Annotated in this window: 53 protein-coding genes and 2 pseudogenes (1 of these 55 running past the window's edge); 35 read left to right on the top strand and 20 right to left on the bottom strand. The window is 51.6% G+C overall.

The features are described 5' to 3' along the window. Window positions 1-538: the 3' portion of an Eco29kI family restriction endonuclease gene (locus tag VB712_RS04430; protein WP_323252533.1), read on the top strand. 110 nt of this gene lie to the left of the window's left edge; 538 of the gene's 648 nt are visible here — the last part of the coding sequence; its start codon lies beyond the left edge, outside the window; it ends in the stop codon at window positions 536-538. Continuing rightward, a complete protein-coding gene (locus VB712_RS04425; protein WP_323252531.1) occupies window positions 531-1688 on the top strand; it encodes a DNA cytosine methyltransferase in 1158 nt (385 codons plus the stop codon). The genes VB712_RS04430 and VB712_RS04425 overlap by 8 nt, the downstream gene beginning before the upstream one ends. A gap of 218 nt (window positions 1689-1906) precedes the next feature. On the opposite strand, the gene obgE is transcribed toward VB712_RS04425, so the two are convergent. Then, window positions 1907-3001, bottom strand: coding sequence for a GTPase ObgE (obgE, locus tag VB712_RS04420; RefSeq protein WP_323252529.1), 1095 nt, complete (start codon window positions 2999-3001; stop codon window positions 1907-1909). A gap of 168 nt (window positions 3002-3169) precedes the next feature. Between obgE and VB712_RS04415 the strand changes: the two genes are divergently transcribed. Both VB712_RS04415 and VB712_RS04410 read left to right on the top strand, forming a co-directional pair. Next, a complete protein-coding gene (locus tag VB712_RS04415) occupies window positions 3170-3853 on the top strand; it encodes a DUF1449 domain-containing protein (RefSeq protein ID WP_323252527.1) in 684 nt (227 codons plus the stop codon). Between the two features lie 5 nt (window positions 3854-3858). After that, window positions 3859-5709 carry a flotillin family protein gene (locus tag VB712_RS04410; RefSeq protein WP_323252525.1) on the top strand — a complete coding sequence of 617 codons (1851 nt, stop codon included), beginning with the start codon at window positions 3859-3861 and terminating at the stop codon, window positions 5707-5709. A gap of 146 nt (window positions 5710-5855) precedes the next feature. Here VB712_RS04410 and VB712_RS04405 read toward each other — a convergent pair whose 3' ends face one another. After that, window positions 5856-6407 carry an Npun_F5560 family protein gene (locus tag VB712_RS04405; protein ID WP_323252523.1) on the bottom strand — a complete coding sequence of 184 codons (552 nt, stop codon included), beginning with the start codon at window positions 6405-6407 and terminating at the stop codon, window positions 5856-5858. A 110-nt stretch (window positions 6408-6517) separates the two neighbouring features. Here VB712_RS04405 and VB712_RS04400 point away from each other — a divergent pair, with 110 nt between their 5' ends. Beyond that, window positions 6518-6724: a DUF1049 domain-containing protein gene (locus tag VB712_RS04400; RefSeq protein ID WP_323252521.1), complete on the top strand. Its 207-nt coding sequence runs from the start codon at window positions 6518-6520 to the stop codon at window positions 6722-6724. Window positions 6725-6783: 59 nt separating this feature from the next. Here VB712_RS04400 and VB712_RS04395 read toward each other — a convergent pair whose 3' ends face one another. The 3 genes from VB712_RS04395 to VB712_RS04385 form a co-directional block, all read right to left on the bottom strand. Then, complete coding sequence (locus VB712_RS04395) at window positions 6784-7557, bottom strand: HAD family hydrolase (RefSeq protein ID WP_323252519.1); 774 nt, start codon at window positions 7555-7557, stop codon at window positions 6784-6786. A gap of 13 nt (window positions 7558-7570) precedes the next feature. Further along, window positions 7571-8449 (bottom strand): metal-dependent phosphohydrolase, encoded by an 879-nt coding sequence (locus VB712_RS04390; protein ID WP_323252517.1) that lies wholly within the window; start codon window positions 8447-8449, stop codon window positions 7571-7573. Window positions 8450-8510: 61 nt separating this feature from the next. Further along, window positions 8511-9605 (bottom strand): HAMP domain-containing sensor histidine kinase, encoded by a 1095-nt coding sequence (locus tag VB712_RS04385; RefSeq protein ID WP_323252516.1) that lies wholly within the window; start codon window positions 9603-9605, stop codon window positions 8511-8513. 63 nt (window positions 9606-9668) lie between these two features. On the opposite strand from VB712_RS04385, the gene VB712_RS04380 reads away from it, so the two are divergent. Further along, window positions 9669-10307 carry a hypothetical protein gene (locus tag VB712_RS04380; RefSeq protein ID WP_323252514.1) on the top strand — a complete coding sequence of 213 codons (639 nt, stop codon included), beginning with the start codon at window positions 9669-9671 and terminating at the stop codon, window positions 10305-10307. 354 nt (window positions 10308-10661) lie between these two features. Here the strand turns inward: VB712_RS04380 and VB712_RS20380 are convergent. Continuing rightward, window positions 10662-10962 (bottom strand): annotated as a pseudogene (locus VB712_RS20380) (RNA-guided endonuclease TnpB family protein); the annotation flags it as partial. A 188-nt stretch (window positions 10963-11150) separates the two neighbouring features. On the opposite strand from VB712_RS20380, the gene VB712_RS04375 reads away from it, so the two are divergent. After that, complete coding sequence (locus VB712_RS04375; protein WP_323252512.1) at window positions 11151-12194, top strand: putative bifunctional diguanylate cyclase/phosphodiesterase; 1044 nt, start codon at window positions 11151-11153, stop codon at window positions 12192-12194. Here VB712_RS04375 and VB712_RS04370 read toward each other — a convergent pair. Next, complete coding sequence (locus tag VB712_RS04370) at window positions 12191-12871, bottom strand: isochorismatase family cysteine hydrolase (protein WP_323252510.1); 681 nt, start codon at window positions 12869-12871, stop codon at window positions 12191-12193. The genes VB712_RS04375 and VB712_RS04370 overlap by 4 nt on opposite strands. A 408-nt stretch (window positions 12872-13279) precedes the next feature. Here VB712_RS04370 and VB712_RS04365 point away from each other — a divergent pair, with 408 nt between their 5' ends. From VB712_RS04365 to VB712_RS04355, 3 genes are all read left to right on the top strand, one after another. Next, window positions 13280-14413, top strand: coding sequence for an AAA family ATPase (locus VB712_RS04365; protein WP_323252509.1), 1134 nt, complete (start codon window positions 13280-13282; stop codon window positions 14411-14413). Next, window positions 14406-15182: a hypothetical protein gene (locus tag VB712_RS04360; protein ID WP_323252507.1), complete on the top strand. Its 777-nt coding sequence runs from the start codon at window positions 14406-14408 to the stop codon at window positions 15180-15182. The genes VB712_RS04365 and VB712_RS04360 overlap by 8 nt, the downstream gene beginning before the upstream one ends. Window positions 15183-15314: 132 nt before the next feature. Then, complete coding sequence (locus tag VB712_RS04355; protein WP_323252505.1) at window positions 15315-16340, top strand: folate-binding protein; 1026 nt, start codon at window positions 15315-15317, stop codon at window positions 16338-16340. On the opposite strand, the gene tilS is transcribed toward VB712_RS04355, so the two are convergent. The 3 genes from tilS to ccsB all read right to left on the bottom strand — a co-directional run bounded on the left by tilS (window position 16291) and on the right by ccsB (window position 19645). Beyond that, window positions 16291-17268, bottom strand: a complete 978-nt coding sequence (gene tilS, locus VB712_RS04350; RefSeq protein WP_323252503.1) for a tRNA lysidine(34) synthetase TilS — start codon at window positions 17266-17268, stop codon at window positions 16291-16293. The genes VB712_RS04355 and tilS overlap by 50 nt on opposite strands. Further along, complete coding sequence (locus VB712_RS04345) at window positions 17268-18509, bottom strand: KGK domain-containing protein (RefSeq protein WP_323252501.1); 1242 nt, start codon at window positions 18507-18509, stop codon at window positions 17268-17270. The genes tilS and VB712_RS04345 overlap by 1 nt, the downstream gene beginning before the upstream one ends. Before the next feature lie 140 nt (window positions 18510-18649). Beyond that, window positions 18650-19645 carry a c-type cytochrome biogenesis protein CcsB gene (gene ccsB, locus VB712_RS04340; protein ID WP_416236247.1) on the bottom strand — a complete coding sequence of 332 codons (996 nt, stop codon included), beginning with the start codon at window positions 19643-19645 and terminating at the stop codon, window positions 18650-18652. Between the two features lie 132 nt (window positions 19646-19777). Between ccsB and VB712_RS04335 the strand changes: the two genes are divergently transcribed. The 4 genes from VB712_RS04335 to VB712_RS04320 all read left to right on the top strand — a co-directional run bounded on the left by VB712_RS04335 (window position 19778) and on the right by VB712_RS04320 (window position 23611). Beyond that, window positions 19778-20260 (top strand): DUF1824 family protein, encoded by a 483-nt coding sequence (locus VB712_RS04335; protein ID WP_323252497.1) that lies wholly within the window; start codon window positions 19778-19780, stop codon window positions 20258-20260. Between the two features lie 39 nt (window positions 20261-20299). After that, on the top strand, window positions 20300-21247 hold the full coding sequence (locus VB712_RS04330; RefSeq protein ID WP_323252495.1) for an aldo/keto reductase: 948 nt from the start codon (window positions 20300-20302) through the stop codon (window positions 21245-21247). 87 nt (window positions 21248-21334) lie between these two features. Then, window positions 21335-21910, top strand: coding sequence for a Uma2 family endonuclease (locus VB712_RS04325; RefSeq protein WP_323252494.1), 576 nt, complete (start codon window positions 21335-21337; stop codon window positions 21908-21910). 66 nt (window positions 21911-21976) lie between these two features. Next, window positions 21977-23611, top strand: a complete 1635-nt coding sequence (locus VB712_RS04320) for an alpha-D-glucose phosphate-specific phosphoglucomutase (protein ID WP_323252492.1) — start codon at window positions 21977-21979, stop codon at window positions 23609-23611. A gap of 272 nt (window positions 23612-23883) precedes the next feature. Here the strand turns inward: VB712_RS04320 and VB712_RS04315 are convergent, their stop codons facing one another. Both VB712_RS04315 and VB712_RS04310 read right to left on the bottom strand, forming a co-directional pair. Further along, window positions 23884-24369 carry a DUF3368 domain-containing protein gene (locus VB712_RS04315; protein WP_323252490.1) on the bottom strand — a complete coding sequence of 162 codons (486 nt, stop codon included), beginning with the start codon at window positions 24367-24369 and terminating at the stop codon, window positions 23884-23886. A gap of 2 nt (window positions 24370-24371) precedes the next feature. Continuing rightward, window positions 24372-24611 (bottom strand): UPF0175 family protein, encoded by a 240-nt coding sequence (locus tag VB712_RS04310; RefSeq protein WP_323252488.1) that lies wholly within the window; start codon window positions 24609-24611, stop codon window positions 24372-24374. A 279-nt stretch (window positions 24612-24890) separates the two neighbouring features. Between VB712_RS04310 and VB712_RS04305 the strand changes: the two genes are divergently transcribed. From VB712_RS04305 to VB712_RS04280, 7 genes and pseudogenes are all read left to right on the top strand, one after another. Continuing rightward, complete coding sequence (locus tag VB712_RS04305) at window positions 24891-25292, top strand: hypothetical protein (protein ID WP_323252486.1); 402 nt, start codon at window positions 24891-24893, stop codon at window positions 25290-25292. A gap of 205 nt (window positions 25293-25497) precedes the next feature. Next, window positions 25498-25740 (top strand): antitoxin family protein, encoded by a 243-nt coding sequence (locus VB712_RS04300; protein WP_323252484.1) that lies wholly within the window; start codon window positions 25498-25500, stop codon window positions 25738-25740. Between the two features lie 144 nt (window positions 25741-25884). Beyond that, on the top strand, window positions 25885-26628 hold the full coding sequence (locus VB712_RS04295; RefSeq protein ID WP_323252482.1) for a DUF3800 domain-containing protein: 744 nt from the start codon (window positions 25885-25887) through the stop codon (window positions 26626-26628). Between the two features lie 56 nt (window positions 26629-26684). Then, a pseudogene (locus VB712_RS20375) lies at window positions 26685-26934 on the top strand (hypothetical protein). Window positions 26935-27074: 140 nt separating this feature from the next. Next, the gene (locus tag VB712_RS04290) at window positions 27075-27317 is read left to right on the top strand and encodes a hypothetical protein (RefSeq protein ID WP_323252481.1); all 243 of its coding nucleotides are present in this window, start codon (window positions 27075-27077) and stop codon (window positions 27315-27317) included. Further along, window positions 27314-27730, top strand: a complete 417-nt coding sequence (locus tag VB712_RS04285) for a PIN domain-containing protein (protein ID WP_323252479.1) — start codon at window positions 27314-27316, stop codon at window positions 27728-27730. The genes VB712_RS04290 and VB712_RS04285 overlap by 4 nt, the downstream gene beginning before the upstream one ends. Window positions 27731-27875: 145 nt before the next feature. After that, window positions 27876-28391, top strand: coding sequence for an N-acetyltransferase (locus VB712_RS04280; protein ID WP_323252477.1), 516 nt, complete (start codon window positions 27876-27878; stop codon window positions 28389-28391). Window positions 28392-28456: 65 nt separating this feature from the next. On the opposite strand, the gene uvrA is transcribed toward VB712_RS04280, so the two are convergent. Continuing rightward, complete coding sequence (gene uvrA, locus VB712_RS04275; RefSeq protein WP_323252475.1) at window positions 28457-31330, bottom strand: excinuclease ABC subunit UvrA; 2874 nt, start codon at window positions 31328-31330, stop codon at window positions 28457-28459. 197 nt (window positions 31331-31527) lie between these two features. Between uvrA and VB712_RS04270 the strand changes: the two genes are divergently transcribed. Beyond that, window positions 31528-33426, top strand: coding sequence for a long-chain fatty acid--CoA ligase (locus VB712_RS04270; protein ID WP_323252472.1), 1899 nt, complete (start codon window positions 31528-31530; stop codon window positions 33424-33426). 37 nt (window positions 33427-33463) lie between these two features. Beyond that, window positions 33464-33904, top strand: coding sequence for a YlqD family protein (locus VB712_RS04265; protein ID WP_323252470.1), 441 nt, complete (start codon window positions 33464-33466; stop codon window positions 33902-33904). 136 nt (window positions 33905-34040) lie between these two features. On the opposite strand, the gene VB712_RS04260 is transcribed toward VB712_RS04265, so the two are convergent. Beyond that, window positions 34041-35444 carry a nucleobase:cation symporter-2 family protein gene (locus VB712_RS04260; RefSeq protein WP_323252468.1) on the bottom strand — a complete coding sequence of 468 codons (1404 nt, stop codon included), beginning with the start codon at window positions 35442-35444 and terminating at the stop codon, window positions 34041-34043. Between the two features lie 205 nt (window positions 35445-35649). Between VB712_RS04260 and VB712_RS04255 the strand changes: the two genes are divergently transcribed. Beyond that, window positions 35650-37254: a cellulase family glycosylhydrolase gene (locus VB712_RS04255; protein ID WP_323252466.1), complete on the top strand. Its 1605-nt coding sequence runs from the start codon at window positions 35650-35652 to the stop codon at window positions 37252-37254. Between the two features lie 44 nt (window positions 37255-37298). Here the strand turns inward: VB712_RS04255 and scpB are convergent, their stop codons facing one another. Both scpB and VB712_RS04245 read right to left on the bottom strand, forming a co-directional pair. Continuing rightward, on the bottom strand, window positions 37299-37820 hold the full coding sequence (gene scpB / locus VB712_RS04250; RefSeq protein ID WP_323252464.1) for an SMC-Scp complex subunit ScpB: 522 nt from the start codon (window positions 37818-37820) through the stop codon (window positions 37299-37301). Window positions 37821-37863: 43 nt separating this feature from the next. Then, window positions 37864-38712: an ABC transporter ATP-binding protein gene (locus VB712_RS04245; protein ID WP_323252462.1), complete on the bottom strand. Its 849-nt coding sequence runs from the start codon at window positions 38710-38712 to the stop codon at window positions 37864-37866. Between the two features lie 102 nt (window positions 38713-38814). Here VB712_RS04245 and VB712_RS04240 point away from each other — a divergent pair, with 102 nt between their 5' ends. Continuing rightward, window positions 38815-39408: a Uma2 family endonuclease gene (locus VB712_RS04240; protein ID WP_323252460.1), complete on the top strand. Its 594-nt coding sequence runs from the start codon at window positions 38815-38817 to the stop codon at window positions 39406-39408. Window positions 39409-39478: 70 nt separating this feature from the next. Here VB712_RS04240 and VB712_RS04235 read toward each other — a convergent pair whose 3' ends face one another. Continuing rightward, window positions 39479-42052, bottom strand: a complete 2574-nt coding sequence (locus VB712_RS04235; RefSeq protein WP_323252458.1) for a GAF domain-containing protein — start codon at window positions 42050-42052, stop codon at window positions 39479-39481. Window positions 42053-42446: 394 nt separating this feature from the next. Between VB712_RS04235 and VB712_RS04230 the strand changes: the two genes are divergently transcribed. After that, the gene (locus VB712_RS04230) at window positions 42447-43232 is read left to right on the top strand and encodes a hypothetical protein (RefSeq protein ID WP_323252456.1); all 786 of its coding nucleotides are present in this window, start codon (window positions 42447-42449) and stop codon (window positions 43230-43232) included. Between the two features lie 13 nt (window positions 43233-43245). On the opposite strand, the gene VB712_RS04225 is transcribed toward VB712_RS04230, so the two are convergent. Beyond that, complete coding sequence (locus VB712_RS04225; protein ID WP_323252454.1) at window positions 43246-44436, bottom strand: GNAT family N-acetyltransferase; 1191 nt, start codon at window positions 44434-44436, stop codon at window positions 43246-43248. A gap of 96 nt (window positions 44437-44532) precedes the next feature. On the opposite strand from VB712_RS04225, the gene VB712_RS04220 reads away from it, so the two are divergent. The 5 genes from VB712_RS04220 to VB712_RS04200 all read left to right on the top strand — a co-directional run bounded on the left by VB712_RS04220 (window position 44533) and on the right by VB712_RS04200 (window position 49919). Further along, window positions 44533-45672 carry a hypothetical protein gene (locus VB712_RS04220; protein WP_323252452.1) on the top strand — a complete coding sequence of 380 codons (1140 nt, stop codon included), beginning with the start codon at window positions 44533-44535 and terminating at the stop codon, window positions 45670-45672. A 103-nt stretch (window positions 45673-45775) separates the two neighbouring features. Then, the gene (locus VB712_RS04215; RefSeq protein ID WP_323252450.1) at window positions 45776-46459 is read left to right on the top strand and encodes a MotA/TolQ/ExbB proton channel family protein; all 684 of its coding nucleotides are present in this window, start codon (window positions 45776-45778) and stop codon (window positions 46457-46459) included. Between the two features lie 9 nt (window positions 46460-46468). Beyond that, window positions 46469-46894, top strand: a complete 426-nt coding sequence (locus VB712_RS04210) for a biopolymer transporter ExbD (RefSeq protein ID WP_323252448.1) — start codon at window positions 46469-46471, stop codon at window positions 46892-46894. 88 nt (window positions 46895-46982) lie between these two features. After that, window positions 46983-47420 carry a biopolymer transporter ExbD gene (locus VB712_RS04205; protein WP_323252446.1) on the top strand — a complete coding sequence of 146 codons (438 nt, stop codon included), beginning with the start codon at window positions 46983-46985 and terminating at the stop codon, window positions 47418-47420. A 99-nt stretch (window positions 47421-47519) separates the two neighbouring features. Further along, a complete protein-coding gene (locus tag VB712_RS04200) occupies window positions 47520-49919 on the top strand; it encodes a glycoside hydrolase family 9 protein (RefSeq protein ID WP_323252444.1) in 2400 nt (799 codons plus the stop codon). Here the strand turns inward: VB712_RS04200 and VB712_RS04195 are convergent. Then, a complete protein-coding gene (locus VB712_RS04195; RefSeq protein ID WP_323252442.1) occupies window positions 49906-51225 on the bottom strand; it encodes an O-antigen ligase family protein in 1320 nt (439 codons plus the stop codon). The two genes, VB712_RS04200 and VB712_RS04195, sit on opposite strands and share 14 nt — an antisense overlap. 121 nt (window positions 51226-51346) lie before the next feature. Between VB712_RS04195 and uvrB the strand changes: the two genes are divergently transcribed. The 3 genes from uvrB to VB712_RS04180 all read left to right on the top strand — a co-directional run bounded on the left by uvrB (window position 51347) and on the right by VB712_RS04180 (window position 55305). Next, on the top strand, window positions 51347-53344 hold the full coding sequence (gene uvrB, locus VB712_RS04190; RefSeq protein ID WP_323252440.1) for an excinuclease ABC subunit UvrB: 1998 nt from the start codon (window positions 51347-51349) through the stop codon (window positions 53342-53344). A 12-nt stretch (window positions 53345-53356) separates the two neighbouring features. Further along, entirely contained in the window at window positions 53357-53890 is a 534-nt protein-coding gene (locus tag VB712_RS04185) for a hypothetical protein (protein ID WP_323252438.1), read from the top strand. A gap of 458 nt (window positions 53891-54348) precedes the next feature. Then, window positions 54349-55305 (top strand): RNA polymerase sigma factor, RpoD/SigA family, encoded by a 957-nt coding sequence (locus VB712_RS04180; RefSeq protein WP_416236246.1) that lies wholly within the window; start codon window positions 54349-54351, stop codon window positions 55303-55305. A 105-nt stretch (window positions 55306-55410) separates the two neighbouring features. Here VB712_RS04180 and egtD read toward each other — a convergent pair whose 3' ends face one another. Then, window positions 55411-56421 carry an L-histidine N(alpha)-methyltransferase gene (egtD, locus tag VB712_RS04175; protein ID WP_323252434.1) on the bottom strand — a complete coding sequence of 337 codons (1011 nt, stop codon included), beginning with the start codon at window positions 56419-56421 and terminating at the stop codon, window positions 55411-55413. A 186-nt stretch (window positions 56422-56607) separates the two neighbouring features. On the opposite strand from egtD, the gene cofG reads away from it, so the two are divergent. Beyond that, on the top strand, window positions 56608-57639 hold the full coding sequence (cofG, locus tag VB712_RS04170) for a 7,8-didemethyl-8-hydroxy-5-deazariboflavin synthase subunit CofG (RefSeq protein WP_323252432.1): 1032 nt from the start codon (window positions 56608-56610) through the stop codon (window positions 57637-57639). The last annotated feature ends 32 nt before the right edge of the window (window positions 57640-57671 follow it).

Genomic DNA, 57671 nt, shown 5'->3' with positions numbered 1-57671 from the left:
TGCAGAGCGTTTCCATGGTACAGGTGTCTATGCAATTTATTCTATTGCTAAAACGGGGATTTATTCAAAATTTCATTTAGTTAATAGAACAGCTTTTCATATACCCATTTATATTGGCAAAGCAGTGCCAAAAGGTTGGCGGCAAGCTAGGCAAGGATTATCCGAAAATACCAGAAGCTATGAACTGAACAATCGAATTCGGGAACATAGCCGCAGCATCAATCTTGGAGAAGGCTTAGATATTGGCGATTTTTTCTGCCGATTCATGATTCTTGAAGGAAAGGAAGGTGATTTGATTGGTACAGTAGAAGCTGCACTAATTAGAAAATATCAACCTATTTGGAATACTTTGATCGATGGATTTGGTAATCACGATCCTGGCAAAGGTAGATATGAGCAAGCTAAATCAGACTGGGATGTTTGCCATCCAGGTCGGTCTTGGGCTGATAAATGTCAAGGCGTACCTGCCAATCAAGAGGTACTGCTTCAAAGTATTGAAAATTTTATGGCTGGGTTGAATAGTGAAGAAGATGCCTAAGTTATCTTGTCTAGAATTGTTTACGGGTGCAGGTGGATTGGCAAAAGGATTAGAGATGGCTGGAATTCAGCACAAAGCTTTTGTTGAAATAAATAGTGATGCTTGTTTAACATTGGCCAACAACTATGACAATCAACTTATTTATAACAGTGATGTTCGTACATTTAAATTTGATCAGTTTGGACATATTGATATCATCTCTGGCGGCCCTCCATGCCAACCTTTTTCATTGGGAGGAAAGCACCAGGGGAATACAGATCAACGGGATATGTTTCCTTATGCTTGTCAAGCAATCAGTATGTGTACACCGAAAGCTTTTATCCTTGAAAATGTTAAAGGTCTGCTGCGGAAGTCATTTAACAGCTATTTTGATTACATCATTTTAAGATTGACATATCCTCAAGTTGAGCTTAAATCATCAGAATGCTGGAAAGATCACCGAGAAAAACTCAAAAAGATCCATGGTTCAGGAAAACATAATGGGGTTAAGTACAATGTTACTTTTCGTTTGTTAGATGCAGCAAATTATGGAATTCCTCAACGTCGTGAGCGAGTTTTTATTGTTGGCATAAGAGAAGATCTAAATCTTGAATGGTCTTTCCCTCAAGAATCTCACTCTTTAGATTCTTTGTTATGGTCACAATTTGTTAGTTTTGATTACTGGAAAAAGCATAATATTAAACCGTCAAAATTTGAATACTTAGATAAAAGGACAAGGCAGCGAATTGATCACTTGCTGGAACAACCTACTTTTTTTCCTCCGCATCTAAAGCCCTGGAAAACAGTTCGTGATCAAATTGGAAAACTACCAAGGCCTGATCATGAAGGGAGTTTTAATATCGAGCATATTTTAAGAGAAGGTGCTCGGTCATATCCTGGTCATACTGGTAGTTATATTGATATGCCATCTAAAACACTCAAGGCAGGTGATCACGGTGTTCCTGGCGGGGAAAATATGATTCGTTATCCAGATGGTCAAATCCGTTATTACACAACATTTGAAGCTAAACGAATTCAAACCTTTCCAGAAAACTATAGAATTTTTGGTTCATGGACAGAATCTATGCGACAAATTGGCAATGCTGTACCGGTAGAACTGGGTTATTGTATAGCAAGATCTCTATCCAAAGTTATCAATTGTGAGTCTTAGCCAACTCATATGGAATCCGCTTAATGAGAGCGTGTAAAGTGGGTGATTTAGGGGCGTTGGTGTAAGCCTGCCGGAGGCACAAAAACTCTTCGCCCCTACGCAGATCAACGCTAGGGCGCATAAAAGGAGTCAGAAGATTAACTCCGGTAACAGGTTTTTGGAGACTGATTGAAGATCGCGTTCCTTGAAAGCCAGAAGAGTCAAATCAACAGAGGATGTCAACCGAGCGAATGGGTAAACATCGCTTCTGCTGTCATGGGAGGGAGCGATCGCCCCTCCTCCTCCTCCTCCTCCTCCTTCGCTTGGGCCACCGCCGCATCCAACACCTGCCAAACATGATGCAACATCGGATCTAAACCCTGATGGGATACCGCCGAGATTAGAAAAATGGGATCAGGGGTGATCGCCGCGAATTCCGACTGAATAAACCCACTCATTTCCGGATCAAGGGCATCGATTTTATTGAGGGCGAGAATTTGGGGGCGATCGCTCAACCCCCGACCATAGGCCGCTAATTCCGCCTGGATCGTTCGGTAATCCTTGAGGGGATCATCAGCGGTGACATCAACGAGATGCACCAAAACCCGCGTCCGCTCAATGTGGCGCAAAAAGTCATGGCCCAAACCGACCCCCGCATGGGCCCCCGCAATTAAACCGGGAATATCCGCAAATACCGTGCCATCCCCCGTCGGGCGACGCACAACCCCCAAATTCGGGACAAGGGTTGTAAAGGGATAATCGGCAATCTTGGGCCGAGCCGAAGAGAGAGCCGAAATTAACGTCGATTTCCCCGCATTGGGCAAACCAATTAACCCCACCTCCGCCAATAATTTCAACTCCAAGCGCAGATAAAAATGTTCCCCCTCTCGACCCGGTAGGGCCAACTCCGGAGCGCGGTTATGGTTGGTGAGAAAACAATGATTGCCTAAACCACCCTTGCCCCCCACCGCAATCCGGAGCCGCTGCTGGGGATAAACCAGATCGCCAATCAACTCCTCCGTTTCCGTTTCCGGGTCAAGGCGATAAACCATCGTGCCGCAGGGGACTTTAATCGTTAGATCTTCCCCCGATGGGCCAGCACATTTATTCGGGCCGCCCCGCTTGCCGTTATCGGCTTTGAACAGGCGCAAATATTTAAAATCCAGCAGCGTTTGTAACTGCTCCACGGCTTCAAGGTACACCGAACCCCCTCGGCCACCATTGCCCCCAGCGGGGCCACCGGCCGGCACATATTTTTCGCGACGAAAGGCAACGATACCATCCCCCCCATCTCCGGCTTTTACTTCGATTTCGGCGTAGTCAATAAATTGCATGGATATTCGCGGGCAAGGGGTGGGGGTTTACGGATCTATTCTAATTTGTTTCTTGCCCCAAAGTGGGTCATGGGTTGCCCCGCGAAACATTAAAAATCATGGTGATCCTTAGACATTTTCGGAATCCGGGCCTAGGCTAGGGAGGATAGCGATCGCCTTCTCTCTCCTATGCTCTATAGCCTTGCCAACCTCCCCTACTGGATTATTTTGGGTCTCGGTTTTATCTTGTTTATCCTGGTGATGGCCACGGGGGGTGGCGATGATGAGCTAGACCTCGAAGGAGATGTAGATGCCGCCGACCTCAATGCTGGGGGGGTGTTGCCGCTTTTGCTGTGGTTGGGCCTAGGGCGCACGCCATTACTGTTGCTGCTGGCGACGGATTTAAGCCTGTGGGGCCTCTTGGGCTGGTTGTTCAATGCCACAGCGGGCCATCTATTGGGGGCAATGCCCCATCGAGTCATCGGCTGGAGTGGCCTGATTTTCCTGAGTTCCTTGGGAGTTGCCCTCTATTTGGGGGCGTTGTTCTGTCGGCCCATTGGGCAGTTGTTGGCCCCCTTTGGAGAGGATGCAGGGGGCGATCGCCTCATCGGTTGCTTCGGTACGGTTGCCAGCCAAAATTTACCCAAACTCACCGAGGGCAAAGTCGGTCAAGTCGATGTCACCGACCCCTATAACAGCCTCGTCACGATCAGCGCCGCCCTGCCCCACTGGGCCACCTTTACCCCCCACCGAGGCGATCAAGTCCTCGTCATTGATCAAAGCGATCGCGCCTATCTCGTCATTGCCAAAGACAGTGCCGACGAAGACCGTTGGTTGCGTCAAAACAATTCTATTCAAGACACTCGGAGTTAATTGTCATGAACGTTTGGTTTCACCTGCTGCAATCCCTCCCGGATTTAGCCACACTGGAAACCCCCCAGCCTCAATCGAGCCGAGATTACCTGCCTCACCGTCAAACCCAAACCGAACCGATGATCCTCGCCCAAGCCAACCCCAGCACGCCTGTGGGTGAAACCTTGGTGAATATGGGGGGAACGCTGTTGATTGGTGTGGCGGGTTTGGTGAGCATTATTGTCTTTTTGCTCCTAGCATTGTGGACGTACAAACTGTTTTATGTAATTACCCCCAATAACGAAGCTTTTGTCCGCACGGGGGGATTATTTAGTAAGCAAAAAAGTGTAATTCTCAATGGGGGCTGCATTGTTTTACCCGGATTTCATGAATTGACCCGTGTGCCGTTGCGGGAAATCTCTATTGATGTGGAGCGCACTGGGGCCTTAGCAGTACGGACTCAGGATTATTTACGGGCTAGTATGCGCGTCACTTTTTATGTTTGCATTAATGCGGTGGATCAGGATGTGAGTATGGCGGCGGCGCGGCTTTCTAAGCAGGGCAAAATTGCCGAGCCGGATATTAAAGAAGCCTTGGAAAAACGGGCTGATGATGCGATTCGGGCGGCGGCAAAACGGAAGAGTTTGGCGGAAATTGACTCGGATAAGTTGGGGTTTGCGGATGAAGTATTGAATTTGATTCAGCAGGATCTTAAAAAAGTCGGGTTAACGCTGAACAATATTGCCATTTCTGAAATTGAAGAAAGCGATACCTACGACGAAAATAACTTTTTCGATGCCCAAGGGGTGAGGCTACGCACCGAAACCATTCAACGCTCGATCCAACAAAAGCGGGAGGTGGAGTTAACCACGCAGGTTTTAATTGAGGAGCAAGAACGAGATGCTGAGAAGAAAACCCTGGCGATTGTGCAGGCTAAAGAAGAGGCAAAACTCAATCAAGCCCAAGAATTGGAAGCTCTCCGCCTGACTAAAAATCAGGAACTTGAAGCTCTCAAAGCCCAAAAAGCGCGGGAAATTCAGGAGGCTCAGGATCAGGAATTGGCCAAAATTGAGCGCAATAAAATTCTCCAAAATCAAGAGGTAGAATCGGCACGACTGCGAGCGCAAATTGAGGTGGCGGAAGCGGATCAAGAGTCGAAAATTGCCCAACAACAGGCGGCGATCGCCATTGTCAACAAAGAGCGGGAACGCCTCGCCACGGAAGCAGAAAAAGCCACCGCAGAATCTGCGGTGGTGACAGCTAAAGCAGTGGAAGAGGCCGAGCGGGCCCGCCGTCTCTCCCTGATTCAAGCGGAACAATCTGCCCAGGAAAAACAAATCGCCGATCAAAACGTCGTCGAAATCGATGTATTTCGCCGTCGTCGTCAAGCGGAAATTGCCCGCCAAGCCGCCGAACTCGAAGCCGAATCCATTCGCACCTTAGCGGAAGCCAATCGCTTTAAGGAGTTGGCAGAAGCGGAGGGGAAACGGGCGTTAATTGAAGCGGATAATGCCTTAAATCAGGCCAATATTACCGCCAATGTGATTCAAAAGCTTTTCCCCTTAATCGCCGATCAATTGCCAGAATTGGCGCGGGCCTTAGCGCCCCAACCGGGGATTTTAGGCGATGCGAAAATCTATGCGTTTCCCGGTGGCGGTAATGGCAGCACCATGGGGGAAATTAATCAGTTGATGTTTTCCACCAGTGGTTTAGCGTTAATTAATAGCCTCCTAGAAGAGGGCAAGTTAGGGGAATTAATCGCTCAGGTGAAGGGTCTGCTCCAAAATGATGCCGGTCAAGGGCCGGTATCGGGGGCAACCGCTCCAACGGAACCGCCCGTAAGCATCGTTACGCCGCCCCCCTCCACTTCGGCGTAGGCGATCGCCTTCCCCTTGCTCTCATGCCATGGCTCTGCTATGGCGCGGGCTTTGCCGGAAAGGGAGAAGGCGTAGGGGCCTTCTCCCTTTGGGTTTAGCCGATCCTAGGGGGCGATCGCCCCCCTGCTCATCCTTCAACTTTGTGGCTAGACCGTACCGAAGCGGGGGATGGGGCCGGGATGGGTGCGACCGAAGGCGGGTAAATCTACTTTATTGGTGGTGCGCCGGGTTTTCACCGCGAGGCGATAGCTAACACTTTGGAGTTCAACGTGCAACTGCCGGTTTTCCCGTTGAATCCGTTCGATTTTTTCCTTCACCGGCACCATCCGCTCTTCAAACTTGCGCCGGTAAATGTGGGGCATTTCCTGTAACGCCTGCTCTAACATCCGACTGCGATCGCTCAATTCCTGCACAGAGCGACGCAGTGCATGGACTTCCTGATCCCGCGCCGTGATCTGCTGTTGATAGAACGTCACCTGCTGCTCCACCTCCTGAAGCTGCTCCCGCAACATCCGCATTTCTGCCTTGTGGCGATCGGACAATTCCGGTTGAGGCATAAACTCCGTGTTGCCCTTCACCAAGCGGAAAAGTTCTTGAGAAAGCTGCTGCACCAGTTGGTCACGGGTTTGCAACTCCTCTTTGAGGCGACTGATTTCGCTGCGGAGACTGTTATTGTTGGCGGATTCGGAAATACTCACGGCAGTTTAACGACCTGAATCGGGTGGGTTAAGGTTTAGGATACAATCGACTCCAAGAGTTACGGTTTATTTTAATCGCTCTGCTCGAAATTGCATAGGGAAATTCAATCATGCGGGCGATCGCCAACCTCCTCACCGCCATCATCCTCGGCAGTTGCTTCCTCTTGGTGGCCACCGTTTCCATCCAAAACATCACCCCCCTCTCTCTCCGCTTCCTCACCTGGGAATCGGTCGAAATCCCCTTTGGCATCCTGTTAACCGCAACGGTAGCGGTGGGTTTGTTGATCGGGGCAATATTGCCCCTCTTAAAACGCTAGAACCCCGGAGGGGCGAAAAATTTTTCGCCCCTACACCAAAATTCCCCATTGCCCATTCCCTATCCCCTATCCCCCCATTCCCCAAAATCCCCATGAAACTGCGCCAAACTCAACAACCGAATCCGGGGGTGCTTTTCAGCAAAATTCCGCATTTGGGGGGTATTGTAGCCCCAAGCCGCGAGGAATAACTCCACCACTTGTAGATCGGGCTGATCGGCAATATTTTGTAGCGTTTCCATCCGGTCTTCCACAAACCAAGCTTTAGGCTGCTGGAAAAGCAGTTGGCGGAGCGAATCCGCTTTAGGGCGTTTGACTTCTTTGCCGAAAATATGGCCGGTGGGGAAGTTGATGCCCTGCTGATGGAGGAGTTGGGCAATGAAGCGGCCTTCTTTGGTGCTGATGATCCAGAGTTCCGGCGTTTTCGCCGCTAACCAGGTTTGGAGTTGATCTAAAATGCCGGGGTAAAAGTGATGGAGGGCAAGCCAACCGTTGAGATCTTCCTGGATCCAGCGATCGCGCACCTGATCGACGACCGTAGCGATTTTAATGCGATCGCACCGTTCCGCTTTGACGATTTCATCGCGGATCGGGGCCCAACGCTGGGCGATCGCCTCCCGCGTTACCCCCATGGCCAAGGCCCGCAGCAAAATCGGCATTTCCCAACCACTTTCAATCACCGGCCGCAGCGCACAAAAATCCGCTTCCCAATCCCCCAAGCTTTCCACACCCCAGATTTCGCCATAGGCACGGCAGGTGGTTTGGAAATATTCCGACAAACCATTACAAATCACACCATCAAAATCGAGAGCAAGGAGCGGAGCAGAACTAGGCATGATCAAGGGGGGCTTAAGGGTTGGATGCAAGGGGTTTGCCATAATTCTGCCGTTGCACCGCCCTTGAGTTTACCTCATGCTCCACGGTGAAAACATTGCCGTAAAGGTTGGCAATCACCTGCTGACCCGCCTGGGTTGCTTGCAGATAGGGCAGGCTGGGTTCAATGTAGGGATAAACCACCTGCCAGAAAAAACCGGGAAACCCCGCCCGTAAATCCCCCGCATGGCTATAGCCCAATTGTTGATTGGTGCCATTTTCGGCAAATTCTGCAAAGAGGGCGGGGAGTTTTTGCAGATAGCGGGGGTCGGCCAATTGCCCCAAGAGATCGGCGGCCCGGATCAGAGCGGGGTAATCGCTTTTTTGATCATAGGGGGAGCCTTTGGGGATGGGGAAGCGGGTGCGGTCGATGCCGGCCTGAATGCGGGGAAGATCGATATCGGTGGATTGGCCCCATTGTTCTGCCACAAAGGCGAGACCGCGATCGACATGGTAGGGGGTGAGGCTGGCATCGGTGGCTTCCGGGGGGAGGCTGATCATTTGCTCCCCTACCCCTGTGGTGTAGAGGCGATAACTGGGGCGATCGCCCCCACAAACCCCCCGTACATAGCCAATATCATGGCAGAGCAACGCTAAGAGGCAATGGCCCCAATCCGTGACGGTGACATTGCCCTCCCGCTGCTGTTTGCCTCGCAGGAGTAATTCCCCGGTCAGGGTGACGAGGAGGGTGTGCTCAACATCGTGGTAGGCGGCATTACTGGCGGCGATCGCCTTGAGCGTCACAGCGGTTGCTTCCGTGAGAATGCCGAGCCAAGGGTTTGGCTCAGAGCCGTAAAGTTGGCGATAGCCCGTTGCGAGCCGCTCCACACAATACTCAATCGTGGCGTTAATCATAAACCCATGCAATCCTTAACATTGATCTTAGCGCAGAATTCCCGCTGGCCAAACCCCGGTTTTAAGCGATGGGCAGACAAAATTGAAACGTGCTGCCCCGATGGAGTTCACTGCTCACCTCAATATGGCCATTTTGTAGCTCAATGAGGCGGCGGCTAATGGCCAAACCAATGCCCGTGCCGCCATTATGGAGGGAGCGCGATCGCTCCGCCCGCCAAAAGCGCTCGAAAATATAGGGCAGATCTTCCGAGGCAATGCCGATCCCCGTATCCACCACAGCAATCCAAACCAGGGGGGGCGATCGCCAGACCCGAATCTGCACCGTCCCCACCTCCGTATAGCGCAGGGCATTGCCCACTAAATTCATCATCACCTGTTCCGTCCGGTCAAAATCCGCACAGACCGCCGGTAAATCCGCCGGGCAATCCAAAATCAACACCGGATCATCATCCATCAACTGATCCTGAAACCGCTCCATCACCCCCTGCAAGAGGGGCAACAAATCCACCGATTGGAGATGAATGGGCAAATACCCCGCCTCCGCCTTGGACAATTCCTGTAAATCGTGGGTGAGGCGCTCTAATCGCTGGGTTTCCCGCACCAAACGCACATACAATTCTGGCGAAGGATCTAAGCGCCCATCGGCCAATTCTTCTAAATAGCCCCGCATCACCGTCAAGGGCGTGCGCAACTCATGGGTGAGATCACTAATTAACTCCCGGCGGCGGCTCTCCACCCCCTCTAAACTTTTCGCCATCCGGTTAAAGCTCTGCCCCAAGGCATTCAATTCCGGAATTTCAGTAGCGGGCATCCGTTCCTGTAACTGACCGGAGGCGAATTTTTGAGTGATTTTGCTCATTTCGCTCAAGGGTTGGGTGATCCGGTGGGAGAGCCACAGACTTAAGGCTCCCGCCGTTGTGCCGCCAATCACCACCGACCAGAGGCTACTGCTGTTCCAAGCACTTTCAAAACCATCAATTAAGTAGGTGCGGGCCGATCGCACCGTCACCAAACCCCGCTGCTCCAACTGCTCCAGGCGCAAGACAAAAAACCGGGGGGAGGAAAACTTGGCAATGAGCATAAACGTCCCCAGGCCCACCACCATCACCAGGAGGTGGGAGAGCAAGAGGCGGGTGCTGAGGGTGAATTTAGCCACAGTACGGAACTCCCATCACAATCTAAACGTCGCGGGCCGATAACTCCTACCCTAACCTTTCCCATGATTGCATTGACGCGGCGCACCACCGCCACCCTCCTCACCGCCACCCTCGGCCTCACCGCTGCCCTGCCCTTGATGCCCGTCGCTCAGGCCCAACGCTTGCCGGATATTTCCCGGGCAACCATTCCCAGCGGCACGACGTTACCCACCCAGGCCGCCGATCCTGAGACGGAAAAAATTCTCCTGGCTAAAAACGAAAAGGAGGAGATGCCCTTTACCCTCGTTCTAGCGGCCAATGTGCGCGATCGCCGCGATCGCGTCCTCATCCCCCAAGGCACAGTCATTGAAGGGGAAATTGAAGTGCTTGAAGATGAAGGGGTGCGGTTTGTGGCTAAAGAAATTGTTGTGGGCCATAATCGCCTCGTTTTAGAGGGTGAATCCCAACTGGTTACGAAAACGGAGCGGGTGAGACGGGGTGCAGATGGAGATTCAATTCTTCAAGGGGCCGCCATTGGGGCCGCTGCGGCTTCCGTGATTTCCGTACTCACAGGTTCGCGGATTTCTGTGGGCAGCATTCTCGGCGGGGCGGCAGCCGGGGGTTTAGGCGGCTTACTTTTAGGACGACGGTCGGTGGATCTCTATACCGTTGATCCCAATGCTGATTTCGACATTACCTTAAGCAATTCTCTCCCCCTCTAGGCGATCGCCTTGATCACCTTCCTCCTCCGGCTTGATGGTTTCCCTGCTGTCGTGAATCCAGGGTTTCACCGCCATCTTGCCGGAGTTTCACCTGTATTGATGCCAATGGGCCAAGCCCATAGCCAGGGGAGCAAAACCAGCGATTTCACGGAGAATAAACACCGGATTCTGGACAGAGGAAAAAATTTGCCGGCATCCTTAGGGATTTTACGGAGGATTGCCGCCCAATTCTTCCCAAGTTTTTCACAACTGTTGCTTAGGATAAAGGCCAGGATCAACGATAACCCCGTTACCGTGATTGCTCCAGTCATCTTCATTGACACTCCCCGCGCTAAAGCGACGGGGATTCTTGGTTCATCGACCGGACTTAACCGAGCAGGATTGCTCCAACCCAGCCAGAGGTCTAATCTCCCCAAGCGTATAACTTCCCGTGTGCCCCACGGTAGTTAGTCCAAGGCGCAGGATACAAACCTGCTTCACTATCGACTCAGCACGATGCCGATCGCAGACTAACCCTTTCACATTCAAGTCTTCCTAGGCGACCAAATCGTTAGATTGGATGACGCAGTAGGCAATCCACCTACTCATTACGCTGCCTGCTTACCCTTAAATGCTTCCAGGCCTGTCGGTTTTTAGCCTTGTGATAGTTCCTGGACGTTTGAAATACAATATGATTAGCATAACACGACTAGCCCAAAACGGCGACTAAAGTCGCTCGTGTCGTCTTTCATCCCCGCAATAAATTGACGAGGCTTTCAGACTCCCGTACTATTTTCGTAATGCTTAAACTCAAGAAAGGGTAATATGACGTTTGTTCCCACATTGGCAGACCCCCCAATCACCATGGACTCCCATCCATCGCATTACATTCACCCTGAAGTCCAGCAGGATTTGACACTCTCAACCGCAGAGATTAGTCATGAACTGCGGACACCACTGACATCCATTCGGGGAGCCTTGGGCTTGTTGCTCAGTGGAAAAATCAATGCCCATACGGAACAGGGGCAACACCTTCTCCATATTGCGGCCAACAATGCGGATCGGCTCATCCGTCTGACCACAACCATTGAGGATGACCAGATGGCGGCCCAGTCTCTCCTCACCGCTGCCGGTTTAGCAAGACTCCGCCTCGAAAAAGACCTTTTACAGGCTTGGGATAGCCGAGATTTTGCCGTTTACTATCAGCCGATTGTCTGCGCCAAGACCCATTTAATCCAAGGGTTTGAAGCCCTGATGCGCTGGGAACACCCCCACCGAGGCTTTATCTCTCCCGCTGAATTTATCCCCATTGCTGAAGAATTGCATTTAATTCATGAGCTGGGCCTTTGGGTCTTTGAGCAAGCTTGTCAACAACTGGCCCATTGGCAGGCCCAATTTCCCCACCCCGTTCCCCTGACGATGAGCGTCAATCTTTCGCCGTTGCAGTTGTTACGCAGTCACCTCGCCCATCAGGTGACGGCGATTATCGCACAATACCCGGTGGCCCCTGGCAGTCTGCGGGTGGAAATTACCGAAAGTACGGTGATTGAAAACCCCATTGCCATTGCCACGCTCCAAGCCCTGAAAGCTTCCGGCTTGCAAGTTTATTTAGATGACTTTGGCACAGGTTATTCTTGCTTGGCTCGTCTCCATCAGTTGGCGGTGGATGTGTTAAAAATTGACCGCTCCTTTGTGGTGCAGGAGCAATGGCAGATGATCCGGGGCATTGTGGAATTGGCCAAAAGTATTGGTTTAACAGTGATTACGGAGGGGGTGGAAACTCAGCATGATGTGGATCAAGTTACCGCACTGGGTTGCCACGCCCTCCAAGGCTATTGGTTTTCTAAACCCGTGATGCCTAGTCAGGTGGAGGAATTGCTCCATGGTCAACTTCAGGTAGCGGCTTAGGCGATCGCCTCCAGTACCGCCCCAGAATCTGCCACCGCCCCAAATACACCCCCCTGCATCGTCACCATTTTCAGGGCAGCCTCATGGTTGCCGTGGTCTGTCGCGCCGGTACAGTCGGAGAGAATTAAACATTCATACCCCCGATCATTAGCCTCGCGCATCGTCGTATGAACGCAAACATCGGTGGTAATCCCGGTGAGAATTAAATTTTCAATGCCATTGCGATGGAGCAATAATTCTAAATCCGTGGCATAGAACGCACTTTTCCCCGGCTTATCGATTACCGCCTCTCCCGGCAACGGGGCCAATTCCGGAATAATTTCCCAACCCGCTTCCCCCCGAATTAAAATTCGCCCACAGGGGCCGGGATCACCAATGCCTGCGCCGATCTGCTGACTGCGCCACCGTTTATTGGGGGGCAAATCCGTCAAGTCCGGGCGGTGGCCTTCGCGGGTATGGAGGATCATGAAGGCTTGCGATCGCATCACCGCTAACAAGCCCTGGATCGGCTCAATGGGCGCACGGGTCAGGGCCAAATCATAGCCCATGCGATCCACATACCCCCCCACCCCACAAAAATCTGTCTGCATATCAATGATGATCAAGGCAGTATTTTCAGGACGCAAATCCCCGTTATAGGGGTAGGGGTAAGGGTTTGCTTGAATATAGCGGGTCATAAGCACATTCTCCAATTTACTGCTTTGAGTGTATTTGTGATAAATTTATACCATCCAACATTCTCGCGGGGGCAATCCTGATGGCTGCTGAACTCACGCAAGATACACCAATAGTAGAGGTAGAGGCGACTCCCTGGGAGCCACCCATGCCCCTCAGGGATCTCATTTTTGACGATGGAGAACCCTGGGAAAGCGATCGCCACCACATTCTATTAACTTGGTTCTGGCCTCATCATTGAATTTGCACATAGCGGTTTTCATAAACTTGAGGTACAAAGATCCCCCTTAATCCCCCTTAAAAAGGGGGAAGTGGCGTTCTCATACTTTCGCAATCCGCTATATCTAATATGCAACCATTCCTGATATCCTGAAACATTCGAGTGCCATTATTCTGGAAAAGATTAGACAATGCTGGAAACCGTCGAATTGAAAAATTTTAAAGGTCATCAATGCACAAGGCTTAATCTTGATCAATCACGTCTTCATGCCCTGGTTGGCCAAAATAGCGCTGGCAAAACATCAATTTTACAAGGGTTACACTATCTTACTCGGCTTGTTGATGCGCCCTTTAAAAGCGTCTTTGGCTATCACAACTCCCCGGACTTTATCACCACAATCGGACAAAATAAAGGATCGGTTATTGTAAATGGTTTTTGGGGATATAGAAGCCCTAGAAAGTGGCAAGCTGGTTATCAGTTTGAGAAAAATAGAGAATCCCTTCAATGGTGGCCAACAGGCTTCTGGAAAACTGATCAAGATTCAGGAGAGATCACGAACTGGTCAGATTCACTCAGTATTGCTGAATCACCAATCCCTCAAGCATTGAGGTTTGCCGTTTATCTGAAACTCGTGGCGACCAACTTGGCTAGGGCAGACTATAGTGAAGCCGTAACTCCACGGGTTGAATTTGATGGTTCAGGATTAGCCCCGACCTTAGACTATCTCCGAGATGAAGCACCAGATCAGTTTCAAAACCTACAGGAAATGTTGCAAAAAGTTGTGCCAAGCGTTCAAAGGATTGGCATCCGGCGTGCAAAAGTACAGGTAAATCGACAACGTTTGATTGAGGTGAATGGTCAATCTATCCCCTATGAAGAACGTCAGGAAATTGCCGGTCAAGAAGTCGTGTTAGATATGCATACTGGTGAGCGGATTCCTGCCCATGCTATCAGTGAAGGAACAATCTTAACTTTAGGTTTGCTAACAGTATTAATGAATCCCAGAAAACCTAATCTTGTCCTCCTTGATGATATTGAGCAAGGGCTACACCCTAAAGCACAGCGGGAATTGATGACGGTTTTCAAAGAGATCATTAAGGACAATCAAAATTTACAGATTATTTTTTCTACCCATTCCCCTTACATTGTAGACGAGTTAACGACATCCCAGGTTCATGTTTTGAGTAATCGCCAATCAGGGTTTACGAATTGCAAACGCTTGGACGAGCATCCTGATGTGGAGTGGGCGCAACAAACTCTGACTACGGGTGAATTTTGGGATGCCGAGGGTGAAGATTGGATTATGGGAGCGATCAATGGATGAATTTATTGTGATTGTGGAAAGTCGTGCAGATGCTGAAATTGCCACTGAATTAGCTCAACGGGTATTACTAGAAAAGGTGGATTGGTTGGAGCCTGAATCCTTACAACATTTCTTTAAATGGGCAGGGCTAGATCCCGGAACTAACTATTCATGTTGGAAGGATCTTAACAATATTGTTGAGCGGGTAAAGCATGACGGTTTGCGCATCAGATATTTAGGACATTCCAAAGATGGACCGCAGAAAACAGATTATGCAACAACTAGTAAGAGTTTGAAGCTGATTCATTTTTTACAACATAAGTACAAGCGACCGATTAAGGCAGTCATTTTTATTCGTGATTTAGATAACCAACCGGAACGCAGACAATCCATTGAACAGGCTTGTTCAGAATATCGTGACCCTCAATCACCATTGGCAATTGTGATCGGCACACCCGACCGAATGCGTGAAGCCTGGGTTTTAAATGGATTTATCCCCTCTAGTGAAAGTGAACAGGAAAAACAGGTTTTGCAAGAGATCCAATCTCAGCTAAAATTTGATCCCTGTGAGGAGTCGCATCGATTGCGCTCTACCTCTAAGGAAGAACCGGAACGAATGCGTAACCCTAAAGTTGTCCTAGAGATTTTGACTCGTGCGGATCAGTTAAGAGAACAGCAATGTTGGCAAGAGACCCGTCTAGAAATACTACGGCAAAGGGGAACAAAAACAGGATTAGCTTTGTATCTTGATGAAGTAGAGCAACGGTTGATGCCAATCATCGCGACCTAAAAAACCACCGCAATACAGAGATCAAGTGTTGGAATCTGATACCCATTTCATGAACTTGAGTCGAGGGAATTTGAAGCATCAGGTATAATTGAGCATCTAATCTATTGTTGCTCCTTTTCGCAGGTTTTTGTTATGGTTCTTGCCCACAGTCTTGATTTTGGCCAAAATACGGCCGCTGAAGTCGCTTTGCAATCGGGGGTGGCTCTGGTGGATGGCAGTGCAGCGGGCCGCCTCGAATTAACGGGGGCGGATTGTCGTCAATTCCTTCATAACCAAACGACGAATGCGATCGCCGCTCTCCAACCGGGCCAAGGTTGCGAAACAGTTTTCGTCAATTCCACGGCACGAACCCTAGATCTGGCGACGGTGTTGTGCTGGGGGGAACGCCTCTGGGTCGCGGTTTCCCCTGGTCAAGCTGGGCCCCTGATCACCTGGCTAGATCGCTATATCTTTCCCATGGATCGCGTCACGCTCACCGATCTTTCTGAAAGCCATACGCTGTTTACTCTCGTGGGCCCCCAAGGAGCGCCCCTCCTCAACCGTTGCGGCATTGCCACCCTGCCTAGCTCCGCTTTTGCCCATTGTGCCGTTGAAATTGCTGGAGTTCCCGTGCAATTGATGGCGGGAACGGGGTTAGACTTGCCGGGTTATCAGCTTTGGGTGGGTAGTGATCGGGCGGCTACGGTTTGGCAGGCTTTGATGGCGGCGGGAGCCGTTCCGTTAGAGGCGACCCATTGGGAAACGCTGCGAATTGTCCAGGGCCGCCCGGCTCCAGGGGCAGAGTTAACGGAACAATATAACCCCCTTGAGGCGGGGTTGTGGCGGGCGATTTCCTTCACGAAAGGTTGCTACATTGGCCAGGAAACCATTGCTCGGCTCAATACTTACCAAGGGGTGAAGCAACGGCTTTGGCAGATTCCCTTATCCTCCCCGGTCGCGGTGGGAACGGCCATTACCCAAGGGGGGGCGAAGGTGGGTGAAATTACCAGTGTGGCGACTATGGCGGGGGGAGCGATCGCCCTCGGTTATGTCAAAACCAAGGCTGGGGAAGCGGGATCAACGGTGGAAGTGGGGGATCAGGTGGCCAAGCTCCAAGCGGCTCCCTATCTTAGCCATGCCTACTACCAACCAGGCGCAGCCAATCCCCCTCAACCCTAAGGATGAATTGCCCTGGCAATGTGCTGCTTTGGCTGCTTTGGGGGGCGGTGAGCAGGGGGAGCAATGCTTCGATTTGGGCAAAGGTGATGGCTCTGGGGAGGTGGCATTGGCAAAATTGGCGCAAAACTCGCCGTTGGAGGGCGAGATGGCTCTGGGCGAGGATGGGCCGGGCTAGCTGGGGAGGATGTGGGCTGTAGCTGGCTTGCCAGAGTTGGGCGGTTTGTTGCTCAAGATAGTCGCGATCGCTGGTGAGGAGTTCCGCTGTTTGGGCCATGGCGCGATCCACTTGGGGGTTAAATTCCTGACGCAGTTGGGGGAAGATGTCGAGGCGGAGACGATTGCGGCGATAATGGCGGTTTTGATTGAGGGCATCTTCCCACACCGGGAGGTGATGGCGTTGGCAAAATTCCCCGGTTTCAGCGCGGGTGGTGGTGAGGAGGGGGCGGATCAGTTGGATGGTATCGGTGAGGGGGCGTTGCCAGGGGAGCGTGGCGAGGCCGGTGAGGCCAGCCCCCCGGATCAGGTTGTAGAGGACGGTTTCGGCACGATCGCTCTGGGTGTGGCCGGTGGCGATCGCCCCATAACCTTCTGTTTGAGCAATCTCGGTCAGGGCTTGATAACGCCAGGCCCTCGCGGCGGCTTCGGTTTGGGGGAGGTTGTCCGCCGTCGCTTGATAATAGGGGAGTTGGTAGGTCTGGGCGATCGCCGCCACATGGGCCGCAATCCCCCCATCGCTGGGCCAACGATGATCACAATGGGCAACCCCCAACCGCCAGCCCCAGCGGGGTTGCAGATCTACACAAAGTTTCAACAGACAGAGGGAATCTTGACCACCGGACACCGCTAACAGCAGGGTAGCGCCGGGGGGGAGGAGCGATCGCTGGCGAAACGCCTGATCAATCCGACAATGGAGATCACTCCACACCATCAACTCAGTTCATCAATATCCTGCCAGATATCTGCAATCACATCTTCACCCTTATCGCCGGGTACTGTCGTGCCGAAGAGATCATCCTCATCATCACCGGAGAGGCCCCAATCCGTATCATCATCCTCCCCAAAAATATCCTCCGCATCCTCCAGGGCAATCACCTCCTCACCGGAGGCGGCTACCCCCGCTTCAAACTCATCTTCGTCAGAAATATCGAACAAACTATCATCACCCGTACCATCATCCTCTGCTCCTAGCTCATCACTGCCGAAAATGTCACCGCCAAGGTCAAAGTCATCACCATCTTCAGCGGTCAGATTTGTCGGTGCATTTTCAAAGACATCATCAACAAGAGCATCGCTCGCTTCTTCAATTTCGAGATCCTCCCCAAAGGGATCATCCTCACCAAAGGGATCATCCTCACCATCTACGCCAAAAAGATCTTCTTCCTCCGCCGCTGTGGTGGCAGCCGCTGGAGCCGATTCCTCCCCAAGATCAAAATCATCTAACTCATCGCCAAAGCCCTCCTCCTCAGCCGCCGCTGCAAAATCGAGATCTTCCCCAAAATCTGCATCGCCGCCAACGGTCAAGTCAAGCTCATCCTCAGCTTCAGGGGTGAAATCCAGTTCATCATCATCAGCTTCATCCCAAAATTCCGCCGCCGCTTGATCTGCCGCCACCGGCTCATCCTCCAGGGTTTCCAAACCCCCATCAATGACTAATTCTTCGGTGGCATCCGTCGCTGCTAACCAATCTTCCGTTTCCGCCTCACTCTCCGTTTCCACTTCATCGAGTTCCGGCTCTGGCGCTGCCATGGTCACGGCTTCGAGGAGATCATCCTCTGGTATGTCCGGTTCAAGATTGGCCGTCACCAATTCATCAGTAACAGGGGGGGCAACCGTTACCGCCGGTTTAGGGGCAACCACTGGTGTTGTAGCTGTTGCGGGGGGACGACTGGGGGTTTGAACCGAATCGGGGCAGAAATCAATACTAATTTTGACTCTACCCTTGAGCCAACGACTGGCCCCAAATTTCAGGGCTTCGCAGGGGATACCATCGGGGTTGAACCACCCTTCTTTCTCTGTGGTGATGCCACCTATCCCATACTCTAAGAGTTGGGTTTTTAAGGCCGTGGCAATTTCACCAACACGAAAGGTGCGATGACCGATGAGGATCTGGAAAGACTCATCAACCGAAAGCACCTCATCTCCATCAAGGGGTTCAAAGCGATTTTCCACAGTTCTTTTACTCCACTGGTTAAGCGTTTCTCGTTAACCTGCCGGATTTGGACAGGGACACCATATTAAAGGGACATTGCCTAAAAGTTTAGGGTGAAATTCTCCCACTGCGATCAAACAGGGTCGATTTTTTTCTCACCCTAGAAAAACCATCCGTAGGAATGCAACCCTTTTCCTAGCAAATTCACCCCAAGATAGCAAATCCAGACGACGACAAAACCACTAGCGGCTAAGATGGCGGGCTTGCGGCCCTGCCAGCCTTTGGTGATCCGGGCGTGGAGATAGGCGGCAAAAACGAGCCAGGTGATCAAGGCCCAGGTTTCTTTGGGATCCCAACTCCAGTAGGAACCCCAGGCTTCATTGGCCCAGACGGCTCCGGCAATGATGCCGATGGTGAGGAGGGGAAAGCCTAGGCCGATGATCCGATAGCTGAGGTTATCGAGGGTGGCGGCAATGTTGAGGCGTTGGGGGGAGAGGGTGGTGGTGGTGACGGCGGGGAGTGTGGCGGTGGCGGTGCCGCCCTGGGAGGGGGTGGGTTCCAGGTTGAGGGATTGGGCGGAGAGTTCCCGGAGGCGATCGCCCACGTTATCGCGATCGCTCCCGCCCCCGTAGGAACTGCCATGGAGCGTAATCGCTTCGCCTTTGGTCCAAATTAAAAAGGCAATGGCCAGCATTGCCCCCACCATCAGCGTGGCATAACTGATCATCATGATGCTGACGTGCATCATGAGCCAGTTGGATTTGAGGGCGGGAACCAGGGGTTCGGCCTGTTGCATTTCCGGGGGGAGGGTGAGGGCAGCAAAGGCGGTGATCCCCATGGCGAGGGGGGCGGTGAATACGCCGACGAGGGGCGATCGCATCATGTTTTCCGCCAGGAGGTGCATGGCGGTGATCCCCCAAGCGAGGAAAAAGAGGGATTCATAGAGATTGCTCAAGGGGAAATAGCCCGCTTCAAGCCAGCGAGCACCGAGGAGACAGGCGATCGCCAAATTCGCGCTCACCATCCCCGCTGTCCCTAAACTCTTCAAATAGGGGATTTGGGGAAAGGCCGCCCCGGCCCAGTAGAGCAGCATCGTCACCAACAGCACAGCAAAAGCACTGTTATCGAGGGTATGTTGTAAACCAATTAAATCCATAACTTCAACCAGGGCAGACTCTACCATTGTCCTCCAGGGGAGACAGCGGCAGGATGGGCCTGTTTATGATAGCTCAAAGCGTTTCCCCTTTCTCCCTAGCTCAGAGCTATCCTGAGGGAGGAAAAGCGTTGTATGCTGAATCATCGAGCCAATTCTTTGGAGTCTCAACCCCATCCTATGTCCCCCTCGCTGACGGCAGCCCGCCAACTTCTCAATCAATACAGTTGTGTGGAGCAAAAGCAGATCACCTCCGATGATGAACGGCAAGCTCTCCAGAATGCAATCTTGCAGATTGTCGAAGCTTCCGAAGGAGAAAACTTTGGAATCTGTGCCGACCATGCCCAACAGGGCTATCAAGCCCTCGCCAGCTATCTGGCCGCCTGTGGCTATCCCGTTAATTTTGACTGGCAAGCCATGGCCTCGGACTCCACGCCGGTTTATATCAAATTCATCGGCAGCAGCCAAAAGCACTACGCCGAACCCTACGAAGGAGAATATCGCGGCGTTTTAGTCTCCTGTCAATCCGAGGACGATCTGGTCAATGGAACTTACGGCCATTTGCCCTTAGATCTCTTTAATGCCGGTGCGGGCGAATCATCTACATCCAATCCCTAAGCGCCGCTCCCTCCCCTCTGAGATTCTCGCGATATGACCATGGTTTCCTCTCCCCGTCAAAATCAGTTCATCCTGGGTTGCTGGCAACTGGACGACCGCTGTTGGCTCAGTCTTCCCGTTGCTGAAATCCAGCGCAGTATTGATACATACCTCGCTTGGGGAGTGAACAGTTTTGACACCGCCGATATCTATGGCCGCAGCGAAAAACTCCTAGGGCAATGCCTCAAGGGCCGGGATGATTGCCGCATTTTGACGAAAATGGTCTTTTTCGACGAAGCCCCCACCGCCCAACACATTCAATACAAGCTGGAAAATTCCCTCCGCAACCTCCAACGGGACTATCTTGATAATGTCCAAGTTCATTGGCATAATCCCCAACTGGATTTTGCGCCCCTGTGGGAAAAGCTCTGCACCTACCAAGCCCAGGGGAAAATCCGTCAATTGGGGGTGACGAACTTTTCCACGCCGATGTTGAAACAGGCTCTGAAATATGCGCCGATCCAAACCCATCAGGTGCAATACAGTTTGATCGATCGCCGGGTGGAAGCATCGATGCAAGCCCTCTGTTTAGCGCAGGGGATTACGATCCTACCCTACGGTTCTCTTGCGGGGGGGTTTCTTTCGGATCAATTCCTCAAGTTTGAGCAACAGCCCCCTCAAAAGATGGATCATGGCCGCACATTCCACTACACCACAATGATTGCTCAACATGGGGGCTGGCCGGGGGTGCAAAGTTTGTTAAAGGTGATGGCGAAGATCGCCAAGGGTTACAACCTCACCATTGCCCAAGTTGCCCTCCAATGGCTCCACCATCAGCCCGGTGTGGGGCCCATCATTACGGGTCTGACGACGAACCGCCAACAAATTCAGCAAAATATGGAGGCCCTCGATCGCCCCATTGCCGCCGCTGATCTGCAAACCCTTTCGGATACGGCCCGCCAACTGATCCCTCAATCTGGGGATGTTTATTCCTATGAGCGGGGTTAGGGGGGAGAACATCGGGGAGGGCGAAAAATTTTATGCCCCTACAGGATGTTACAACAAGGGGGATAGGCTCCATTTTTGAGATCAATCATGGTTATTGCTTCTCCCCCTCTCCTCACCTTAACCGCTTATTTTGAGCAGGACATTGCTGATCAACCCTTTGCTGAACTAGAAGCCGGTCAACTGCTGCCTATACCCCCTGCGAGCGATCGCCATCAACGGATTACCTCCCTGCTTTTTGCTCTCCTGTTACAGCAGGGCATCCCCTCCCAACGGCTACGGATGGGGATGGAATTGGTCGTGACGGGGGCAAGGGCAACGGTGCGAATTCCGGATCTAACGGTGCTCTCAGAAGAGTTGGCCCTGAGCCTGAGCGGGGCAACGCGGGCAACCATCACCATTGACCTACCACCCCCGGCTCTCGTGGTGGAGGTGGTCTCACCGGGGAAGGAAAATAGCGACCGCGACTATCGCTACAAACGTTCCGAATACGGGGCGCGGGGGATTCCGGAATATTGGATTATTGATCCCCAGTTGGAACAGATCGTCTGTTTGGAATGGGTGGATGGTTTCTATGAAGCGGCAACCTACCAAGGAGATACGCCTTTCCATTCCCCCAGCTTGGGAGATCTCCCCCTCACCGCTGCTCAAATCCTGGCGGGTTGATGCCCTGGGGCAATAGGGGCAACTAACGATGATATAAGTAGTCGTGAAGTCTGCACCCCCAACCCTATGAATTTACAGATTGTTTCCACTACGCCTTTTCTGGATCAAAAGCCCGGTACATCGGGCCTGCGCAAATCCGTCCCCGATTTTCAACAACCCCACTATTTAGAAAATTTTATTCAAGCCATCTTTGACAGTCTAGAGGGCTGCGAAGGCCAAACCCTCGTTGTCGGGGGCGATGGTCGGTATTACAATCGCCAAGCGATTCAGATTATTTTGAAAATGGCCGCCGCCAATGGCATCGGTAAGATCATCGTCGGCCAGGGGGGCATCCTCTCCACCCCCGCCACCTCCTGCCTGATTCGCAAATATCAAACCTTTGGGGGGATCATCCTTTCCGCCAGCCATAACCCCGGCGGCCCGGAGGGGGATTTTGGCGTGAAGTATAACATTGGCAATGGGGGGCCGGCTCCGGAAAAGGTGACGGAGGCGATCTATGCCCGTACTAAAACGATTACCGAATATAAGATTCTCGCAGCGGGGGATATTAATCTGGATCGTCCCGGCTCGTTTAAGTTGGGGACGATGGATGTGGAGGTGATGGATTCCGTCGCGCCCTATAGTGCGTTGATGGCGGAATTATTCGATTTTGACCGGATTCGTGAGTTTATCGCGGCGGGGAATTTCCGGCTCTGTGTGGATTCAATGCACGCCGTCACCGGCCCCTATGCGAAGGCGATTTTTGAAACCCAATTGGGTGCGCCGGCAGGGACGGTGATTAATGGTGTTCCCCTAGAGGATTTTGGCCAGGGGCATCCTGATCCCAATTTGGTCTATGCCCATGAGTTGGTAGAGATTTTGTTTGGGGAGGATGCGCCGGATTTTGGGGCGGCTTCCGATGGGGATGGCGATCGCAATATGATTCTCGGTCGTCACTTTTTCGTTACCCCTAGCGATAGTTTGGCGGTGCTGACGGCGAATGCGACATTAGTACCGGGGTATCGGGGGGGATTAGCGGGGGTGGCGCGATCGATGCCCACCAGTGCCGCCGTTGATCGCGTTGCTGCTAAGTTGGGGATCGACTGCTACGAAACCCCCACGGGCTGGAAGTTTTTCGGCAATCTCCTCGATGCTGGAAAAGCGACCCTTTGCGGTGAGGAAAGTTTCGGCACGGGGTCGAACCATGTGCGGGAAAAAGATGGTCTATGGGCGGTGTTGTTCTGGCTCAATTTGTTAGCAGTGACGGGTAAGTCTGTGGAGCAGTTGGTGGCGGAACATTGGCAAACCTACGGCCGCAATTTCTATTCTCGCCATGATTATGAAGAAGTTCCCTCGGAACCCGCTAACGAATTGATGGCGCAATTGCAGGTGCAATTGGCAACGTTACCGGGTCAAACATTGGGAGGCTATACGGTGGATTATGCGGATAATTTCAGCTACACCGATCCGGTAGATGGCAGTGTGAGCAAAAATCAAGGGGTTCGCATCGGGTTTACCGACGGCTCTCGCATTGTGTTCCGTCTTTCAGGAACAGGAACCAAGGGGGCAACGTTGCGGGTTTATCTAGAAAGTTACGAACCCGACCCCGCTAAACATGGCGAGGATACCCAAGTGGCGTTAGGGGATTTAATTGCCTTGGCGGATCAGGTGGCGAAAATTAAGGAATTCACAGGGCGCGATCGCCCCACGGTGATTACTTAAGTTTGAAAAAAGGGGGGGCGATCCGCGATAGCGTACCTATCGCTCCCCCCTGGCCTAATCCTAGGTCATCACCAAGGGTTGTGCGTTACAAAATTTGTAGTAACATTGGAGATAATCAGGATCACAATAGCGATTCACTTAAGGGAGGTGGTTATGCTTCTAAATGTTAAAATTCCAAGCAACAACCCTGATTTTGTGAAGAAAATCGCAGCGGCTCGACGAGGCATCAAGAAATATCACAAAGCTTTGATTGAGTTAGCAAAATCATGAAATTATTCGTTTGCTTCACGTAAAACATCTGCATAAAGTTGGCTGCTGATTCTAAAATTTGCTTGAGTGGTCAAATCGTTCATGATTGGCTTAACCGCACTAATTAAATTGAGGCGTTTTGCAAATAGCAAAATTCCCAAAACACCAGTGATTTTTAAACCAACATTTTTTGCAGCTTGTCTACCCAACCGCTCATCAATTAATAATCGACCCGCTCCCACTTCAACCGCCAGTGCAATTGCCTCTGCCTCACCAATATTAATACGAGTGATTAACTCAGCAACCAATTGTTGATTTTGTACTGAATGAACTTCCAACCAAGTTGCTGCTTGAACCGCTGTGATCACTGTTTCCCCAGCCCGCTCATCCAATAACTCCTCTCGTACCGCAGATGGAATCAGAATTTTTCCATAGATTTCTTGCAATAGGTTTAATTGTCCAACGCTGGCTAAATTTGAAATTGGTGAAGTATTACTAACTATAATCACGATTAGTCTGCATTCTGTAGAGTATTGAGATCATCTTGAAACTCAGCAACATCATAATGAACAAAAATTTCTCGATCTGCTAACAGTTTTTGAAACTGCATCCGATGCAATCCGACTAACTCACTCGCTTTCCCTAAGCTGATTTTGTCTTGCTGGAATAGCATCAACACAATTTCTAAAAAAAGCTCATCTTCTGAAAAGCCACTAGCTCTTACAATATCGCCTGAAATAACTAAACTCATACTTGCTCCTCCAACGCCTTAAATCATCTGCCTAAATCATAGCAGCCACAGCAAAAACAGACCACACCCCTGAGAACCCCAGTCCCAGCAGCTAATCATGAAGTTTTGTATATGCTAGATCTAGCAATTTTTGACACCTCGATATTGATGTGCTAGGATCCCGGGAAAGCTTGCTCATGAAGGTTTTAGGAAGCTAAAACCTTAGGGATGCTAATCGCCGCCTAATCAAGAAGTAGAAAAAATTAAGTCACAGATTAGAAATTGAAATAGGTTGCAAAGATGCCATTTTACCTATCATCAAACGATATATTATCAACTGCAAGAATTAGCAATGTTTATCATCTCATTCTATTTTCGTCCAATGTAAAGTATATGCATCGGCATGTATTTTCTAACTTGGCTGAGGCAGTTAAGTTTTTAACTAAGGTGGAAAAACGCGGAGAAATAAATTTAGAATATTGGGATATACTCAGTGATGAAGTTATCATTCATGATAAATTTTTAATTAGAAAAAAAGGCAAAAAACAAAAGGCCCATATTTGGACTAGAAAAGATACATCCTGCAAAATGTGGAGTACTGGCGGTTTGAATTCCCTATCAGGAGCATATTCTCTTTTTAATAGTTGTATGGAAAAAGAAATATGTACCATGTGTGTAAATAACCAACATAAAAATTGCTAATTTTGCGCTCAAGCCTGAACACTCACCATCAGGCTTTTTTGGTATTTTAGGCTCAGCGTAGGCGGGCAGCGACTGAGCTTAGGGGTTAGAGATGATCGACGAACCATCATGGACAGGTAGAGCCGATCACGTAAGCTTTATATCAAAGTTTGGGTTAGAATTATAGTCGCCACCTGTAATGTTTCCTGATATGTGGAGTCTTCCTATGCCCCAAGCCTTAAAAGCAGTTTACCAAAATGGCACATTTATTCTTCAGTCAGCCTGTAACTTACCTGAAGGCATTGAAGTTGAGCTTTTTGTGCAATCAGCCCAAGTTGCTCCACCTAGGATTACTGATATTACTGCCAGACAAAACTTTCTAAAGCTATTAGTTGAGCGAATGCAACAAAACCCTATTCCCGCTAATGCTCCTCATTTTACAGGGGATATGTTCTATGAATGCGGATAGCCAGGAACACTAGACTGCAAGGCTTGACGTTTTCCTAGATAGTCGATACAATTAGATCAGACACGTAGAGGGCCTGTCCTTCTATGTTCTAATTCCGAGGTTCGACCTACTAAATGGTCGAACTTTCGTGTTTTTGGAGGATTTGTGCTTTACCTGGCTTATCTGGATGAATTTGGACATATTGGCCCCTACATTTCTGCTGATCACCCCAAATACAAAACTCATCCAGTATTTGGTTTAGCTGGACTGGTTTTACCTTATTCAGAAGTTCGCTCATTTTCAACATATTTCTTTCAGCTAAAGAATCACTTACTTAAGTTTGAGCTTGAACGCAGCGGCACTCATCCTGCCAAGTGGGAGAAAAAGGGATCTGCACTCTACACTCTAAAAAACGTTCAAAAATATCCAGAACTGAAACGTGTAACATATCGTTTAATTAATGATATTAAGAAGCGCAATGGTTTCTTGTTTTATGTGGGACGTGAGAAACGTCGCTCTAGCGAACTTCATGACTCGAAAAAACTTTATTATTCTGTCTTAAAGGAAGCTATTAAGCGCATAGATCAAGAATGTGAATCAAGAAATGCTCAGTTTATACTGATGTTGGATCAACAGGAGAAAAGTGTGATGCGCGGTGAGATCGTTGAAGCTGCATCTCTTGCTATGTTCGGTGATGACCAGCGAATGTGTTTGGTAGAACCACCGATACAAGCTGAAAGTCATCTATATCAAACACTTCAGTGTGCTGACTGGATCTGTGGTATTGTTGGACGGTTATCGAATTACTGGTGCGAGCCAGACAAAAAGCCAGAACTTTCAAACTTCCAAAAATATTTTGAAACTAGAGTTAAAGAAGCGCAGCTAAGAAGCAGTATTAAATTCTTATAACTATATCACAATCAATTATGATTACCTTAGTTAAGGAGTGAGTTAAGGAGAGAATCGTGAACATTAGCATAGAGTTGCCTTCTGATCTGGAAAATGAACTCTCCGCTGAAGCATCCCAACTTAAATTGCCTCTGTTAGAGTACATTCTTCGCGTTCTCTCCTTTCGCCCTTTCCTCCAAAACAGGACTAGATCTCGTTACCTACTGGGAAAGTGTTGGCGGAATCAACTCTCGACCCGATATCGCTGACAGCCAGGAACGCGCCCGCCGATTGCGTAACCAAGCTGAAAAACGCGAAACATTGTAGGTAGCCTGTCTGATCTCAAGATTGAACATCAAGCAACCCTATAGCCCTTGAACCGCCTGATGCCCAATCATCAGAGCCGTAATTGAGATCCAACGGGTGCGCTATAATTATCAATAAATCTCCCTCTAGCAGGTTGGCTGATGAGACTACAAGAGCTACAAAATCAGGCATTGCAATTGCCGATTAGCGATCGCTGGCGTTTAGTACAGTCGTTATTGAGTTCAATCCAAGAAGAAACATTAGTACTTAGTTCTCCAACAACAACTGTAAATTCTTTTGTGGAGCTTAATCCCTGGACTCAAAGCTTAATTGGCATCGTTCAGTTAGAGGCAGAAGCATCTACAGAGTCTTATGTGGACTACCTGGAGGAGAAGTACAGTTGAGGCGGGTATTATTTGACAGTGATGTTTTGCTTGATGTTCTAGCTCAACGACAACCGTTTCTTGTTGCTTCTGCACAGGCATTAAATACAGTGACACAACTGCAAGTACAGGGGTATGTGTCTGGTCATGCTGTGACCAATATCTTCTATATTTTGCGTCGTCAAGTGGGTAGCGAAACAGCACGTCAGCTTTTATCAAGGTTATTACAATATCTTCAAATTGCTAGTGTTACTGACGAGGTTATTAGGGCTGCGCTGCAAAATGCGATGACAGATTTTGAAGACGCTGTGACCCATGAAGCAGGCAATGCCGCAGGGGTAGAAATTATTGTGACTCGAAATACACCTGATTTTGTGGCTTCTCGAATCCCCGCAGTATTACCAGAAGAGTTTTTAGCTATGCTGGAAGATTAAGGCAGGTTGATCATCACAAGTTACCTGATCTGAGATGTTTTCCGCATGAGCCAATCAGGGGAGAATCGCCCCCCTCATCACCCAAACCCCAAGGGTGCGATCGCTCTCCCTTACCCAACACTGTTACCCATAAAATGAGATGACTATGACAGCACCAGAAATTTTGATCAGGGATGAGACAAAGGACGATGCCGTCCTTATCACAGAGGTGACGATTGCCGCCTTCGAGTCTCTAGAGATTAGTCATCACACGGAGCAGTTCATCATCGAGGCTCTTCGTTCCGCAGGAGCTTTAACTTTGTCATTGGTCGCAGAAGTGGATGGTCGTGTCGTAGGACATATTGCATTTTCGCCTGTCACCATCTCAGACGGTACCCAAAACTGGTATGGACTCGGCCCGGTTTCTGTGCTGCCAATGTACCAAGGTATGGGGATTGGCACAGCTCTTATTCAGGAAGGACTATCACAATTGAAAGGGATAGGTGGCAAAGGCTGCTGTCTTGTTGGACATCCACAATACTACAAGAAATTCGGATTTGAGAATGTGGCCGGACTGGTTCTCGAAGGAGTTCCACAGGAGGTGTTTTTTGCTCTTGCCTTTGGCGATCGCTATCCACAGGGTAATGTCACGTTCCATGAAGGATTCAGAGCAATTCGTTAAATGAGGGCTTTAACTGACACCCTCAAAACCACAAACGGCAAGGTTTATCCCTGTACAGTCTGCCCCTAAGACAAAATACGGCGGAGGTATTGGCCCGTGTAGGAATCGCCGTGCTGGGCTAAGGTTTCCGGCGTACCTTGGGCAATGATGTGACCACCGCGATCGCCCCCCTCCGGCCCCAAATCAATTAACCAATCCGCACAACGAATTACATCTAAATTGTGCTCAATCACTAATACCGAATTGCCCTTATCCACCAACCGCTGTAACACATTCAGCAAATGGTGAACATCGTAGAAGGATAACCCCGTCGTCGGTTCATCGATGAGATAGAGGGTTTTCCCCGTAGCCCGCCGGGAAAGCTCTGAGGCCAACTTCACCCGCTGCGCCTCCCCCCCCGATAACGTGGGGGCCGGTTGCCCCAACTGCACATAACCCAACCCCACATCCATCAGCGTTTGTAACCTTGTGGCCGCCTTGGGGATTTTCTCAAATGCCCCTAAGGCCTCCTCCACCGTCATCGCCAACACATCGGCAATGGAATAGCCCTTATACTTCACCTGCAATGTTTCCCGGTTATACCGCGCCCCTTTGCACACATCACACTGCACATAGACATCGGGCAAAAAATTCATCTCAATCACATTCACCCCCTGACCCCCACAGGCCTCGCACCGCCCCCCTTTGACGTTGAAGGAAAATTGCCCCGGCTTATAGCCCCGCGCCTTGGCTTCGATGGTTTCGGCAAAGATGGTGCGGATCGAGTCGAAAATGCCGGTATAGGTGGCGGGGTTGGAGCGGGGGGTGCGGCCGATGGGGGATTGATCAATGACGATCACCTTATCGACGGCGTTTAACCCTTCTAAATCCCCCAAATGGGCGGGGAATGGGGTTTTTTTCGTGAAATGGTGCTGGAGGGCGGGGTAAAGGAGTTCGTTCACTAGGGTTGATTTTCCCGACCCTGATACGCCGGTAATAGCGACCAACTTACCCAGGGGAATCTCCAGATCAAAATGTTGGAGGTTGTTGTGGTGGCAATCTCGGAGGATGAGGCGGCGGCCGTTGCCTTTGCGCCGTTCTGGGGGGGTTTCGATGCGTTGACGGCCGGAGAGATAGGCTCCGGTGATGGAATCGGCACTGGTGAGCAGGGTTTGCAAATCTCCAGCACAGACAATTTCCCCCCCATGGACTCCGGCTTTGGGGCCGATATCAACGATGTGATCGGCGGCGCGGATCGTGTCTTCATCATGCTCAACAACAATTAACGTATTGCCCAAATCCCGCAGTTTTTTCAATGTGGCCAGGAGGCGATCGTTATCCCGTTGGTGGAGGCCGATGCTGGGTTCATCGAGGACGTAGAGCACGCCGGTTAGGCCCGATCCGATTTGGGTGGCGAGGCGGATGCGTTGGGCTTCCCCCCCCGATAGGGTCATCGCGGCCCGGTCGAGGGTGAGGTAGTCGAGGCCCACATCGAGGAGGAATTGGAGGCGATCGCCGATCTCCCTCAAGGCCAACGTACCGATGGCCGCCTGGCGGGGGGTGAGGTCAAGGGCATTGAGGCGATCGCGGGCGATGCGGATCGGCACGGTGGTTAAATCGGTGATTCGGTATTGCCCCAAACGTACCGCTAGGGCTTCGGGTTTGAGCCGTTGACCCTGGCAAATTTCGCAGGTTTGGAAGACAATATATTGCTCCAATTTTTGTTTATAGGCTTCCGAATTGGTATCAGCATAGCTCCGATCCAACATGGCAAGAATGCCGATAAATTTGCGCTGATAACCCGCCCCCCGATAGGGATCAGCCTGCATCGTGATCGGCTCTTTTGCACCATACAGGAGAATGTGCTGCTGTTCCGGTGTGAGGCGATGCCAGGGGGTTTGTAGTTCAAAACCGTGGGCTTCCCCGATGCTGTGGAGGAGGGAAATATAGTAGGCGTTTTCTTTGTCTGACCAGGGGGCGATCGCACTATACAAAGGTTGACTGGGATCGGGAATAATCAATTCCGGGGAAAACGTCCGTAAGCTACCAATGCCGTGGCAATGGGGACAGGCCCCATGGGGAGAATTGAAGGAAAATAAGCGAGGCGAAAGTTCATCCATCACCGCCCCATGATCGGGGCAAGCAAAGTTTTCAGAAAACACTAATTCCTGATCTTCCGTGGCAATAATTGCCGTCCCTTCCGCCTGTTTCAACGCCGTGCTGAGGGAATCGACAAGACGCTCCTGTAACCCCTCTTTTTTGATCAGGCGATCCACGACAATTTCAATGTGGTGGCTGTGGTTTTTTTTTAGATCAATATCATCGCTCAATTCGCGAATTTCGCCATTAATGCGCACCCGCACAAACCCCTCACTGGCTAAACTAGACAGGAGTTTTTTATGGGTTCCCTTTTTCCCCCGCACCACAGGGGCGAGGACTTGAAAACGGGTACGATCCGGTAAAGCCATGACCTGATCACACATTTCATCAATGGTTTGGGGGGCAATGCTGCGATCGCAATGGGGGCAATGGGGCGCACCGGCCCGGCCAAACAGGAGCCGCAAATAGTCGTAAATTTCCGTCACCGTGCCGACGGTGGAGCGGGGGTTGTGGGAGGTGGATTTTTGATCAATGGAAATGGCTGGACTCAGCCCCTCAATGGCATCCACATCCGGTTTATCCAACTGGCCCAAAAATTGCCGCGCATAGGCACTGAGGGATTCCACATAACGCCGCTGCCCCTCGGCAAAAATCGTATCAAAGGCTAGGGAAGATTTCCCGGAGCCAGACACGCCGGTAAAGACAATCAGGCGATCGCGGGGCAAATCCAGGTCAATATTTTTTAAATTATGCTGCCGCGCCCCCCGAATCCGAATCCAATCGCGGCGTTGGCGCAAGCCTGCCGTAGGCAGATCGTCCAGCGTGGGGAGGGAATCAGAAAGATTGAGGGGTTCTGACATGGGGGTGCAGCCTTAACAGTCCTTAACAATTCTAGCCTTCCCTTGGTTTTTTCCGACCTGGGGATTTTTTGCGGTGGTGGCCGGCAGGGAGGAAAGCCATCAAGGGGGGGCGATCATCATCACTGGCACATCGGCAAAGATCGGTAAAATTTCTAGGTTAAGATGGCGGCAGATTACACGCAACCATCGCCAAGCCTATGCACAGATCCGACTACGCCAACGCCCAATCTCTCTCGCAGGTCTGGGCCATGACCTGCGAAAAACACGCCAATATCGAGGCTCTCCATGATCCTCACAGCAAGCCTCCCAGTAAATACACTTACCGCGAACTGCAAGCCGCCATCGAGCAATTTGCAGCGGGGTTGCAAGCCTTGGGCCTCAAGCCGGGGGATAAAATCGCCCAATTTTCCGACAATAGCCCCCGCTGGCTGATTGCTGATCAGGGGGTGATGCTGGCGGGAGCCGCCAACGCCGTGCGCTCTGCCCAAGCCGATCGCCAAGAACTCCTCTATATTTACAGCGATAGTGATAGCGTCGCGCTGATCGTTCAGGATTGGGCGACGCTGGCAAAACTGCGGCCAGAAATCGAGGATCTCAGCATTACCTTTGTAATCCTTTTATCTGATGAAACACCAGAAGATCCTGGTTTTGAAAAATGCCTGGACTTTTCCCAACTGTTGGCATTAGGGGCTGATACCCCATTCACCCCCGTTGCATTAACGAAAAACGATTTAGCCACACTGCTCTATACCTCTGGAACCACCGGCCAGCCTAAGGGCGTGATGCTCACCCATGGTAATTTGCTCCATCAGGTGGTGGCGACCCAAAGTGTGATTGAACCGGCAGCGGGCGATCGCGTCCTCTCGATCCTTCCCAGTTGGCATTCCTACGAGCGCAGTGTGGAATATTTCCTGTTTGCCAATGGTTGCACGCAAATTTACACCAATATTCGCTTTTTCAAAGAGGATTTAAAGAACTTTAAACCCCATTTTATGGTAGGTGTTCCCCGATTATGGGAATCGATCTATGAAGGGGTGCAAAAGAGTTTTCGGGAAAAATCCAGCGGTCAGCAGAAGTTAATTCACTTCTTTTTAGGCCTTTCGGAAAAGTATATCAAAGCAAAGCGGATTGCCACGGATTGCGAACTGTTGGAGCCGAATCCCAGTGGGGGCGATCGCACCAAGGCCAAAATTAAAGCAATGGTGCTTAAACCCTTCCATGGGTTAGGCGATCGCCTCGTCTACCACAAAGTCCGGGCAGCGACCGGCGGTTGTGTGAAATATTTCGTCAGCGGTGGCGGCTCTCTGGCCCGTCACATTGATTTATTCTATGAAATCCTCAACGTACCCCTGATCGTCGGCTATGGCTTAACGGAAACCGCTCCCATCGCCACGGCTCGGAGTCTGGATCGCAATTTGCGGGGTTCTGCGGGCCTGCCCCTGCCTGAAACGGAAATCCGCATCGTTGACCCCGAAACCCGCCAAACCCTCCCAGAACGGCAACAGGGTTTAGTGTTGATCCGAGGGCCGCAGGTGATGCAGGGTTACTATAAAAAGCCCGAAGCCACCGCCAAGGTCATTGATGCCGAAGGCTGGTTTGACAGTGGCGATTTAGGGATGCTGACCCATGGCGGCCATCTGGTGTTAACGGGCAGGCTGAAAGATACAATTGTTCTCACCAATGGCGAAAATATCGAACCCCAACCCATTGAAGATGTCTGTGTGCAAAGTCCCTACATTGATCAAATGATGCTGGTGGGGCAGGATCAAAAAGCCCTAGGAGCCTTGATTGTCCCCAATTTAGATGCTTTGGCGAAATGGGTAGAGGGGCAACAACTTAATTTGACCTTGCCGAAATTAGGGGAGGATGCTCGGTGTGATCTCGATGATCCGAAAATCCAAGCCCTGTTTAGCCAAGAACTGCGGGAACGGGTGCGGAACCGCCCCGGCTACCGTCGGGATGATCAGATCGCCGTTTTTCGGTTGCTCCTCGAACCCTTTAGTGCTGACAATGGAATGCTCACCCAAACCCTCAAGATGCGCCGTCCGGTGATCACCGAACGGTATCACGCTATCATTGACGGGATGTTTGATTGATTTACCAATACTGCAACCGAGAGGAATTCAATTCGTCATGGCCACCGAACTTACGATTAAACGCCCCGTTGTCCTGAAAGTTATCGTGACTCCCCGTTGGAAGGAAGAAGTGACGGAACAACTGCAAGCCCAAAGCACGCAGATTGATCAGCAGATTCAGGATATTGATATGCAAGGGCAGCGGGCGATCGCTGAAGTCCAAAAACAGGGTGTTGCCTTGACCAATCCCCAAGCCCTGCAACAAATCGAAGCCATCCAAAACCAAGTCAACCAGAAAAAGAACGAACTCCAACAGCGCAAAAACCAACTCTTGCAACAACTCGACCAAATCCAAAAGGTCGAAATGGAGCAAGAAGTGGCCCAAGGTCAAATTGATGGCACTTGTACCGTTGCGGTGGGGGATAATCTGGTGAAAAAACTCCAGGTTGAACTGGTGGTGCGCGATGGCATTGTCCAGGAAATTCGCGGCGAACTCTAGGTTCTTTTTCCTCGTGTCATGGCTCTGCCATGACGCGCTCCCATGGCGGCTCTGCCGCCTGGGTTCGGGAGGCAGAGCCTCCGGGGTTCCGTTACCTGGCAGAGCCAGGTAACGAGACCTAGGTTTATCTAGGGATTTATTCCCTGGGGCCAGGAATGATCAGGTTTAACAGCAAAGCCGATAAACCCCCGGTGGAAATCCCCGAAGAGAAAATGCTTTTCACCAACGTAGGAGAAGTTTCCAGAATTTCCGGCACAAACGTCACCCCTAAGCCTAAACCTAAAGAAACGGCCAAAATCATCGAGTTGCGCTTCGTTAAGTTGACGCATGAGAGAATTTTTAACCCTGCTACAGCTACCGTAGCAAACATCAAAATCGTTGCCCCGCCTAACACCGGCTGAGGCATTGCCTGCACCACCCCCGAAACAATCGGGAATAGTCCTAACAACACCAAAAAACCGGCAATAAAATAGCCCACATAGCGACTGCCCACGCCGGTTAATTGAATCACACCGTTATTTTGACTAAAAGTTGTGTTGGGAAATGTGGCAAAACAGGCGGCAATTAATGAGTTAATCCCATCGCCCAGGATACCTCCCTTAATCCGACGCATATAGAGGCTGCCTTGAATGGGTTCACCAGAAATGGCTGAAGTCGCAGTTAAATCGCCGATAGATTCAATGGTGGTAATTAAATACAGAAAAATAAAGGGAATAAAGCTACTCCAACTAAAGCCCATGCCATAGCGGAAGGGAATCGGTACGGTGAAGATGGCTAAATTGCTGAGATTGCTAAAACTAACAAAACCCATGGGAATCGCAGCAATATAACCTACTGCCAAACCAACAACAATGGCCGACATACGTAGATAGGGGCTATTAAAACTATTGAGAATCAAGATCACCAGCAACACTAAACCCGCTAACCCCAAATTTTGAGCACTGCCAAAGTCTTCAGTCCCGACGAGACGCGCACCGCCCCCCACACTGACAATGCCCACTTTAATCAGGGTGAGGCCGATCAACGTGACAACCACACCTGTAACGAGGGGGGTGATGAATGTGCGGGCGAGATGAAGAAATTGACTAAAAAAGATTTCCACAAAGGCCCCAAAAAAGCACAGCCCAAAGATCACCCCCAGAGCTTCCTCTTTGGTTTGGCCGCTATTGATGGCGGCAAAACCGGCGGCGAGGATGGGGCCGAGAAAAGCAAAGCTAGTGCCTTGAATGCTGAGGAGTCCGGAACCGACGGGGCCAATCCGTTTCGTTTGGATAAAGGTGGCCACTCCGGAAATCAGCAAAGACATCGAGATGATAAAGGTGGTGTCTGGGCCTTCTAGTTCGAGGGTGTTGCAAATGATGAAGGGGGGAGTAATAATGCCCACAAATACAGCGAGGACGTGTTGCAGGGCAACAAAGAGAGTTTCAATGAGGGGGGGACGATCTTCGAGTTTATAGATCAGGTCTGATTCCAGGGTGATGGGTTCATTGCTGACGGGTGTTTCGAGGGTCTCCGGTTGGGGCAGGTCTGAAGGGGTCATGGTCGCATAGGGTGATAGAGCTATTCACTGAGATCTGTTCACTGTGGCGAAAAGAGCGGGATTCTGCTGTAACGAAAACTACGGCTTGGGGAAATCTGATCCAACAGATTCATCAATCCTTCGAGACTCACCTCAACCATTGGGCCGTGTGAACTTTTTGGTGGGTTAAATGATCAAGAATAGTGATAACCCATTCACAATCACGATGTCTCTACTCTCACGATCCAAACCTCTGAAAATTCTGGTTAGTTTTCTCTGTGGCCTAGGGCTGATCCTTGGCCTCAGTTCCCTCTATCCTGCTTGGACAGCCTCCCTCCCGCCTACTCCCCTGTCCACCCAAGGTAGCCAGATCCTCGATGCCCAAGGTCGCCCGATCCTACTGCGGGGGGTGAACTGGTTTGGCATGGAAACTGATACTCGCAGCCCTCACGGCCTTTGGGTGCGCGATTACCAAAGTATGCTTAAGCAGATCAAAGATCTGGGATACAACATTATCCGGTTCCCCTTTTCCGTCGAAGGGTTGCGGGCCAACAGCATCAGCGGTGTGGATTTTAATATTGGCAGTAACCGGGAACTTCAGGGCAAAACTCCCCTGCAAGTGATGGATTTGGTCGTGCAGGAGGCGGAACGGCAAGGGCTGTTTATTCTCCTGGATAGCCACCGCCTCAATCAGTACCGCATTCCCGAACTTTGGTATGGGGATGGCTATAGTGAGCAAGATTGGATTGATACTTGGACGATGTTGGCCCGTCGCTATCGTCAGCAAAAAAATGTGATTGGCGCGGATTTGAAAAATGAACCCCATGGCCCTGCCAGTTGGGGGACGGGCGATCGCACCACGGATTGGCGATTGGCGGCAGAGCGTTGCGGCAATGCGATTCAGGCCGTGAATCCGGATTGGTTGATTGTTGTTGAGGGGGTCGAGAAAAATGTCCCCGGCCAGCAATTGGCTAACCATTGGTGGGGGGGCAATTTAGAGGGGGTGCGCCGTTTTCCGGTGCGCCTCAATGTACCCCGTAAACTGGTTTACTCTCCCCATGAATATGGCATGGGTGTTTCTGATCAGGCCTGGTTCCATGAACCGAGTTTTCCGGCAAATTTGCGCGATCGCTGGCAAATTGGCTTTCAATACATTGCCGATGAACAGATCGCCCCGATTTTAATTGGGGAATTTGGCGGTCGCCAAGTGGATAATCAATCCAAGGAAGGGATTTGGCAACGGGCGCTTGTTCGCTTTATTGAGGAAAAGGATCTTCACTTTACCTATTGGAGTTGGAACCCCAACAGTGGCGATACGGGGGGAATTCTCCAAGACGATTGGCAACAGATCCATCAGGATAAGCAGGCTCTCCTCAGCACGTTGTTAGGGAAGAATCCCACCACGCCCCAACCGAGTCCTACACCCCAACCCAGTCCCACACCTCAACCCAGTCCCACACCTCAACCCAGTCCCACACCTCAACCCAGTCCCACACCTCAACCCAGTTCTACCTCAGGGGGGAATACCGGCGGTCTGGTGGTGCAGGGTACGATGGATTCTGATTGGGAGACGGGGTTTTGTTATCGGTTTGCGATCGCCAATCGTAGCAATCAAACCAGTCCCCCTTGGCGGCTACGCTTCCGGATGAACCAAGCCCAAGTTCAAAACAGTTGGAATGGTGATTTTCGCCGTCAGGGTTCGGAATATACCGTCACGCCCGCCAGTTGGGCGCAACGGGTTCAACCGAATCAAGTCGTTGATATGGGCTTCTGTGTCAACAAACAGGGGGCAGACTATCGGCCCAGTGCAGGGGAAATTTTGATTCCCTAGGCTCTGAACTGCGGCTCTCATGCTCAAGTTGAGGGCCGCAAAAATTAAGGATTGCCCGTGGGAGAACTCGATCTCATCTGGGCCATGATTTGCGATAACTCATCCACTTCAAAATATTGATGAAATTTATCCGTGACTTCCAATAAATACGATCGCCCCTCTGGTTGGCGACGCTTGCGGATAAAGCCCAATTCTACTAATTCCTGCACCTGCTGATAGGCACTACTGCCCCGTAGATCGATTAAATCGGTTTGGATAATGGGGGATTTGAGGGCAATGACGGCGAGGGTGCGTAATGCGCCAATCCCTAACTCCGCCGGAACCAAATTTTGCAGTAAATTTTGAAAAGTGGGGCGCAGTTGGAGACTATACCCGGCGGGGGTTTCCACCACTTCTAAGGCACTATCCCGGTGGGCATAGTCGTCCATCAGTTCGAGGAGGGCTTCTTGGGCGGCGGCATTTGAACAAGTGGCGCATTGGGCGATCGCCCCCACGGCCATCGGTTGCCCCTTGAGGTAGAGGATCGCTTCAATACGGGTCGCCAAACGGGGAGATGGATCACTCATTGCTAGCACCAAGAACGAAACCCCTCAAACGAAGAGGGATCCATTAATCTAACTGATGACCTGTCAGTTTGACAAAAATATCCTCTAAATTTGAGGCGCGGCACATCATCCCCGTTTTATCGGCAACGGTGTCGAGGTATTCATTGGCGGCCTGTACCGTGGGGAAAAATTTCGACTCGATGCGATCGTCCACTTGGCGAATCACCAACCCGGAGCCATATTTCGCCTTAAATTCTGGCAAAGTCCCCAGTTCAATCAGCTTGCCCTTATCCATGATGCCAATGCGATCGCACAAAAATTCCACCTCATCCATATAGTGGGTGGTGAGCAACATCGTCATCCCTTGGCGGTTGAGGTCGCGGATAATTTCCCAGAGGCGGCGACGGTTTTGGGGATCGAGGCCCACGGTAGGTTCATCGAGAAAGAGGATTTCCGGCTCATGCATCAGGGCGCGGGCAATTTGCAGCCGCCGCTTCATCCCCCCGGAGAGGGTTTTCGCTAAATCGGTGCGGCGATCGCCCAACTCCACATAATCCAACCATTTGGTAATCCGGCGTTTCCGTTCCGGGGCGGGAATGTGGTGCATCCGGCCATGGAATTCGAGGTTTTCCCAAACGCTCAAATCTAAATCAACGCTCACCTGCTGCAAGACAACGCCGATGGAGCGTTTCACCTGAGCCGGATTTTGAGTGACATCACAGCCTGCTACTTGGATCAATCCTCCGGTGGGCCGGGTGAGGGTGATCAACATTCGGATTGTCGTCGATTTCCCCGCTCCGTTGGGGCCAAGCAGGCCGAACATTTCCCCCGGTGCAATGGCAAAGGAGAGGTCATCGACAACGGGGACGTTGTTGTAATGTTTATAAACGTGGTCGAGTACGACGGCGTTCAAGGCTTTTGTCCACTTTACAAAACTTTATTGGAACTTTCATTTTAACCCGATTCCGCCCACCCTCAGAGCCGTTAGGATGGAAAGAGATTGCCCCTAACTGCAATGCCATCCTCCCGCTTTTCCCTCACCATTCCCCCCACCGTTACGCTCCAGGTGACGGCGAGCCAATTTGCTGACCTGGCCCAGGCCAATCGAGATCTACACCTAGAGCGCAATGCCAACGGAGCATTAATCATGACCCCCCCCACCGGCGGCGAGACCGGCCGCCGTAATTTAAAGATCGGTTACTACTTGGTGAAGTGGTTAATGGAAGAGGGGGGTTCTGGGGTCGCCTTTGATTCCTCCACTGGCTTTATCTTGCCCAATGGCGCTCATCGCTCCCCCGATGTGGCTTGGTTGGCCCCGGATCGTTGGGATCGCCTCACCGCTGCCCAGCGCCAGGGATTTATTCCCCTCTGCCCGGATTTTGTGATTGAACTGCGATCAGCGAGCGATCGCCTCCCCACATTGCAAGCCAAATTGCAGGAATACCTCAACAACGGCACACAACTGGGTTGGCTCATTGACCCCCAACATCAGCAGGTGGAAATTTACCGTCGGGGGCAGGGGGTGGAAGTGCAGATTACCCCCCAAACCCTATCGGGGGAGGTTGTGCTTCCCGGTTTTACGTTACCCTTGGGGGAAATTTGGCGTTAATTCCCTTGTCCAATTGATCGGCGTGGGGGCGCAAAATTTTTGTGCCTCCGGCAGGCTTACGCCAACGCCCCTACTTCGTCAGCATTGTATGGATGCCGTCCCATTCCTCCGGGGGTGGGCTTTCCAGATAGCGGGCGCAGCGGTGAAGGTGGATCGTGATCGGCGTGTCGCGGGGTCGGAGTTGGGCCGCCTGCTCGAAATGGGCGATCGCCCCCCGAAAATTCCGCTCTAAATAAGCCTCCCGCCCCTGATGGTACAGTTCCAAAAAATCCAACAACACTGGATCGAGGCGATCGGGGCGGCGATCAATTAACTCATAGATTTTCACCGCCTTACTTTTCCCCTTCACCCGCGTTAAATCCAACTCCCGCACCAACAACCGCTCCTCTCCCCGACAGGCTCGATAGGTGGACTCGCTGATCAAAATATCGCAACCATATTCTTTTGTTAAACTTTCCAGACGTGAACTCAAATTCACTCCATCGCCAATCACCGTATAGTCCATCCGTCGCTGGGAACCAATATTTCCCGCCACCACTTCCCCAGAACTAATGCCAATGCCAAAGCGGATTTGGGGTTGATGACTAAACAAGCGGGATTGATTAAACTCCGCCAACCGATGGCGCATATCAAGGGCCGATTCCACCGCCAGCAAGGCATGATCATCGAGATGTAACGGCGCACCAAACACCGCCATCAGCGCATCGCCAATGAATTTATCCAGCGTGCCACTGTGATTAAACACAGATTCCACCATCGTTTCAAAATAACTATTCAGGAGAGCGACAACCTCCGTTGCTTCGAGATTTTCCGTCATCGTTGTATAGCCGCGAATATCGGAAAAGAGGATCGTCACATCCTTGCGTTCCCCCACCATTAACTTGTCATCCCCCGCCGCCATCACCTGATCAGCAACACTGGGGTTCATGTAGCGGTAGAGCGTCGATTTCATCCGCTTTTCGCTGCTGATATCCTCCATAATCACCAACCCCCCCCGCACATCAGCTTCAGCATTGGTGAGGGGATTAACGGTTAAGTTAACGCTCCGTTCAAAGGGTTTCAAATCGGCGCGATCGCCACTATCTTGTAAATACTGATCCGGACTACAGAGGGGATCATTCCAAGGTACATAGGCATGGGGATCCAGTTCGCTGGGAATCGCCAGAACCGCATTAAATTCCCCCAAAGAACGACTGAGGGCGATCGCCCCCCGTAACGTCTGCTCCGGCACATAATGTTTCGCGCCATTTTGCAAACTATCCACCAGGCGAAACTTTAAATGTTCAATGGGGAAAATATCCCACACAAACCGGCCAATAATCTTATACTCCCAAAGGCGGCGAATTTTCGCATCATACAGTTGGGATTCCTCCAATCCCAACAACTCCAACGCCGCATCATTGATCGTCACAATTCGCCCCTCTAAATCAGTGGAAATCACCGCATCAGAAAGGCTTTGAAGCATATCCTTTTGATATTGCTTTTCTGTTAATACCGTTTCAAACAATTTGGCATTTTCCAAGGCAATCCCGGCCTGAATATTAAAGGCCTGCATAAACTCCTCATCAGAACTACTAAAACTGCCATCATTTTCCTTATTAATTAACTGCGTTACCGCAATCAATTCCCCATTAGAATTAAACACCGGCATACAGAGAATGCTTTGGGTACGATACCCCGTGCGGCGATCCGTAGAGGGATCAAAGCGGGAATCTTGATAGGCATCGGGAATATTGACAATTTGCCCCGTAGAAGCCACATAACCAGCGATCCCCCGATTGGCAGGAATGCGAATTTCCAATAACTCACTACTATCCGCCGTCGCCACCTTACTCCACAATTCCCCCGTTTCTCGACTGAGCATAAACAACGTACTGCGATCGGCCTTCATTAAACGGCGGGCCTGCTCCATCACTGATTTGAGCGTCGCATCAAGATCCAAACTCTGCCCCAAGCTCGAAGTCGCCTTGAGCAATGCCGCTGCCCCCCGTTGGTTGCGGGCCGCCATGTAAAAGGATTGGCAGGTTTCGAGAATAATCCCAATGGAATCGGCAAAATCTTGAAACCGCTGTTCATCCTCTGGATTAAAGGGCTGGCCATCCGCCTTATTAATCAACTGCACCACCGCCACCACCTGCCCCGTACTGCTCAAAATCGGCATACAGAGGATCGTTTTAATCGGATAGCCGGGAATCATGTCAATTTCCGGGCTGTAGAGGGGGTGATCAGTGATGTTGGCAATATTGAGCGTGATTTTTTTTGCGGCTACATGGCCAGGAATGCCGACATTAAAGGGCAGGCGCAGATGGCGGGAATCGGTTTGATCGTTTTCGTTGAGTTTGGCCCACAGTTGGCCGCTTTCGTTATCGACGAGAAAAATTAGGGTGCGATCAGCTTGGAGGATCTGGCCAATTTTGAGGGTAAAGGCATCCATAACCTGCTCTAGCATACTTTCTAGAGCTTCGTTATTAATCATGTCCAGCGCCCGCAGGAACTGCTGAAATTCAGCGGTGATGAAGTCGAGCAGGCAAATGAATTCGTTAATGGAGAGGTCTTTGACGCGATCGGTGAGGATGCTGGTGCGATTCAGCTTCGTCAGTTGGGTGAGGGAGGCGAGGATGCTGCCAGTATTCGTTAATGGCATAAGCTGTGAATCGCTGGGGGCGTAAAAACCGGTTTTCGACCGATCATAACAAGGTTTGCCCAGGACGGTTGTGATTTGCGTCGAATCCAGGGTTTTTACGGAGCAGGTTGAGCCGTCAGGCGATCTAATCTCGTGCCATAGCTCTGCCATGGCATGGGTATTGGGCGGCTCTGCCGCCTATTGGGGGGAGGCGGAGCCTCCGGGAAGGCATTACTTGGCAGAGCCAAGTAACGAGGAAGTATTGTTATTGAAATTGATAATTAGGGTAAGGGCTGTATTTTGCTTTGTTTTGACTGAACTTGTTTTAACTGAAGGCATTTTTGCATCGTGAACAATCCTTAAAATTTGTTACAATATTGCTGTAATTATAGTTAATCTCAATTAAATCATAAAGATGCATCCTCCCGAAGTAAATCCATCAACCCCCAAAGCTCAGAGCGGGACGATCGCCCCCTTGTTGACCCTCCTCAGTATTGTTGCTGCTTTTGGGATCAATGTTTGGTCGAATATTAATCCCATGGGGGGGCAGTCCATTGGCGTGATTGCCAATACTACCTTTGCGGGGGTGATGATTACGCCGGCCAATTATGCGTTTATTATTTGGGGTTTGATTTATCTGGGGTTAATTGTATTTGGCGTTTATCAACTATTGCCAGGGATGGGCGATCGCCTCGATTTAAACCCCGTTCGTTACGGGATCATTATCAGTTCCCTCGCTCAAATTCTTTGGGTTTTTCTCTTCCTCTCCCGCTGGTTTTGGGCATCTATGGGGGCCATGGTGGTGATTTTAATCGCCTTAGTGTGGAGCTATGGCCAACGCCATCAAGAGCCAGCGAAAACGGGGCGGGAACGGTGGTGTGTGGATCGCCCCTTGAGCCTTTATTGTGGTTGGATTGCGGTGGCGACGATTGTTAATGGGGCAACAGCCCTTTATAGTTCCGGCTGGACGGAGTTGGGGCTAGGGGCCACGGCCTGGACTTGCATCATGATGGCCATTGCGACGGGATTGGGAGGGGCGATCGCCCTTTATTACCGAGATGCGGTGTTTCCAGGGGTATTTATTTGGGCGTTGGTGGCGATCGCCCTGCGCCATAGTGAGAATCTCCCCCTCGTGATCGTGGCGATTTTGGGTGTTGTGGGGTTAGGGGGGGCGATCGTTTGGAGTCAGCGGCGACGTTAATGCACTTGCCAATTTAAACCGTTAAGTGGAAATTGATTTCCTGTTTATTAAAGGGTAAATCGGCATTAATGGCATCGATTTCCTGTTGCTCCATGGTGTTGATTTCATCAATGTAGGAGTGGAGAATTTTGCTGATTCGGGGATCATAGAAGCGGTGGAGGCTGTAGTTTGGCATGGCAGGAAAGCCTCGCCGCCGCTTGTGGCGACCCCCTGCGCCGGGATCGTAGTCGGTAATCCCTTGGCTAATCGCCCATTCAATGGGTTTGTAATAGCAGGTTTCAAAGTGGAGGCAATCATATTCCTCAAAACAACCCCAATAGCGGCCATAAAATTGTGGCCCCTTTCGTAAACAGAAGGACATTCCCACGGGTTTGGGGTTGATCTGATTTTCGGGGTAGGCGACGAAAAGAACGACGCGATCGCTATATTTGGGGTATAACTGTTCAAAAAATTTGCGGGTTAGGTATTTACTCCCCCAATAAAATTTATCGCAGGTGCTGCTATAGAACTGATAAATTTGGGGGTAAAGGTGATGGGGAATTTCTGATCCTGTCAGGGTTTCAATGCGGAGATTGGCCTGTTGAACAGCCTTGCGTTCCCGTTTAATATTTTTGCGCTGGTTGGAGTTGAAGATTTTTAAATAATCATCAAAGGTTTGAAATTCCCGATTTGACCAAATATAACTATGGTGCAACCAAGCACTGAGGCCACAGGCTTCGAGATGGGGCCGCCATTGGGGATCGACAAAGAGAAAATTTGCCCCGGATAGTTGATTGCGATCGCAAAACCGATCAATTTCCCGCATCATCTGAGCCGTTACCGCCGCCTCATCTTCCCCTGGGGCAATCAGGAACCGATAGCCCACCGCAGGGGTAATCGGGGTCATGCCCACCAGTTTGGGATAGTAGGCTAGGCCCAAACGATGGGAGAGATCCGCCCATTGATGATCAAAGACAAATTCGCCATAACTGTGGCTTTTGAGATAGAGGGGGGCCGCACCGATGAGGGTGCGATCGCGCCACAGCGTCAAATGGCAGGGTTGCCAGCCCGCCCGGGCGGTGACGCTCCCAGAGGTTTCCAGGTTGTGGAGCCATTCCCATTCCAGAAAAGGGGTGGCCAAGGGGAGGGCGAGGGCATCCCAATCGGGCTGAGGAATTTCAGCGAGATGACTATGCCAAGACAAACGGTAATGGGGAGCAACCATCAAAACCACAGGAGGAAAACCACTGTTTTAGGGTAGCTTAAGTTTTCTGATCGAGGGGGATTGCCTTCCGTCTCCCCCCTTTAACCCCGAATTGGGATGAAATTATCCCAGGCGATCGCCTCAAGGCCAGAATTTTGCACTATGGTTGTTAATGAATCCCACAGGATTTTGGGCCAATGCTCACAAACCGGCCCAAACCCCACCGCCTCCCCCCGAATTATGAGCGAACAAACCCCCCAATCCCAAGCGTTAGAAACCGAAACCCTGTGGGAAACGGATCTCAACACCAGCCCCGCCCTCGAACCAACCCATCCCATCCAGGAAACCGATTGGTTTACCCTCGCCCGTAAACTGCGCCAACGGAATCGGGAACTGCTCCAGCGGGCCGCTGACCTCGAACAAGCCCTAGCGAAAACCCAAGATTCCCTGCAATCGGAGCGACGCTTAACCCAAAAGCGAGAGCGCTTCACCGTTCAACAAAGTGAAGAATTGCTCAACGCCCAAGCCCAAATGAATCTGCTCTTCCAAGAACTGGAAGCTTCCCACCATGTCGCCCAGCGGCAACATTTCTTGATTGAAAGCCTTTCCCAGCAATTAGAAACTGCCCAAAATCAAATTGTTCGGTTAGAAGAAGAATGCGCCTTAGCGCGGCAGACCTACACCGAGCAGGCTAACCTCCTTTCTGAAGCGGCGGATAATTCCCAAGCCCTACGCCAACATCTGGATCGCCAACAAACCCATACCCAACAGTTTAAAGCCGTCTTTAGCCGCTATTTGGAATCTGGGGATGCTCACCCGGTGTTGTGGGAAACGGAACCCAACCCAGAGGAGGAAACCTTCCCCATCGCCCCCACCTTGGTCGAAACGCCCCCCCCGATCCAACCTTGGTCAGCCCAACAAAGCCGTACCCTACCAGAACCCCCCGCTTGGGCCAGTCGTTTGTTGGATGGGCCGGAGCGGGTGACGGTGGAAACTGCGGCGGTTGAGGCGATCCCCGTTAGCGCCCCCTTAGCTGCCCCAGAACCCACGCCCCAACCGGGCAAATTTGCCAACCTGATCCTGCCGGACTTCCACGCCCGCACCAGCCGGAAGTTAATGCCCCTGGCCCGGCCCCAAACCAGTCCCCCCCCGGAAACCCTCCCCGCCCCCCCCAAAGTCGCCCCCCCCAGTGGCAAAAAAATTGCCTCCATCGCCGCTGTGGATCTCCCCAGTTTTCCCCGTTATCGGGGTCGCTAACCTGATTGAGAAGTGAGAAGTGAGAAGTGAGGAGTGAGACCACTCGATCCTCTATCCTCTCTTCTCTATCCTCTCTCCTCAAATTTGCCCTGAACCTGACCCTATGACGCGGTTTTTCGATCTGTTTCTTAAAGGGGGGCCGGTGATGTACCCCCTCCTGGCGTTGTCGGTGCTGACGATGGCCTACGCCTTTGATCGGGCTTGGTTTTGGCTCCGCCTCGTCACCCAGGAAAACCGCATCGTTAATGATGTTCTCGATGCCGCCCGCTATGACCTGGCCAAGGCCCATGAAATTGCCCTCTTGGCTCGTTATCTTCCCATTGGCCGCTTTCTGCTCGCGCCGCTGCAATTAAATCACCCCAGCCCGGAAACCTTTCGCCTCGCGATGGAAGCGGCGGGCGATAAGGAGTTTGTCCAAATGCGTAAGGGGGATAAATTTTTAGAAACGGTGGTGGCGATCGCCCCCCTCCTCGGCCTGTTGGGAACTGTTACGGGCTTGATTACCACGTTTAACAACCTCAACATTGGCGGCGGGGGCAGCACCGCCGAAGCCTCCCAAGCCGCCGCCGGGATTGGGGAAGCCCTGATCACCACCGCCGCCGGGATGATTGTCGCGATTATTGCCCTGTTGGTGTTGCGGATTATGGTGACGCTCCAAGCCCAACAGATGGATTATTTTTCGGAAGTGGGCAGTGAATTAGAGTTAATCTATCGGCAAATTTGGTATGAACCGGCCCAAGCCAGTGAACCTGCCGCCCTTCCCAGTCCGCACCCTTTTTCCAGTTAGGAGATCGCCATGGCTTTTCGCAAGCGGGCCCGGCCAACTGCCACGATTCCCCAGGTGAACTTAGTGCCGATGATGGATGTGTTAATGTCCGTCCTGACGTTTTTTATCATCACCTCCATGAGCCTCACGGGGGAGCGGATCGATCGCGTCACCCTCCCCGGCAATCCGGGGGAAAATGGCACGACGGCGATCCCGGAGGATATTCGGCAGTTGATGATCGGGTTTACGGCAGATGAACAGATTGTGTTAGATGGCCAGGTACTGACAGAAGCGGAACTGTTGGCGGCTATCGAGAATTTTCTTGCAGAAGATGAAACGGGCGTGATTGTCCTCAACGCCGATCGCACGCTCCCCTATGAAAAAATCGCCGCCCTCCTCAATATCATGGGTCAAATCGGGGGCGATCGCGTCTCCTTAGCCATCCAACGCCAATAACCCCACCCCGGAGGGCGAAAAATTTTTGTGCCTCCGGCAGGCTTACGCCAACGCCCCTACACCAATCTTCCCCGTTCCCCATTCCCCCATGCGCTTTCGCTCCCGCACTGAATCCACGATCCCCGACATCGACCTCACCCCCATGCTCAATGTGATGATGGCGGTGTTGGCGTTTTTTGTGCTGATCTCGATGACCTTAGGGGTGGCCCCCGAAGGCATTGAGGTGGAACTACCCAACCCCGATAGTCCCAGTGGTGAGCAAAGTACGGGAGAAATTCAGCCCTTGATCGTCCGCCTGCAAAATACCGATCAGGCGGAAGTGGGGGCGGGACAAATCCTCACCCAAGCCCAAGTTTTACAAGCCATTCCCAACTATTTACAGGCCCAACCGGAGGGCAACGTGATCCTCATCGCAGAACCTCAGGTGGCCTACGATGACGTGATTCAATGGTTAACGCAAATGCGGGGGGTCGGGGGCGATCGCGTTTCCTTAGGGGTTGAACCCGCTGCTCCTGATCAGAATTAAGAATATAGGAGTGAGAATTGAGCAAACTCGCTCTCTTTACTCTATCCTCTCTTCTCTTTACTCTATCCTCTCTTCTCCAAAACAATGCCCGGTTTCTCAATGGCCCACTTTGCCCGCCATCGCCGCCGTTATCTCTGGCTGGCGGGGATTTTGGCCTTCAGTTTGGCGCTGCTGTTGGGACGGAGCCTCTGGGATCATGTCGCCTTCCATCGGGAGGATTACCCCCAAATTTATACCGTGCATCCTCAGATTATCGCGGTGGAAATGAACACCGGCAACATTGAGCGGGCCGAGCAAGTCCCCTATCGCGTCCAGCCGGGCGATCGCCTCATTGAGCGCAATGATGGCCAATGGGTGCAACGCATGGGCCAGGTGATTGGCAACCCCATTGGCCAGAATCAGGATTTACTCTATAACTTTGACCAATACAGCGGGGCAGATCTGGATTTAGTCAAAGCGGATCAAATCCAATCCTATCGCCTCGAATCCCCCGACGATCGCCAATACGAAACCCCTCAAATCCCCATCGCGATCTATCGCAAGAGCAAGCCCACTGATATGGCGGAGCTAAACCGTGCAGATCGGCAATGGCCCCTGCGCCATCGTCTCTACCTGCGGTTTGCCGAACCCCTGAGCCAAGGTAAAACCTACCGGCTAACGTTTCCAGGTTTAGGGCGTGATCCCCTAACGTTTCGCTACGATCCCCAACACCATTGGAGCGAAGCGATCCATGTGTCGCAAGTGGGGTTTCATCCCGATGATCCCCTGAAGCAGGGGTTTTTGTCCCTGTGGATGGGCAATGGTGGCGGGTTAACCTATGGTGATCATTTGCAATTTAGCCTTGTGGATGATCAGCGCGATGGGTACGCTATCGCGGATCGCCCCCTGTTCACGGGCCGAGCGGAACACCGTAAGGGGCCGCAAGACCCTGAAGATCCCCGCGATCGCAACTATACCCAAACCGACGTTTACAGCCTTGATTTCAGCAACTTCCGCCGCCCGGGTCGCTATCGCCTCTGTGTGGCGGGGGTGGGCTGTAGTTGGCCCTTTGAGATTGCCCGTGATCTGTGGGAAAAGGTGTTTTACACCGTGGCCCGGGGTTTTTATCACCAACGTAGTGGCATTGCTTTAACGGCCCCCTTCACCGATTGGCAGCGGCCCCGCCCCTTCCACCCGGAGGATACCCCCATTTATCAATCGCAAGTTTCCCTGATGGAAACGAATATGGGCATTGGCGATCGCAATGTGTTTGAAGCGCTACAAGCGGAAACCAGCACCACCCCTGTACCGGAGGCTTGGGGGGGCTATTTCGATGCGGGGGATTGGGATCGCCGCATTCAGCATTTAGAGGCGACGCGGTTAATGTTGGAATTGGTGGAGATTAGCCCCAAAATTACCGAAATTCCCCTCAACATTCCCGAATCCGATAATGCTTTGCCGGACATCATCGATGAGGCCCTATGGAATTTAAGTTTTTATAAACGGCTGCAATTGCCGAACGGCGGCGTTCGCGGCGGCATTGAATCCACCTCCCACCCCAAACGGGGGGAAGCCAGTTGGCAAAATACCCTCCCCACCTATGTTTATGCGCCGGATCCCTGGTCGAGTTATCTCTATGCCAGTGGGGCGGCGCAGGTGGCTTGGATCCTCCGGGAGCGCAATCCCTCCCAAGCGGAGGATTATCAAAAAAGTGCGATCGCCGCGATGAACTATGCCGAAGCCCAATGGCCCCAATTACAAGGAGCAGATACCCCCCACCAAGTCCGCGATGCCCGCAATTTGGCCGCCGTCGAACTCTATCGTTTAACCGGCGATCCCCCCTGGCATCAAATCTTTTTAGAAACCACCGTTTTCAGTGATCCCGCAGCACCCACAATGGTTTGGGCCAAACACCACCAACGGGATGCCGCCTTTGTCTATGCCCGTTTACCCCAAAGCCAGGCGGATCTCCGGGTACAGTCCCAAGCCTACAATGCCCTGATCCGCGAAGCCAATGCCACCCTTGCCCAAAGCGACCAAACCGCCTTTGGTTGGACAAAGGACGACCCCTATCAACCCATTGGTTGGGGGGCGAGTTTTGGCAGTCCGAAGGCGATCGCCCTGGTGCGGGGCCATGTGTTAACGCGGGATCCGCGCTATCGCAAAGGGGCGATCGCCGCCAGTCAATTCTCCCTCGGAGCCAATCCCGACAACCTCACCTACACCACCGGCTTAGGCCTCAATCATCCCCAACATCCCCTCATCCTCGATGCCCGCGTCCAGGGCAAAGCACCGCCCCCCGGCATTCCCCTCTATGGCCCCCTCGATGCCCAACGGTTTCCCGACTATTGGCAATGGGAGCGGCTGCGCCCCGTGACATTTCCTGATGTGAGCCAATGGCCCACCACCGAAGCCTATTTCGACGTTTTTCTCTTCCCAGCGGTGACGGAATTCACCGTCATGCAAACCATGGGCCCCGCCACCTATACCTGGGGTTATCTCGCCGCTACCGACCCCTAGGCAAAGCCTTTGGCCGTTCTCCTAAGAATGGCGATCGTTCCTTGGGGGGAATCAGTCGCGGCTCATTAATCGGTTCTTGCCCCCCCAAGCGCATCGAATAGGCCAACACCGTATAGTACACCCAGAACAAATTTTCACCCCGCATCATCAGACTTTCCGTGAAGTTATACATCAGAAAAAAGGTGAGAAACACCACCGGGAAAAATTCCTCTGGGGTATTGGTGACATAAATGCGTTTTCCCAACCGCATCAACATAATTAAAAAACTCAAAAGAAACAGTCCCAAACCCACATAACCCACTTCTAATAAAATATCCACCACGCCATTATGGGAATGGGGGGGGGCATAGGCTCCGGAAAGTAAATTAACCGGCGGCGCACCCATCACAGCAATGCCTGCCTCACCCGGATATTTAGAACGTTTACTCCAAAAAACGCCCCGACCATAACCTAACCAAGGACGTTCAGCAATGCGCCCCAAAGCATAACCCCAGATATCCGTGCGGCCGGTGAGGGTGGGATCCCGACCTAAACCGATCATGATCGGATCCCAATTGGTGATAAACACGATACCACCGGGAATCGATAGGCCGATCAATGTGGAAAAAATCATCACCATGACTAAGTTACGCCAGCGAATCGTGCGGGCAAGAAATAGGGCAATCACCAGAACAAAGAAGATAATCAACCCTGATTTAGAGGTGGTCATTAAAATGACAAAGAGGGAAAAGGCCAAGCCGCCTGCTGCCCAAATACGATTATATTTTGAATCAAAAATCAGGGGTAAATGGGCGGCACAGGACATGGTCATCATCGTGGAGAGTTCATTTTTTTGAGGATAAATCCCTTTCCAGGCCCCCGCAAATTTGTCATGGTGTAAACCATCTGCCGGTAATGCAATGGCATAAAAAGCACTCATCAATGCGGCAATTTCTAGCCCCCAGGAGAGGAAAATCAATTGTTCCCGTAGGGAAAATCGAGTTGCCATATAGAGAGCAAAGGAATACATATAGAGAATTTCTCGCACCTCCAATTGCGTAATATCGGGTAAATCTGACCAGGCAAAGGAACAAAAGACAACGCCATGGAGGAAGAGCAGGGGAATATCGCCGCTGAGAGTATAAACCACCATTTGCCACCGCATTGCTAACAAAATGCAGGACATCAAAAAGATGCCATAGCGAGCTAGGGAGTTGATGGCTCCCATCTCTGCAAAGCCTTTAGCAAAGAAGAAAATACCGGCTAGGGCAAAGGTGGTTTCAAAGATTTCTAGGGCTTGGTCGCGGGTGAGGGAAATCCGGAGCATCAGGGCAGGGATGAAGGGCAAGATTTGAGCCGATTCTAGCGTTTGGTTACGGGTTTTGGGGAGAGGGATGGGATTCTCGGGGGAGCGGGTAAAATACAAAGGTGGTTTGTTTTGATGCCCTATGCCCTTTGCACTTCGCGCCCCCTTTGAACCCACAGGGGATCAGCCTCAGGCGATCGCCCAACTCACCCAATCCCTCCGGGCTGGCCACCCCCGCCAAACCCTCCTGGGGGCAACGGGGACGGGCAAAACCCTGACCATGGCCCACACCATCGCTCACCTCAACCGCCCTACCCTCGTCCTCGCCCACAATAAAACCCTCGCGGCTCAACTGTGCAATGAATTGCGGCAATTTTTTCCCCATAATGCCGTGGAATATTTTATTAGTTATTACGACTATTATCAGCCGGAGGCTTATATTCCGGTCAGTGATACCTATATTGAAAAAAGCGCCTCAATTAATGATGAAATTGATATGTTGCGCCATTCCGCAACCCGCTCACTTTTTGAACGGCGGGATGTGATTGTGGTGGCTTCGATTAGTTGTATTTATGGGTTGGGGATGCCAGCGGAATACCTGAAAGCAGCAGTTCCCCTCCAATTGGGCATTGAATTTGATCCCCGGCAATTGATTCGGGCGTTGGTTTCGATTCAATATAGCCGCAATGATCTGGAATTAAAACGGGGCAATTTTCGCCTGCGGGGGGATGTGTTGGAAATTGTGCCGGCCTATGAAGACCGGATTATTCGGATTGAATTTTTTGGCGATGAAATTGAGAGCATTCGCTATCTTGATCCGGTTTCGGGGGAAGTTTTACACAGTTTAACGGCGGTGAATATTTACCCCGCTCGCCACTTTGTCACGCCAGGGGAGGCGATCGCCCGCGCCTGTGCCGATATCGAGGCGGAACTCAAGGCCCAACTGGCTCAATTTGAAGCCGAGGCGAAACACCTCGAAGCCCAACGCCTTCAGCAACGCACCCATTACGATCTCGAACTCTTACAGGCCGTGGGCTATTGCAATGGGGTGGAAAATTATTCCCGCCATCTGGCGGGCCGCCAGCCGGGGGAGCCGCCGGAATGTTTAATTGATTATTTCCCCGATGATTGGCTGTTAATGATTGATGAATCCCATGTGACAATTCCCCAATTGCGGGGAATGTATAACGGTGATCAATCTCGCAAAAAAGTATTAATTGATCACGGGTTTCGCCTTCCCAGTGCTGCTGATAATCGCCCCCTACAAGCGGCGGAATTTTGGCAAAAGGTGAATCAATGTGTGTTTGTTTCGGCTACGCCGGGGGATTGGGAAATTGAGCAATCCCAAGGGCAGGTGATTGAGCAGATTATTCGCCCGACAGGGGTGATTGATCCTCAAATATTGGTGCGGCCAACCCTGGGCCAAGTGGATGATTTGTTAGGGGAAATTCGCGATCGCACCGCCCAACAGGAAAGGGTCTTAATTACCACGCTCACCAAACGGATGGCGGAGGATTTAACCGCCTATTTTCAAGAACGGGAGGTGCGGGTGCGCTATCTCCATTCAGAAATCCAATCCATTGAACGGATTGAAATTTTACAGGGGTTGCGCGATGGTGAGTTTGATGTGCTGATTGGGGTCAACCTGTTGCGGGAGGGGTTGGATCTGCCAGAGGTCTCCCTTGTGGCGATTATGGATGCGGATAAGGAGGGGTTTCTGCGGACGAAGCGATCGCTGATCCAAACCATTGGCCGGGCGGCTCGCCATGTGCGGGGCCAGGCGATTCTCTACGCTGACCGGATTACCGACAGTATGGAGGGGGCGATCGCCGAAACCGAACGCCGCCGCGCCCTCCAAATTGCCCATAACAAAGCCCAAGGCATCACCCCCCAACCCATTGCCAAGAAAACCCAAAGTAATAGCATCTTAAATTTCCTCGATATTTCCCGCAGGCTCACGGCTCAGGAATTGGGTCAACCCTACAAGGTTCAAGAGGAGGTGAGTTTAGATCAGTTACCGGAGTTGATTCAGCAGTTAGAGAGCCAAATGCAAACGGCGGCGAAAAATTTGGAGTTTGAAGCCGCTGCCCAATACCGGGATCAGATCAAAACCCTGCGCGATCGCCTGTTAGGCAAGTGAGGCTAAGGAAAAATGGCGATCCCAATCCGCCGCAGTTTGGCCCGGCTCAAACTGCTCCCCTATGAAACTTGGGTCTTGCAGATTCCCGAACCGCTGGCAACGGTGCGAGCAAGACTAGAGGCCAAGGTAGAGCCGCCTAAGATCTGGCGGCCCGGCCGCCAACGCCACCATCAACCCTACGCAGGTACGATCCGCGCCCAAAACTTTGCCCTGTGCCGCATCATCCACTATCGCAACTCCTTTCTGCCCCAGATTCGCGGCAGATGGGAGTCAATCCCAGGGGGAACCGAGATCAAAATCACATTTACCCTGCATCCGGTGGTGTTGGTTTTTTTGAGCCTCTGGTTGACGGCGTGGTATGGCTCCGCCATCCCAATCGCCCTCTGGGGGGGGCAAGCACCGCTGATCTCGGTGGGGTTTTTAGCCGTACCCCTCTTGATGTTGATCACGTTTTGCGCCGTTTTTTGGGCTGAAGTCCGCCACAGTCAACGGGAACTCACGGTCATTTTTCACAGGAGATGCCCAGGGGAATGGCGTGAGCATTGAGGTGTTCCAACGCCAATCTCAATCCGGCTCTGGGGTGGCGGGCCCTGCTCCCTAAGCCATGGGTGAGCGGCGGATTTTCCTTGACGATGGCGTATTACTTTTGGTAATATGATGTAATACATTAATAAGAGGTTAATCTTCCCCCTAGACGTGCTTTATCATAAATGTTACAATGCTTAACATGGACAGAGTTTGAAGCAGTCCCCACTGAATCAACCTCTGTGTCCTTGCTCTTTTAATAACAGTAAGCCTCATTTGACCTGTTTGTATTTTTAGTCCCCCTATCCACAATTGCATTGAAAGTGGTCAAGCTCTCGGTGCTGACTTGCTCATGTCTTTACCCAACCTCTGTCTCCTCATCTCCGATTAATCACAGCCCTTGCGATTTTGCTCGTGAGTTGTCTTCAACTTTGAAGACAGTCTCCTGTTTGTTGTTGAACACCCTACCGGCTCAACTGATGAAAACCGCCCACACCCCCACCGATCCTGTCCGTACCTACCTCCGTGAAATCGGTCGCGTTCCCCTGTTGACCCATGAGGAAGAGATTCTCCTAGCCAAACGGGTGCAAAAGGCGATCGCCTTAGAAAAAATCAAGGCCGATTACGAAGCCCAAACCGAGGAACCCCTGTCCCTCGCCGCTTGGGCCCAAATGGCCAACCTCAGCCCCCTTGAACTACAACGCACTCTTGATTCTGGGGAAGCCGCCAAACGTAAGATGGTGGAAGCCAACCTGCGTCTGGTGGTGTCTGTGGCCAAAAAATATATCAAGCGCAATCTGGATCTGTTAGACCTGATCCAAGAAGGCACGATTGGCATGCAGCGGGGCGTGGAAAAATTCGACCCCACCAAGGGCTATCGCTTTTCCACCTATGCCTACTGGTGGATCCGCCAAGCGATTACGCGGGCGATCGCCGAAAAAAGCCGCACGATCCGCCTGCCCATCCACATCACCGAAAAACTCAACAAAATCAAAAAAGCCCAGCGGCAACTCTCCCAAAAACTGGGCCGGGCCGCCACGATGACCGAATTGGGGAAAGAACTCGACCTCACCCCCAAACAAGTCCGGGAGTATCTCGAAAAAGCCCGTCACCCCCTGTCGTTAGATCTGCGGGTGGGGGACAACCAAGATACCGAACTGGGGGAACTCCTCGAAGATGACGGCCTCTCGCCGGAGGACTACGCCACCCAAGCCTCCCTCCAAGGGGATTTGGCCAAACTGATGGCGGAATTAACCCCCCAACAGCGGGAAGTCCTCACGCTCCGCTATGGCCTCACTGATGGCCAACCCCTAACGCTGGCTAAAATCGGCAATCGGTTGGGGATCAGCCGGGAGCGGGTGCGGCAGTTAGAGCGGGAATCCCTGAAAAAACTCCGTCAACGACGGGTAGCTGTTCAGGAATATCTCGCCAGTTAAACCGTGATCCTCCCCCATGGGGAGGATTTTTTTTGTTGATTGGGTATCCGCCTGGCCGTAGGGGCGAAAAATCTTTCACCCTTGCCTCAATTTTTTGCCTCTTTCCTAAAATTGCCGTTGGGCCAGCACCATTGCGAACCAAGACTGGGGATCCGTCCAAACTTGGCGGGTTGTGAGGTGATGGTTTTGGAGTTCTGCCTGCAATGTGGGCAGGTGGAACTTGCGGGAGATTTCCGTGTGGAGGCTTTCCCCGGCAGCGAATTCGACGGTGAGATTCAGTTCTGCCAAGTGGACAGTTTGCGATCGCCCACTATCCAAATAAGCCTCAATTTGCCCCGCATCCTGGTTATAAACCGCCCGGTGCTGAAACTGTTCAAGGTTGAAATCCCCCCCAAACCGCCAATTGAGATGGGCGAGGATATTGCGGTTAAAGGCTGCCGTCACGCCTTGGGCATCGTTATAGGCGGCCTCTAAAATATCCTGATCTTTTTGTAAATCCACCCCCAACAGCAGATAGTCTCCCAAGTTGAGGGCGGTTTCCAATTGGGCAAAAAAGCGATCGCAGGCCCCAGGGGTTAAATTTCCCAATGTACTCCCCAGAAAAATCACCAACCGGGGTGCATCGGGGGAAACCGGCAAATGGGTCAAAGCCTGTTCATAGGTTCCCACCAAACCCTGCACCCGCAAATGGGGATAATCCCCCAAGAGCGTCTCAGCACTCTCAATGAGAATTTCCCGACTCACATCAATGGCCACATAATCGAGGGTTCCCCCCAAATCATGATAGGCATCTAACAAATAGCGGGTTTTCGTTGAACTCCCACTGCCCAACTCCACCAACTCACAGCGGCCCGTTACGGCGGCAATTTCGCCCGCAAACTCTGCTAGAATCGCCGCCTCGGTGCGGGTGAGGTAATATTCCGGCAACGTGCAAATCTGTTCAAACAGTTGGGAGCCAGTAGCATCGTAGAAATAGCGGGGGGGTAAGGTTTTCTGGGTTTGGGTTAACCCGGCGATCACATCTTCCCCAGGGGGGGTAATGTGGCGAACCGCAGTAGTATCAAGATCGATAATCGTTAAAGTCGGTGAGGCAAAGGACTCTGAGGAGGTGATCATAAAAATCATTCTGTGAGGAGCAAAAAACAGCAAGAATGTATGTCATGATGGCAATTCTAGATTGAGTGATACAACGGCAACCCGCACAAGTAAAGGGTTTTGCCCATCAAGATCTAGACCAGCATCTAAGGGAATTGCAACACCATTGAGACTACGCCCTAGCACTTTTACTATTATCCCTGCCCCATGGCCCAAACGATCACCTTTAGTCCGGCCTATACCCTCGTCCCCACTTACGAATGCTTTAATCACTGCGATTACTGCAACTTCCGCCGCGATCCCGGCACAGATCAATGGCTAGATCTGGCCACAGCCCGGCAAAAATTGGCGAACTTAAGGGGTCAGGGGGTGAGTGAAATTTTGATTCTCAGCGGTGAAGTTCACCCCGATAGTCCCCGGCGGGAAGCCTGGATTACCCGAATTGAGCAGTTATGCAAATTGGCCATCGAGCTGGGTTTTTTTCCCCATACCAATGCTGGGATTCTCAGCTTTGCCGAAATGCAACGGTTAAAGGCGGTGAATGTCTCCCTGGGTTTAATGCTGGAGCAGATCACCCCCCTCCCGATTCACCGCCATGCCCCCAGTAAAGATCCCAGCCTGCGCCTTGAGCAACTGGCCTGGGCGGGGGAGTTAAAAATTCCTTTTACCACCGGGTTATTGCTGGGGATTGGGGAAACGGAGCAGGATTGGGAGAAAAGTTTAGAGGCGATCGCCGCCCTCCATGGCCAATGGGGCCACATCCAAGAGGTAATCCTCCAACCCTACAACCCCGGCACAACGGAAACCTATCACGGTTCTCGCCGCACACCGGCCCAAATGACCACAGCGGTACGCCTTGCCCGAGCCATTCTCCCGGCTGAGATCACGATCCAAATCCCCCCCAACCTGATCCAAGACCCCACCACCCTCCTCACCTGTTTAGAATTGGGAGCGCGGGATTTGGGGGGGATTGTCCCCAGGGATGAGGTGAACCCCAACTATCCCCACCCCACCCTAAGAACCTTAGCCAACCACCTCAACCGCGCCGGATGGCAATTAGCCCCCCGGCTCCCCCTCTATCCGCACCATGATTGCTGGCTCCCGGCCCAGCTTAAGCCAAGGGTGCGGGCTTGGCGTACCTTGGCACTCCCCGCGCTAAAGCGACGGGGATTCTTCACTCAACGAGCCAACTTGCTCAGACAGGATGACTCCAGCCAAAGTAGAGGTCGATTCTCCTGAAGCGTTGCTTACGTCTCGCGCAAAAGTTCCGG

Origin of the sequence: Spirulina sp. CCNP1310 (assembly GCF_034932185.1) — a bacterium.
Classification (GTDB): Bacteria; Cyanobacteriota; Cyanobacteriia; order Cyanobacteriales; family Spirulinaceae; genus Spirulina.
The sequence above is the reverse complement of the archived record's forward strand: the minus strand, read 5'-3'. Positions and strand labels throughout refer to the sequence as shown.

What these genes read in the sequence shown, in the direction of transcription:
- VB712_RS04425 (WP_323252531.1), top strand. Translation starts at nt 531, where the DNA reads ATGCCTAAGTTATCTTGTCTAGAATTGTTTACGGGTGCAGGTGGATTG.
- obgE (WP_323252529.1), bottom strand. Translation starts at nt 3,001, where the DNA reads ATGCAATTTATTGACTACGCCGAAATCGAAGTAAAAGCCGGAGATGGG.
- VB712_RS04415 (WP_323252527.1), top strand. Translation starts at nt 3,170, where the DNA reads ATGCTCTATAGCCTTGCCAACCTCCCCTACTGGATTATTTTGGGTCTC.
- VB712_RS04410 (WP_323252525.1), top strand. Translation starts at nt 3,859, where the DNA reads ATGAACGTTTGGTTTCACCTGCTGCAATCCCTCCCGGATTTAGCCACA.
- VB712_RS04400 (WP_323252521.1), top strand. Translation starts at nt 6,518, where the DNA reads ATGCGGGCGATCGCCAACCTCCTCACCGCCATCATCCTCGGCAGTTGC.
- VB712_RS04395 (WP_323252519.1), bottom strand. Translation starts at nt 7,557, where the DNA reads ATGCCTAGTTCTGCTCCGCTCCTTGCTCTCGATTTTGATGGTGTGATT.
- VB712_RS04390 (WP_323252517.1), bottom strand. Translation starts at nt 8,449, where the DNA reads ATGATTAACGCCACGATTGAGTATTGTGTGGAGCGGCTCGCAACGGGC.
- VB712_RS04380 (WP_323252514.1), top strand. Translation starts at nt 9,669, where the DNA reads ATGATTGCATTGACGCGGCGCACCACCGCCACCCTCCTCACCGCCACC.
- VB712_RS04375 (WP_323252512.1), top strand. Translation starts at nt 11,151, where the DNA reads ATGGACTCCCATCCATCGCATTACATTCACCCTGAAGTCCAGCAGGAT.
- VB712_RS04370 (WP_323252510.1), bottom strand. Translation starts at nt 12,871, where the DNA reads ATGACCCGCTATATTCAAGCAAACCCTTACCCCTACCCCTATAACGGG.
- VB712_RS04365 (WP_323252509.1), top strand. Translation starts at nt 13,280, where the DNA reads ATGCTGGAAACCGTCGAATTGAAAAATTTTAAAGGTCATCAATGCACA.
- VB712_RS04360 (WP_323252507.1), top strand. Translation starts at nt 14,406, where the DNA reads ATGGATGAATTTATTGTGATTGTGGAAAGTCGTGCAGATGCTGAAATT.
- VB712_RS04355 (WP_323252505.1), top strand. Translation starts at nt 15,315, where the DNA reads ATGGTTCTTGCCCACAGTCTTGATTTTGGCCAAAATACGGCCGCTGAA.
- tilS (WP_323252503.1), bottom strand. Translation starts at nt 17,268, where the DNA reads ATGGTGTGGAGTGATCTCCATTGTCGGATTGATCAGGCGTTTCGCCAG.
- ccsB (WP_416236247.1), bottom strand. Translation starts at nt 19,645, where the DNA reads ATGGATTTAATTGGTTTACAACATACCCTCGATAACAGTGCTTTTGCT.
- VB712_RS04335 (WP_323252497.1), top strand. Translation starts at nt 19,778, where the DNA reads ATGCTGAATCATCGAGCCAATTCTTTGGAGTCTCAACCCCATCCTATG.
- VB712_RS04330 (WP_323252495.1), top strand. Translation starts at nt 20,300, where the DNA reads ATGGTTTCCTCTCCCCGTCAAAATCAGTTCATCCTGGGTTGCTGGCAA.
- VB712_RS04325 (WP_323252494.1), top strand. Translation starts at nt 21,335, where the DNA reads ATGGTTATTGCTTCTCCCCCTCTCCTCACCTTAACCGCTTATTTTGAG.
- VB712_RS04320 (WP_323252492.1), top strand. Translation starts at nt 21,977, where the DNA reads ATGAATTTACAGATTGTTTCCACTACGCCTTTTCTGGATCAAAAGCCC.
- VB712_RS04310 (WP_323252488.1), bottom strand. Translation starts at nt 24,611, where the DNA reads ATGAGTTTAGTTATTTCAGGCGATATTGTAAGAGCTAGTGGCTTTTCA.
- VB712_RS04305 (WP_323252486.1), top strand. Translation starts at nt 24,891, where the DNA reads ATGCCATTTTACCTATCATCAAACGATATATTATCAACTGCAAGAATT.
- VB712_RS04300 (WP_323252484.1), top strand. Translation starts at nt 25,498, where the DNA reads ATGCCCCAAGCCTTAAAAGCAGTTTACCAAAATGGCACATTTATTCTT.
- VB712_RS04290 (WP_323252481.1), top strand. Translation starts at nt 27,075, where the DNA reads ATGAGACTACAAGAGCTACAAAATCAGGCATTGCAATTGCCGATTAGC.
- VB712_RS04280 (WP_323252477.1), top strand. Translation starts at nt 27,876, where the DNA reads ATGACAGCACCAGAAATTTTGATCAGGGATGAGACAAAGGACGATGCC.
- uvrA (WP_323252475.1), bottom strand. Translation starts at nt 31,330, where the DNA reads ATGTCAGAACCCCTCAATCTTTCTGATTCCCTCCCCACGCTGGACGAT.
- VB712_RS04270 (WP_323252472.1), top strand. Translation starts at nt 31,528, where the DNA reads ATGCACAGATCCGACTACGCCAACGCCCAATCTCTCTCGCAGGTCTGG.
- VB712_RS04265 (WP_323252470.1), top strand. Translation starts at nt 33,464, where the DNA reads ATGGCCACCGAACTTACGATTAAACGCCCCGTTGTCCTGAAAGTTATC.
- VB712_RS04260 (WP_323252468.1), bottom strand. Translation starts at nt 35,444, where the DNA reads ATGACCCCTTCAGACCTGCCCCAACCGGAGACCCTCGAAACACCCGTC.
- VB712_RS04255 (WP_323252466.1), top strand. Translation starts at nt 35,650, where the DNA reads ATGTCTCTACTCTCACGATCCAAACCTCTGAAAATTCTGGTTAGTTTT.
- scpB (WP_323252464.1), bottom strand. Translation starts at nt 37,820, where the DNA reads ATGAGTGATCCATCTCCCCGTTTGGCGACCCGTATTGAAGCGATCCTC.
- VB712_RS04240 (WP_323252460.1), top strand. Translation starts at nt 38,815, where the DNA reads ATGCCATCCTCCCGCTTTTCCCTCACCATTCCCCCCACCGTTACGCTC.
- VB712_RS04235 (WP_323252458.1), bottom strand. Translation starts at nt 42,052, where the DNA reads ATGCCATTAACGAATACTGGCAGCATCCTCGCCTCCCTCACCCAACTG.
- VB712_RS04230 (WP_323252456.1), top strand. Translation starts at nt 42,447, where the DNA reads ATGCATCCTCCCGAAGTAAATCCATCAACCCCCAAAGCTCAGAGCGGG.
- VB712_RS04225 (WP_323252454.1), bottom strand. Translation starts at nt 44,436, where the DNA reads ATGGTTGCTCCCCATTACCGTTTGTCTTGGCATAGTCATCTCGCTGAA.
- VB712_RS04220 (WP_323252452.1), top strand. Translation starts at nt 44,533, where the DNA reads ATGAAATTATCCCAGGCGATCGCCTCAAGGCCAGAATTTTGCACTATG.
- VB712_RS04215 (WP_323252450.1), top strand. Translation starts at nt 45,776, where the DNA reads ATGACGCGGTTTTTCGATCTGTTTCTTAAAGGGGGGCCGGTGATGTAC.
- VB712_RS04210 (WP_323252448.1), top strand. Translation starts at nt 46,469, where the DNA reads ATGGCTTTTCGCAAGCGGGCCCGGCCAACTGCCACGATTCCCCAGGTG.
- VB712_RS04205 (WP_323252446.1), top strand. Translation starts at nt 46,983, where the DNA reads ATGCGCTTTCGCTCCCGCACTGAATCCACGATCCCCGACATCGACCTC.
- VB712_RS04200 (WP_323252444.1), top strand. Translation starts at nt 47,520, where the DNA reads ATGGCCCACTTTGCCCGCCATCGCCGCCGTTATCTCTGGCTGGCGGGG.
- VB712_RS04195 (WP_323252442.1), bottom strand. Translation starts at nt 51,225, where the DNA reads ATGCTCCGGATTTCCCTCACCCGCGACCAAGCCCTAGAAATCTTTGAA.
- uvrB (WP_323252440.1), top strand. Translation starts at nt 51,347, where the DNA reads ATGCCCTTTGCACTTCGCGCCCCCTTTGAACCCACAGGGGATCAGCCT.
- VB712_RS04185 (WP_323252438.1), top strand. Translation starts at nt 53,357, where the DNA reads ATGGCGATCCCAATCCGCCGCAGTTTGGCCCGGCTCAAACTGCTCCCC.
- VB712_RS04180 (WP_416236246.1), top strand. Translation starts at nt 54,349, where the DNA reads ATGAAAACCGCCCACACCCCCACCGATCCTGTCCGTACCTACCTCCGT.
- egtD (WP_323252434.1), bottom strand. Translation starts at nt 56,421, where the DNA reads ATGATCACCTCCTCAGAGTCCTTTGCCTCACCGACTTTAACGATTATC.
- cofG (WP_323252432.1), top strand. Translation starts at nt 56,608, where the DNA reads ATGGCCCAAACGATCACCTTTAGTCCGGCCTATACCCTCGTCCCCACT.